The organism is Streptomyces sp. NPDC054765 (assembly GCF_053612065.1).
The window spans coordinates 287,987-330,082 of the sequence record NZ_JBSHBP010000001.1; the positions used below are offsets into that span (position 1 = coordinate 287,987).

The 42,096-nt window shown below is 70.2% G+C and carries 40 protein-coding genes, 1 tRNA gene, 2 pseudogenes and 1 riboswitch; of the genes and pseudogenes, 23 read left to right on the forward strand and 20 right to left on the reverse strand.

Annotation, left to right across the window (positions count from 1 at the left end; translation table 11 throughout):
- Positions 1-2: 2 nt before the first annotated feature.
- From ACWGJY_RS01385 to ACWGJY_RS01445, 13 genes are all read left to right on the forward strand, one after another.
- Positions 3-254 (forward strand): hypothetical protein, encoded by a 252-nt coding sequence (locus ACWGJY_RS01385; RefSeq protein ID WP_453258737.1) that lies wholly within the window; start codon positions 3-5, stop codon positions 252-254.
- A complete protein-coding gene (locus tag ACWGJY_RS01390; RefSeq protein ID WP_453258738.1) occupies positions 251-448 on the forward strand; it encodes a hypothetical protein in 198 nt (65 codons plus the stop codon). Before ACWGJY_RS01385 ends, ACWGJY_RS01390 begins: the two co-directional genes overlap by 4 nt.
- A gap of 47 nt (positions 449-495) precedes the next feature.
- Positions 496-1,482, forward strand: coding sequence for a radical SAM/SPASM domain-containing protein (locus ACWGJY_RS01395; RefSeq protein ID WP_453258739.1), 987 nt, complete (start codon positions 496-498; stop codon positions 1,480-1,482).
- Between the two features lie 102 nt (positions 1,483-1,584).
- Positions 1,585-1,938 carry a hypothetical protein gene (locus ACWGJY_RS01400; RefSeq protein WP_453258740.1) on the forward strand — a complete coding sequence of 118 codons (354 nt, stop codon included), beginning with the start codon at positions 1,585-1,587 and terminating at the stop codon, positions 1,936-1,938.
- A 193-nt stretch (positions 1,939-2,131) separates the two neighbouring features.
- Entirely contained in the window at positions 2,132-2,770 is a 639-nt protein-coding gene (locus ACWGJY_RS01405; protein ID WP_453258741.1) for a SurA N-terminal domain-containing protein, read from the forward strand.
- 159 nt (positions 2,771-2,929) lie between these two features.
- Positions 2,930-3,943: a nucleoside triphosphate pyrophosphohydrolase gene (locus ACWGJY_RS01410; RefSeq protein ID WP_453258742.1), complete on the forward strand. Its 1,014-nt coding sequence runs from the start codon at positions 2,930-2,932 to the stop codon at positions 3,941-3,943.
- Positions 3,944-4,037: 94 nt separating this feature from the next.
- A complete protein-coding gene (locus ACWGJY_RS01415) occupies positions 4,038-5,381 on the forward strand; it encodes a cytochrome P450 family protein (protein ID WP_453258743.1) in 1,344 nt (447 codons plus the stop codon).
- Between the two features lie 297 nt (positions 5,382-5,678).
- Positions 5,679-6,656: a LysM peptidoglycan-binding domain-containing protein gene (locus ACWGJY_RS01420; protein WP_453258744.1), complete on the forward strand. Its 978-nt coding sequence runs from the start codon at positions 5,679-5,681 to the stop codon at positions 6,654-6,656.
- 251 nt (positions 6,657-6,907) lie between these two features.
- A riboswitch (cyclic di-AMP (ydaO/yuaA leader) is annotated at positions 6,908-7,077 on the forward strand.
- A gap of 7 nt (positions 7,078-7,084) precedes the next feature.
- Positions 7,085-7,756: a transglycosylase family protein gene (locus ACWGJY_RS01425; protein ID WP_453258745.1), complete on the forward strand. Its 672-nt coding sequence runs from the start codon at positions 7,085-7,087 to the stop codon at positions 7,754-7,756.
- A 375-nt stretch (positions 7,757-8,131) separates the two neighbouring features.
- The gene (eno, locus tag ACWGJY_RS01430) at positions 8,132-9,418 is read left to right on the forward strand and encodes a phosphopyruvate hydratase (RefSeq protein ID WP_285506225.1); all 1,287 of its coding nucleotides are present in this window, start codon (positions 8,132-8,134) and stop codon (positions 9,416-9,418) included.
- Between the two features lie 176 nt (positions 9,419-9,594).
- Positions 9,595-10,047 carry an FtsB family cell division protein gene (locus ACWGJY_RS01435; RefSeq protein WP_453258746.1) on the forward strand — a complete coding sequence of 151 codons (453 nt, stop codon included), beginning with the start codon at positions 9,595-9,597 and terminating at the stop codon, positions 10,045-10,047.
- Positions 10,048-10,142: 95 nt separating this feature from the next.
- Positions 10,143-10,721: a DUF501 domain-containing protein gene (locus tag ACWGJY_RS01440; protein ID WP_453258747.1), complete on the forward strand. Its 579-nt coding sequence runs from the start codon at positions 10,143-10,145 to the stop codon at positions 10,719-10,721.
- The gene (locus tag ACWGJY_RS01445) at positions 10,718-11,689 is read left to right on the forward strand and encodes a Ppx/GppA phosphatase family protein (protein ID WP_453258748.1); all 972 of its coding nucleotides are present in this window, start codon (positions 10,718-10,720) and stop codon (positions 11,687-11,689) included. Before ACWGJY_RS01440 ends, ACWGJY_RS01445 begins: the two co-directional genes overlap by 4 nt.
- A 121-nt stretch (positions 11,690-11,810) precedes the next feature.
- Here ACWGJY_RS01445 and ACWGJY_RS01450 read toward each other — a convergent pair whose 3' ends face one another.
- From ACWGJY_RS01450 to ACWGJY_RS01470, 5 genes and pseudogenes are all read right to left on the reverse strand, one after another.
- The gene (locus ACWGJY_RS01450; RefSeq protein WP_453258785.1) at positions 11,811-12,125 is read right to left on the reverse strand and encodes a MazG-like family protein; all 315 of its coding nucleotides are present in this window, start codon (positions 12,123-12,125) and stop codon (positions 11,811-11,813) included.
- Between the two features lie 50 nt (positions 12,126-12,175).
- On the reverse strand, positions 12,176-12,832 hold the full coding sequence (gene tmk / locus ACWGJY_RS01455) for a dTMP kinase (RefSeq protein WP_453258749.1): 657 nt from the start codon (positions 12,830-12,832) through the stop codon (positions 12,176-12,178).
- Positions 12,829-13,737, reverse strand: coding sequence for a B12-binding domain-containing radical SAM protein (locus ACWGJY_RS01460; RefSeq protein WP_453258786.1), 909 nt, complete (start codon positions 13,735-13,737; stop codon positions 12,829-12,831). The genes tmk and ACWGJY_RS01460 overlap by 4 nt, the downstream gene beginning before the upstream one ends.
- Before the next feature lie 95 nt (positions 13,738-13,832).
- Positions 13,833-14,009, reverse strand: a pseudogene (locus tag ACWGJY_RS01465) (B12-binding domain-containing radical SAM protein); the annotation flags it as partial.
- Between the two features lie 168 nt (positions 14,010-14,177).
- Positions 14,178-14,609 (reverse strand): DUF6624 domain-containing protein, encoded by a 432-nt coding sequence (locus ACWGJY_RS01470; RefSeq protein ID WP_453258750.1) that lies wholly within the window; start codon positions 14,607-14,609, stop codon positions 14,178-14,180.
- On the opposite strand from ACWGJY_RS01470, the gene ACWGJY_RS01475 reads away from it, so the two are divergent.
- Positions 14,596-14,952 carry a hypothetical protein gene (locus ACWGJY_RS01475; protein ID WP_453258751.1) on the forward strand — a complete coding sequence of 119 codons (357 nt, stop codon included), beginning with the start codon at positions 14,596-14,598 and terminating at the stop codon, positions 14,950-14,952. The genes ACWGJY_RS01470 and ACWGJY_RS01475 overlap by 14 nt on opposite strands.
- A 56-nt stretch (positions 14,953-15,008) precedes the next feature.
- On the opposite strand, the gene ACWGJY_RS01480 is transcribed toward ACWGJY_RS01475, so the two are convergent.
- Positions 15,009-15,278 carry a type II toxin-antitoxin system RelE family toxin gene (locus ACWGJY_RS01480; RefSeq protein ID WP_201803747.1) on the reverse strand — a complete coding sequence of 90 codons (270 nt, stop codon included), beginning with the start codon at positions 15,276-15,278 and terminating at the stop codon, positions 15,009-15,011.
- A complete protein-coding gene (locus ACWGJY_RS01485) occupies positions 15,275-15,547 on the reverse strand; it encodes a type II toxin-antitoxin system Phd/YefM family antitoxin (protein ID WP_393683123.1) in 273 nt (90 codons plus the stop codon). Before ACWGJY_RS01485 ends, ACWGJY_RS01480 begins: the two co-directional genes overlap by 4 nt.
- 550 nt (positions 15,548-16,097) lie before the next feature.
- Here ACWGJY_RS01485 and ACWGJY_RS01490 point away from each other — a divergent pair.
- Entirely contained in the window at positions 16,098-17,489 is a 1,392-nt protein-coding gene (locus ACWGJY_RS01490; RefSeq protein WP_453258752.1) for an NAD(P)/FAD-dependent oxidoreductase, read from the forward strand.
- A 199-nt stretch (positions 17,490-17,688) separates the two neighbouring features.
- Entirely contained in the window at positions 17,689-19,023 is a 1,335-nt protein-coding gene (locus ACWGJY_RS01495) for a class I SAM-dependent methyltransferase (protein WP_453258753.1), read from the forward strand.
- Positions 19,024-19,090: 67 nt separating this feature from the next.
- Here the strand turns inward: ACWGJY_RS01495 and ACWGJY_RS01500 are convergent, their stop codons facing one another.
- Both ACWGJY_RS01500 and ACWGJY_RS01505 read right to left on the reverse strand, forming a co-directional pair.
- Positions 19,091-21,652, reverse strand: a complete 2,562-nt coding sequence (locus tag ACWGJY_RS01500; RefSeq protein WP_453258754.1) for an ABC transporter permease — start codon at positions 21,650-21,652, stop codon at positions 19,091-19,093.
- A 53-nt stretch (positions 21,653-21,705) separates the two neighbouring features.
- The gene (locus tag ACWGJY_RS01505; RefSeq protein WP_453258755.1) at positions 21,706-22,488 is read right to left on the reverse strand and encodes an ABC transporter ATP-binding protein; all 783 of its coding nucleotides are present in this window, start codon (positions 22,486-22,488) and stop codon (positions 21,706-21,708) included.
- 474 nt (positions 22,489-22,962) lie between these two features.
- Here ACWGJY_RS01505 and ACWGJY_RS01510 point away from each other — a divergent pair.
- Positions 22,963-23,044: transfer RNA gene (locus ACWGJY_RS01510), tRNA-Leu, on the forward strand.
- A gap of 1,055 nt (positions 23,045-24,099) precedes the next feature.
- Here ACWGJY_RS01510 and ACWGJY_RS01515 read toward each other — a convergent pair.
- Together ACWGJY_RS01515 and ACWGJY_RS01520 are read right to left on the reverse strand one after the other, a co-directional pair.
- Positions 24,100-25,269 (reverse strand): glycosyltransferase, encoded by a 1,170-nt coding sequence (locus ACWGJY_RS01515; RefSeq protein ID WP_453258756.1) that lies wholly within the window; start codon positions 25,267-25,269, stop codon positions 24,100-24,102.
- Positions 25,269-28,115, reverse strand: a complete 2,847-nt coding sequence (locus ACWGJY_RS01520; RefSeq protein ID WP_453258787.1) for a bifunctional glycosyltransferase/CDP-glycerol:glycerophosphate glycerophosphotransferase — start codon at positions 28,113-28,115, stop codon at positions 25,269-25,271. Before ACWGJY_RS01520 ends, ACWGJY_RS01515 begins: the two co-directional genes overlap by 1 nt.
- A 666-nt stretch (positions 28,116-28,781) precedes the next feature.
- Here ACWGJY_RS01520 and ACWGJY_RS01525 point away from each other — a divergent pair.
- Positions 28,782-29,639, forward strand: coding sequence for a Bax inhibitor-1/YccA family protein (locus ACWGJY_RS01525; protein WP_453258757.1), 858 nt, complete (start codon positions 28,782-28,784; stop codon positions 29,637-29,639).
- Positions 29,640-29,769: 130 nt separating this feature from the next.
- On the opposite strand, the gene ACWGJY_RS01530 is transcribed toward ACWGJY_RS01525, so the two are convergent.
- Positions 29,770-29,997: a DUF4287 domain-containing protein gene (locus tag ACWGJY_RS01530; RefSeq protein WP_030088455.1), complete on the reverse strand. Its 228-nt coding sequence runs from the start codon at positions 29,995-29,997 to the stop codon at positions 29,770-29,772.
- A 98-nt stretch (positions 29,998-30,095) separates the two neighbouring features.
- On the opposite strand from ACWGJY_RS01530, the gene ACWGJY_RS01535 reads away from it, so the two are divergent.
- Positions 30,096-30,455, forward strand: coding sequence for a hypothetical protein (locus ACWGJY_RS01535; RefSeq protein WP_453258758.1), 360 nt, complete (start codon positions 30,096-30,098; stop codon positions 30,453-30,455).
- A 19-nt stretch (positions 30,456-30,474) separates the two neighbouring features.
- On the opposite strand, the gene ACWGJY_RS01540 is transcribed toward ACWGJY_RS01535, so the two are convergent.
- The 3 genes from ACWGJY_RS01540 to ACWGJY_RS01550 form a co-directional block, all read right to left on the reverse strand.
- Positions 30,475-31,428: a hypothetical protein gene (locus ACWGJY_RS01540; RefSeq protein ID WP_453258759.1), complete on the reverse strand. Its 954-nt coding sequence runs from the start codon at positions 31,426-31,428 to the stop codon at positions 30,475-30,477.
- A gap of 872 nt (positions 31,429-32,300) precedes the next feature.
- Positions 32,301-33,521, reverse strand: a complete 1,221-nt coding sequence (locus tag ACWGJY_RS01545) for an acetyl-CoA C-acetyltransferase (RefSeq protein ID WP_453258760.1) — start codon at positions 33,519-33,521, stop codon at positions 32,301-32,303.
- Between the two features lie 204 nt (positions 33,522-33,725).
- Entirely contained in the window at positions 33,726-34,739 is a 1,014-nt protein-coding gene (locus tag ACWGJY_RS01550; protein WP_453258761.1) for an SGNH/GDSL hydrolase family protein, read from the reverse strand.
- Between the two features lie 197 nt (positions 34,740-34,936).
- Between ACWGJY_RS01550 and ACWGJY_RS01555 the strand changes: the two genes are divergently transcribed.
- Positions 34,937-36,325, forward strand: coding sequence for a cystathionine beta-synthase (locus tag ACWGJY_RS01555; protein WP_453258762.1), 1,389 nt, complete (start codon positions 34,937-34,939; stop codon positions 36,323-36,325).
- 338 nt (positions 36,326-36,663) lie between these two features.
- On the opposite strand, the gene ACWGJY_RS01560 is transcribed toward ACWGJY_RS01555, so the two are convergent.
- The 4 genes from ACWGJY_RS01560 to ACWGJY_RS01575 form a co-directional block, all read right to left on the reverse strand.
- Entirely contained in the window at positions 36,664-37,074 is a 411-nt protein-coding gene (locus ACWGJY_RS01560; protein ID WP_453258763.1) for a hypothetical protein, read from the reverse strand.
- Between the two features lie 41 nt (positions 37,075-37,115).
- Positions 37,116-38,525, reverse strand: a complete 1,410-nt coding sequence (locus ACWGJY_RS01565; protein WP_453258764.1) for a purine-cytosine permease family protein — start codon at positions 38,523-38,525, stop codon at positions 37,116-37,118.
- Between the two features lie 201 nt (positions 38,526-38,726).
- A complete protein-coding gene (locus tag ACWGJY_RS01570) occupies positions 38,727-39,284 on the reverse strand; it encodes a cysteine dioxygenase (protein WP_453258765.1) in 558 nt (185 codons plus the stop codon).
- Positions 39,281-40,198: an amidohydrolase gene (locus ACWGJY_RS01575; protein ID WP_453258766.1), complete on the reverse strand. Its 918-nt coding sequence runs from the start codon at positions 40,196-40,198 to the stop codon at positions 39,281-39,283. The genes ACWGJY_RS01570 and ACWGJY_RS01575 overlap by 4 nt, the downstream gene beginning before the upstream one ends.
- A 266-nt stretch (positions 40,199-40,464) precedes the next feature.
- Here ACWGJY_RS01575 and ACWGJY_RS01580 point away from each other — a divergent pair, with 266 nt between their 5' ends.
- Together ACWGJY_RS01580 and ACWGJY_RS01585 are read left to right on the forward strand one after the other, a co-directional pair.
- Complete coding sequence (locus ACWGJY_RS01580) at positions 40,465-40,752, forward strand: hypothetical protein (protein WP_453258767.1); 288 nt, start codon at positions 40,465-40,467, stop codon at positions 40,750-40,752.
- A gap of 63 nt (positions 40,753-40,815) precedes the next feature.
- Positions 40,816-40,959, forward strand: a complete 144-nt coding sequence (locus ACWGJY_RS01585) for a hypothetical protein (RefSeq protein ID WP_453258768.1) — start codon at positions 40,816-40,818, stop codon at positions 40,957-40,959.
- 174 nt (positions 40,960-41,133) lie between these two features.
- Here ACWGJY_RS01585 and tnpA read toward each other — a convergent pair whose 3' ends face one another.
- The gene (tnpA, locus tag ACWGJY_RS01590) at positions 41,134-41,562 is read right to left on the reverse strand and encodes an IS200/IS605 family transposase (RefSeq protein WP_453258769.1); all 429 of its coding nucleotides are present in this window, start codon (positions 41,560-41,562) and stop codon (positions 41,134-41,136) included.
- Positions 41,563-41,585: 23 nt separating this feature from the next.
- Here tnpA and ACWGJY_RS01595 point away from each other — a divergent pair.
- A pseudogene (locus ACWGJY_RS01595) lies at positions 41,586-42,096 on the forward strand (RNA-guided endonuclease TnpB family protein); the annotation flags it as partial.

The window sequence follows — 42,096 nt, forward strand, 5'->3', positions numbered from 1 at the left end:
TGATGAACCGGACGACAAAGACGCGGGCACTCGGCCTGGGCCACCTGTCGCACCCCCTGCTCGGCCGACGCGTGATCGACCGCGCTCACGGTGACCGCATCGGGGTCTTCCGTGCACTCGCCCCCGACGTGAAGGCACCTCGCGTCGGGCCGGCCCTCAGGGTCCCGGACACGCCCCCGGTGGCGTGGCTTGCGCCGGAGGGCGGTGGCGTGGAATGGACGACCACCCCGGACGCCCTCGAGGCCGTGAAGTGAGTGCCGGACAGCGCCCCGAGGTGGGCGACGAGGTCGAGTACGCCCCGGGGCGCCGGGCCATGGTGACGGACATCCGCAGGGGCGTCCTCTATCTGCGGCGCCCGGGGAGCCGGGAGTGGCCGGCGGAAGACCCCGTATCCCTGACGGTTGCGCGGACGCGGGAGCAGCGGATCGCGGCGGGTGATGTGTGGTGAGCGGACAGGCGCCCTTCACAAGCCAACCTCACAAGGAGGTAGGACGCATGAGCCTATTGATGCCCCATACCGGGCACCTGCCGACCCCACAGTTCGCATGGCTGGAGATCACCGGGTTCTGCAATCTGTCATGCCGTCACTGCTACGCGGGCTCGTCTCCGCAAGGCGACCACGGCACCATGTCAGACGCGGACTGGCTTCGGGTCATCGACGAACTCGCCTCGATGGCCGTCCGTGATGTGCAGTTCATCGGCGGCGAACCCACCCTCCACCCGAGTCTTCCGGAGCTGATTCGCCATGCTCGCAGCAGGAACATGCGGATCGAGGTCTTCAGTAACCTCACGCACATCTCGGACGCGGTATGGGAAGCGCTTCGATTGCCGGGTGTGCGACTGGCCTTCAGTTACTACTCGGACGAGAGTCAGGATCACGATGACGTGACCGAGAAACGGGGCTCGCACAGCCGCACTCTGGCCAACGTCGAAAAGGCCAAGTCCCTCGGCATCCCGATGCGCGGCAGTGTGATCAAGGTATTGGAAGGGCAGCGTGGCGACGAGTCGCGCCGGCAATTGCTGGACATCGGTCTGCGAGATGTCCGAACTGACAAGGTCCGGCCGTTCGGCCGTGCTGCGGGCGGCTCCCCGGACATCTCAAAGCTTTGCGGCCGGTGCGGACGGAACAAGATGGCCATCTCGCCGGAAGGCGACGTCTGGCCCTGTGTGTTCGCGCGCTGGATGGCCGTGGGCAATGTCCACCATCAAAGCCTTCGCGACATCTACAACGGGGTTCCCATGCAAGGGGCTCGCGCGGAACTGACCGCTGCCTTTCCCGGAAAGGCCCCCAGAGCGGGCGGCGATCCGAGCTGCCTCCCTGACTGCAACCCGTCGTTCGATACATGCTCGCCGCAGCTCGCCTGCGCGCCGGATGCAGCCTGCGGGCCGACCGAGGGGCCAGATCACCTCAAAGAGCCGATCATGTCTCCTCAGCGGTCGGTGCGATACAGCAATCCGAGGATCGCGGGTACGGACTGCTGATGAGCCACCCGGAGAGGTCAAACACCTGCTGTACGGGTGGGATCCGGGTTGTTCCCGAGTAGCGTGGCCGCGCTCGCCTGTTCCCGCGCCTATGGAGAAGACATGAGCACGACCGCCTCGGATCTCTATCTGGCCCGCCGCGATGCGTACGCCGAGTTTCTCAGCGCTGCCGACGCGGAATCGTCCGTCTGCTGGCGCAAGGCCGAGGGCCAATACGTCGGCTCCGAGGAGACCAGGGCAGCGCAGGACGCGGCCTACGTGGTGACCCGCGACGGCTATAACCGGATCTTGGTTGAGCCGGTCGGTCCACATAAGGAAGCGCAGGCCCTGATCGAGCAGATCCGGCTCCTTGGGCGGGCAGCCAAGGAGGAACAGGACTGGATCGGTTTCAAGAAGGCGCGGGAAGTCTTTGTGGACGCGGCCCGCTTGTGTCTCAAGGACACCTTGGACGGTTGAGTCCCGACCGGCCGGCGACGGTCCCTGCCGCCGGCCGGTCAATGCCGGGGCGGCCATGGCGACCGCCGGTACCCGGGGGCGGAACCGACCCCGCCCCAGATCGTTGGCCGAAGCGGTGGCCTGGGCCACGCCGACTCCATAGCATCGATCCACCAAGGTCGAGACTTCGTCGCACGATCTGCCGGGAGGCCATGTGTTCCGCCGTAGGACAGCGCTCTCCGTATCCGCCACTGCCGCCCTGCTGGCCGCGGCCCCGTTGCTCGCGGCCTGCGGCACCGGTGCTCATCCCGGGGCCGCGGCCATCGTGAACGGGAAGCGGATCACCGTTTCGCAGTTGCAGGCGAAGGTGAAGGACGTCCGTGCCGCCCAGGCCGAGTCCCCGCAGGGCGGCCAGATGATCATGAACACCGGCCGGCTGAGCCTGGCCACCCTGAACGGCATGATCTTCGACGAGGTGCTGGCCCGCAGCGCGGAGGACGCCGGGGTGACGGTCACCCGCCGCGACGTCCAGCAGTGGCGGGCCCAGGCCGAGAAGCAGGCCGGCGGCGCCGAGCGGCTGAAGGAGATGTGGCTCCAGCAGGGTGTCGCCCCCGACGAGATCGACGCCGTGGTGCGCAACCAGCTGCTGCTCGACGGCGTCGCCCGGCATCTCGGCGCGGACCGCGGCAAGCCGCAGGGCCAGCAGAAGCTCGCCCAGGCGCTGGCCAAGACCTCCCGGTCCATGGGGATCGACGTCAATCCGCGGTTCGGCAAGTGGGACGACCACCAGGTCATCCTCGGTGAGACCAAGGACCCGTGGATCACCAGCGAGCCCGTGAAGCAACAGGCCTGACAGGCCGGGGCGTAGGGGGCGGTCCGTACGGGGAGGGGCCCAGGGAACGGAAATGGGGCCAGGGAACGGGGATGGGGATGGGGAACAGGGACAAGGAGGCGTCCGGGCCGTCGCCCACCGGCGCCGGGCGTTGTCAGTGCGGTGCGTTACGTTCGAGACGTGAACGCTGACGCCTCTGCCGCCGACACCGGCGCCGAAGCCCGCCCCGAGGGCACCGGCACCGGACGCCTGGTCCTGCTCACCACCAGCCACCGGGTCGCCCCCGGGCTCCTGTCCTGGCCCGCCTGGCAGATCCTGCGCGCGGCCGACCGCGTGCTGTGTGCAGACCCGGACCATCCGCAGCTGCCCTATCTGCGGGAGGCCGGCATCGAGGTGGAGACCGCGTCCCTGACCGCTCGTGAGCTGGTCGATTACTGCGTCCCCGAGGCGCGCACCGCCGTCGTCCTGACCTCCGCGGACGGCGAGAGCACGCTGACCGACGGCCTGGCCCGGCTGGCGGGCTCCGGCCGCGAGACCATGCCGGACCTGGAGCTGCTGCCCGGCTCCTACGACCTGCCGGGCGCCCGGCTGCTCGACCTCGTCCAGGTCATGGACCAGATCCGCGCCGCATGCCCCTGGAGCAGCATCCGGACGCACCGCGACCTTGCCAAGTACGGCATCGAGGAGGCGTATGAGCTGGTCGAGGCCATCGAGGAAGGCGATCGCGAGGCGCTTTGCGAGGAGCTGGGCGATGTCCTCCTCCAGGTCGTTTTCCATGCCCGGATCGCCCAGGACGACCCCGACGAGCCGTTCTCCCTCGACGATGTCGCGGGCGGCATCGTCGAGAAGCTGATCCACCGCCATCCCCATGTCTTCGGTGCGGAGGAGGCCGCGACCCCGGAGGACGTCAAGGCGCACTGGCTGCGGACGAAGGCGGAGGAGAAGCAGCGCGAATCGGTGACCGAGGGCATTCCGCTGGCCCAGCCCGGTCTGGCGCTGGCGGCGAAGCTCGCCTCCCGCGTCCGCACGGCGGGACTCGATGTCCCGCCCCCGGCCGGCCAGGGCATCGGGTACGAGCTGCTGGCGCTGGCCATGCGGGCCGAGGCGGAGGGCGTGGACCCGGAGGCGGCACTGCGGGCGGCGGCGCGGGCCTACCGGGACGCGGTGGTGGCCGCGGAGCGCGGAGCCTCCTGAGGGCCGTGGTGCGGGAGTCCCGGCAACGGGGGTGCGGCGGGCCCGGCCGGGTGCGCGGGCGCGCCGTGGTGCGCCCACCGGTTACGGTCGGAAGGTGCACGACAAGCCCGACGCCCCCACCGCCGACGCCCCCACCGCCGACGCCCCCGCGGGCTGCCCCGCCGCCGCGCCCGCCCCCGAGCTGTTCACCTGGGAGTTCGCCGCCGATCCCTACCCCGCGTACGCCTGGCTGCGCGCGCATGCGCCGGTGCACCGGACCGAGCTGCCCAGCGGTGTCGAAGCCTGGCTGGTGACCCGTTACCAGGAGGCCCGGCAGGCGCTCGCCGACGGCCGGCTGTCCAAGAACCCGGCGCACCACAGCGAGACCGCGCACGGCAAGGGCAAGGTCGGCATCCCCGGCGAGCGCAGCGCCAACCTGATGACGCATCTGCTCAACATCGACCCCCCGGATCACACCCGGCTGCGCCGGCTGGTCTCGAAGGCCTTCACCCCGCGCCGGGTCGCGGCCTTCACCCCGCGGGTCCAGGAGCTGGCCGACCAGCTCATCGACGGCTTCGCCGGGCGCGGCGAGGCCGATCTGATCCATGAGTTCGCCTTCCCGCTGCCCATCTACGCGATCTGCGACCTGCTGGGTGTCCCGCGGGAGGACCAGGACGACTTCCGCGACTGGGCGGGCATGATGATCCGGCACGGCGGGGGCCCGCGCGGCGGAGTCGCCCGTTCCGTGAAGAAGATGCGCGGCTATCTCGCCGAGCTGATCCACCGCAAGCGCGCGTGTCTGGGCGAGACCGCGGAGGCGGACGAGGATCTGATCTCCGGCCTGATCCGGGCCTTTGACCAGGGCGAGCACCTCACCGAGAACGAGGCCGCCGCGATGGCCTTCATCCTGCTCTTCGCCGGTTTCGAGACCACCGTCAACCTCATCGGCAACGGCGTCCACGCGCTGCTGCGCCACCCCGCCCAGCGTGAGCTGCTGCAGAAGTCGATCGCGGCGGGGGACACCGAGCTGCTCACCACCGGCATCGAGGAACTGCTCCGTTACGACGGCCCCGTGGAACTGGCGACCTGGCGGTTCGCGACCGAGGAGCTGACGCTCGGCGGGCAGCGGATCGCCGCGGGCGACCCGGTCCTGGTGGTGCTGGCCGCCGCCGACCGCGACCCGGCGCGCTTCGCCGAGCCGGACGTCCTCGATCTGACCCGCCGTGACAACCAGCACCTGGGGTACGGGCACGGCATCCACTACTGCCTGGGTGCGCCGCTCGCCCGGCTCGAAGGGCAGACCGCTCTGGCGACGCTGCTGACCCGGCTCCCGGACCTCCGGCTCGCCGCGGAACCCGGCGATCTGCGGTGGCGCGGCGGGCTCATCATGCGCGGACTGCGGTCGCTGCCGGTGGAGTTCTCGCCCGAGCGGCCTGACCAGGGACAAGGCCAGAAGTGACGCCGAGTCAGCAGTGTGACCTTTACGTGATCTGCGCTACACCGACTTGTGACTACCCGTGACCCCGGCTACCTTTCGACCGACGATCGACGGGCTTCACTCGATCGGCCGAAGCGGTGATGTGGGGGACCGGTGTATTGGTGCGCCTCGTGCGCGTCGGCCGGTGGGTGACCCGTCGAGCAGCTCGCAGAGCTCGTCGTACAACTCAACCGCCGCGCGAAAGGCATCCGTATGCGTTCCGGGAACGGCCGACACCGTCGCCCCCGTCAAGCACCGGCCATCTTTGTCACGGCGGGAGTGACCGGCGCGGGCTTCGCCCTGCCACTGTTCGCCGCGAGCGGCGCCCACGCCGCCGACACCACGACCTGGGACAAGGTCGCCCAGTGCGAGAGTGCCGGCGTCTGGAGCGCGGCCTCGGGCAATGGCCACTACGGCGGGCTGCAGCTCACCCAGGACATGTGGGACACCTACGGCGGCGCGGCCTACGCCTCGCGCCCCGACCTCGCCAGCCGTGCCCAGCAGATCGCGGTGGCCGAGTCGATCCTCGACGCCCGTGGCCCGGACGTCTGGTCGAGCTGTGCGGTGAGCGCCGGCCTGACCAAGGGCGGGCGCACGCCGGAGGTCGACCCGGGCAGCACGAGCACCCCCTCGCCCGACCCGTCGGACGCCGGCGGCTCCTCGGACCCCTGGGACTCGTCCGGTTCCTCCGGCCTGGACGGCGGCTCGGACTCCGCCGGGACGCACGACGGGCCCGGCGGCCGGCCGTCCGACTCGGACTCCGGGACGCACGACAGGCCCGGCGGCCGGCCGTCCGACCCGGCGCCCTCGCCCGATCCCTCGGACTCCCCCGGCTCGGGCGGTGCGTCCCCGGCCCCGGAGCCGTCCGGCTCCGCGACGCCGGGCGGCCGGGGCGACGCCCCGTCGCCGTCCGCCGACCCGTCCGACGGCGGCAGCCGTACGGACACCACCGGCACCCCGCACGGGACGCCCGAGAAGGGCAGGCACCGCGGCGGTGCGGTCGGCGAGGGGGGCGACGACGGCAGGTCCTCCGGCGGCCGGCACGCCTCGCGCGGCGATGATGTGCACCGCACGGACCCGGCGGCCGACGGCAACTACACCGTGCGGCCGGGTGACACGCTGTCAGCCATCGCCCAGGCCCACCGGCTGCCCGGCGGCTGGCCCGCCCTCTACGACCGCAACGAGGGCGTCATCGGCTCGGACGCCGACCTGATCAAGCCGGGCCAACTGCTCGATCTCGGGCACATCGCGGGCTAGTTCGCCGCCTTCGCCCGCTTTTGGGGAAAGTGAGACAAGGCTCTCGTTGACTGTGGTGGACCCCGGTTCGTCCGGCCCCGTCAAACCGGGGTTCACCTGCGGGTATGTGACCAACCCGTGATCAAAAAAGCTCAACTTGGTTCAGATGGTGGGGTTTGAACCCCAAGGGGATTACTGCTTAACGTCAGGACCGCTCGCCAAAGCGGGCCCTTCGATCACACGCCGAATCCTGCCGGTGATCGGAGGCAGTTGACGCGCAAGCGCCGAAGGCAGGAGCGGGGGACCCAAGGTAAGTGCCGGCCCCACTCGCGAAAGCGGGTCAACCGGCTTGGGGTGAAGCCACGTGCGCCACGCGCACACGGCCGGGCAGCTCACAGTCCGAACCCGACAGCTCACCTCGTAGGCGTCGGTGAGGAAACGAACCAACCATGCTGATCATCAAGGGCAAGCACCGTCGTCCGTCCAAGGCCGTCCGCGTCGCCACCCTCGCCGGCATCGCCGGTGCTGCCGTGGCCGTCCCGCTGATGGGCGCCACCTCCGCCTCCGCCGCCTCGGTCTCCACCTGGGACAAGGTCGCCCAGTGCGAGTCCGGCGGCAACTGGTCGATCAACACCGGTAACGGCTACTACGGTGGCCTGCAGTTCTCCAACTCCAGCTGGGCCGCCGCCGGCGGCACCCAGTACGCGCCGCGCGCCGACCTGGCCAGCAAATCCCAGCAGATCTCCGCCGCCGAGAAGCTCCTCGCGCTCCAGGGCCCCGGCGCCTGGTCCTGCGCCGGCGCCGGCAACCTGACCTCCGGTGGCCCGGCCGCCAACGTCGACACCTCCGGCTCCGCGCAGACCAAGTCCGCGCCCCAGCAGGACCAGGGCACCACCAGGACCGAGGCGAAGAAGGCCCCGGCCGCCCCCGAGCAGCACGCCTCGCGCTCCACCGAGCGCAAGTCCCTGGGTCACGGCAACTACACCGTCAAGGCGGGCGACACCCTCGCCAAGATCGCCAAGGCGCACGGCACCGACTGGAAGTCCGTCTACAAGGCCAACAAGTCGGTCATCGGCGGCAACCCGAACCTGATCTTCCCGGGTCAGAAGCTCCACGTCTGAGACCTCCCCTCACCGGGATTCCGGCGGGCCCGAGCGGCGGGCCCCCTTCCTCCTCCGTGAGACCGCCCCGCCCGGCGCGCACTTCCCCCCAGCGCGCCGTGGCGGGGCTTCTCCGTCCCGGGCCGTACCCGGGGCCGTACCCGGGCCGTACCCGCGACGCACCCGGGTCGCGGCGGGGCGGTCGCACGCCGGTGACCGGCCCCTTTCCGCGTTTTTCCCGTTCGGCGAACAATGCGCTCAAACATCCAGTGAACTGGGCTTTTGGGAAGTTTTCCGGGCCGTTCAGTCCCACGGAGCGGGCCAAAAGCAAGCGGACGCGCCCGGGGCCGTTAGGCTCGTGCTGCAGAACCTCCAGACACCCACGAAGGAGACAACGTGCCGTCCATCGACGTCGTCGTAGCCCGCGAAATTCTCGACTCGCGAGGTAATCCCACGGTCGAGGTCGAGGTCGGCCTCGACGACGGCAGCACGGGCCGTGCCGCCGTGCCGTCCGGTGCCTCGACCGGCGCCTTCGAGGCCATCGAGCTCCGCGACGGTGACCCGAACCGCTACCTCGGCAAGGGTGTGGAGAAGGCCGTCCTGGCCGTCATCGAGCAGATCGGCCCGGAGCTCGTCGGCTACGACGCGACCGAGCAGCGGCTGATCGACCAGGCCATGTTCGACCTGGACGCCACCGACAACAAGGGCTCGCTCGGCGCCAACGCCATCCTGGGCGTCTCCCTCGCCGTCGCGCACGCCGCCTCCGAGGCCAGCGACCTGCCGCTGTTCCGCTACCTCGGCGGCCCGAACGCGCACGTGCTGCCCGTGCCGATGATGAACATCCTGAACGGCGGCTCGCACGCCGACTCCAACGTGGACATCCAGGAGTTCATGATCGCCCCGATCGGCGCGGAGTCCTTCTCCGAGGCGCTGCGCTGGGGCGCCGAGGTCTACCACACCCTCAAGAAGGTCCTGAAGGAGCGCGGGCTGTCCACCGGCCTCGGCGACGAGGGCGGCTTCGCCCCGAACCTGGGCTCCAACCGCGAGGCCCTGGACCTCATCCTGGAGGCCGTCAAGCAGGCCGGTTACGCCCCCGGCCAGGACATCGCGCTCGCCCTGGACGTCGCCGCCTCCGAGTTCTACAAGGACGGCACGTACCAGTTCGAGGGCAAGGACCGCTCGGCCGCGGAGATGACCGAGTACTACGAGGAGCTGGTGGCGGCCTACCCGCTGGTCTCCATCGAGGACCCGCTGTTCGAGGACGACTGGGCCGGCTGGAAGGTCATCACCGACAAGCTCGGCGCCAAGGTCCAGCTCGTCGGCGACGACCTGTTCGTCACCAACCCCGAGCGCCTCGCCCGCGGCATCGAGGAGGGCTCCGCCAACGCGCTGCTGGTGAAGGTCAACCAGATCGGCTCGCTGACCGAGACCCTGGACGCCGTCGAGCTGGCCCAGCGCAACGGCTTCAAGTGCATGATGTCGCACCGCTCCGGTGAGACCGAGGACGTCACCATCGCCGACCTCGCCGTCGCCACCAACTGCGGCCAGATCAAGACCGGCGCCCCGGCCCGCTCCGAGCGCGTCGCCAAGTACAACCAGCTGCTGCGCATCGAGGAGATCCTCGACGACGCCGCGGTCTACGCCGGCCGCTCCGCCTTCCCGCGGTTCCGTCACGGCAGCTGACCCACGGCGGCCCGCCGCCCCGGCCGACCGGGGCGCAAGGGCTGACCGGGGCGGCAAGGGCTGATCGGGCGAGACAACCGCCCAGCACGCCGTACGTCCCCGGCGACGGTCCCGTACCGTTGCCGGGGACGCGTCTGCTTCAGCAGTCAGGCGTCCGTCAGTGAAGGGGAGACGACGTGCCCGCGGACCGGTTCTCGACCGCGACCCGACTCAAGGCGCTCGGCGAGCAGGCCGCCGCCCGCGTCTACCGCGCCCGCCCGCCCCGCCGCAACCGCCTCACCGGCCGCGCCGCCCTGCTGGCCCTGGTGATGTGTTCGCTGGTCGTCGCCCTCGCCTACCCGATAAGGCAGTACGTCTCCCAGCGTTCCGACATCGCCGACCAGCGCCGCAAGGCCCAGGACGCCGGCGCCGCCCTGGACCGGCTGCGCGAGCAGAAGGCCCGCTGGCAGGAACCGGACTTCGTACGCCAGCAGGCCCGCCGGCATCTGCACTACCTCATGCCGGGCGAGACCGGATATATCGTCCAGGACGGCTCCGGCACCGGCTCCGCACCCAATGGGCCGCACGCCGCGCAGCGCCCCTGGTACGAGAATCTGTGGAGCACCGTCGACGCGGCCGACAAGCGGTAGCCGCCCCTACCACCGCTGGGCCCCGGCCCGTAGTGTCGGCACCGGACGGGGCCCGCCCCGCCGTCACCTCACCACTCATCTCACCGAAAGCGCACATGGACACCCCCCCGCCCCAGACCGAGCCCACCGAGCCCACCGACGCGGACATCGCCGCCTTCCGGGAACAGCTCGGCCGCCCGCCGCGCGGCCTGCGCGCCATCGCGCACCGCTGCCCCTGCGGGCAGCCGGACGTCGTCGAGACGGCGCCGCGCCTGGAGGACGGCACACCCTTCCCCACGCTCTACTACCTCACCTGCCCGCGCGCGGCCTCCGCGATCGGCACGCTGGAGGCCAACGGCGTGATGAAGGAGATGACCGAGCGGCTGGCGGCCGACCCTGCGCTTGCCGCCGCCTACCGGGCCGCTCATGAGGACTACCTCCGGCGGCGGGACGCCATCGAGGTGCTGGCGGGCTTCCCGAGCGCGGGCGGCATGCCGGACCGGGTCAAGTGCCTGCACGTCCTCGTCGGCCATTCGCTGGCGGCCGGGCCGGGCGTCAACCCGCTCGGCGACGAGGCCCTGGCGATGCTGCCGGAGTGGTGGAAGAAGGGGCCCTGTGTGACCCCCTGCCAGGACACCTCCGGCGGCCAGGACGCCCCCGGAGCACAGGACGCGCGCGAAGGAGACGCCACGTGAAGCGGGTCGCCGCCATCGACTGCGGTACGAACTCCATCCGGCTGCTCGTCGCGGACGCCGACCCGGCCACGGGCGAGCTGAAGGACCTCGACCGCCGGATGCAGATCGTCCGGCTGGGCCAGGACGTGGACCGCACCGGGCGGCTGGCCCCCGAGGCGCTGGAGCGCACCTTCGCCGCCTGCCGGGAGTACGCCGCGGTGATCAAGGGCCTGGGTGCCGAGCGGGTCCGCTTCGTGGCGACCTCGGCCACCCGGGACGCGGAGAACCGCGACGACTTCGTCCGCGGTGTGGTCGACATCCTGGGCGTCGAGCCCGAGGTGATCACCGGCGACCAGGAGGCGGAGTTCTCCTTCAACGGCGCCACCAAGGAGCTCACCGCTCGCGCGGACCTGGAGCGGCCCTTCCTGGTCGTCGACATCGGCGGCGGTTCGACCGAGTTCGTCCTCGGCGACGCCTCGGTACGCGCCGCCCGCTCGGTCGACGTCGGCTGCGTACGGATGACCGAACGGCATCTGGTGCATGCGGGCGATATCAGCGACCCGCCGGCCTCGGAGCAGATCAACGCCATAAAGGCCGATGTCGACGCGGCGCTGGACCGGGCCGAGGAGACCGTCCCGCTGAGCGAGGCGGTCACCCTCGTGGGCCTGGCCGGCTCCGTGACCACGGTCGCCGCGATCGCACTGGGCCTGGACCACTACGACTCCGAGGCCATCCACCACTCCCGGATCTCCCTGGCGAAGGTCCGCGAGATCACCGGCATGCTGCTCTCCGCCACCCATGCCGAGCGCGCGGCCATCCCCGTCCTGCACCCGGGCCGGGTCGATGTGATCGGCGCGGGCGCGCTCGTCCTGCTGTCGGTCATGGAACGGTCGGGCGCAGGGGAGGTCGTCGTCAGCGAGCACGACATCCTGGACGGCATCGCCTACAAAGTGGCAGAGGACGCCGAGGAGGATAAGAAAAAGCCCTGACCTGCGGTGATGCGGCCTGAGCGACCCTCTGGAGCGCATCCTGCGGCAGCAAGAACGCTACGGCCCCGACGTCGCTTTTGCGGCGATGTCGGGGCCGTAGGCATTCCTGCCCCGTGACGGGTCAGGCGTTCAGGGATCGATCGGCGACGTGGTCGAGGCGCTCGGCGAACACCTTCTCGGCGTCCGGGTTGATCGTCTTTAGGGCGACCATGCTCGTCATGATGACGTCGCAGAGCTCGGCCTGTACGTCTTCCCATGTGTGGCTGTTGCCCTTGCGTGGGTTGGAGCCGGCTACGCCGTGGATGGCCTCGGCTACCTCGCCGGCCTCCTCGCTGATCTTGAGTACGCGCAGTAGACGGGCCATTTCGGGCGACACGCCGCTCTCTGCGTCGAGCCACTCGACAAGCCGGCCGATGGTGTCCCAGGTGTCGCGCATGTGTGAGGTGCTCCGTGTTCTGTCCGGGGTGCCGAGGGTGGTCGCTGCGTTCATGAGGTCGCCCGGGGCCCGTCGGTTCTGATGTGTGGCTCGACGCTACCGGGGGGTGGGGGCAGCGTGTCGCCGATTCGGGCGGCGGCCTCCGATGGGGTGGTGCTGCTCGTGTTCAGGGTGAGGACTGGCATGCCGAGGTGTTTGAGGGTCTGCTCGGCCTGTTTGTACAGCTCGACCTCGCGGGCGGGGGCGTCGGGGTGATGCTCGAATCGGTGGTGCGCGCCCCGAGCCGTAAGCCGGCCCTTGATGGTGCTCGGGGGAGCAGTAAGGATCACTGCGAGGTCGGGCAGCACGATGTCGGCGTTGAGGGCGAGCAGGAAGGGCTCGGGCACGTCGTCGAGGCGCTGTACGACGAGGGTCGAGGCGAGGTAGCGGTCGCACACGACGGTGTCGCCGGCATCGAGGTGGGGCTGTATCTCGTTCCTGATGTGGTCGTATCGGTCGGCGGCGACGAGGCAGGCGAGCGCGCGCCCGTGAATGTGGTCGGCGTTGGCTCGGGTGAACTGCCCGAGGGCGCTCGTCGAGGGCTCGGTCGTGGTGTGGATGCTGTCGCCGCGGTCACGCAGGTACTCGGCGAGGGCGGCGAGGGTGGTCGACTTCCCCACGCCGCCGGGGCCGTCGAGAGTGATGAATCGGCCGCGGTGCTGTGTCATGCGGCAGCCCCCTGCCGGTCGTTACGGTCGTGCTGTTCGCGGGTGAGGGTGGCGAGGGTGGCGCGCAGCTTGTGCAGGGGTACGCCGCCGAACTGGATGCCGACGGAGAAATTGAATTCGTCGCGGGCGCGCATGGACTCGTCGGCGCCCTGGTCGGTGAGGTCGACGTCGGCGTACGCGAGCATGGCGTCGGCGTCGTGGCCGGCCTCGGTCAGCTGCTGCCATACGGGGGTGCCGGGGTAGGGGCGGAACTCGAATACGGAGGCGCGGAAGTTGCCCGGGTTTCGGTCGGCGAGGTTCCATAGGTTGTGGATGTGGCGCACGGTGGCGTCGAGGTCTTCGCGTTGTTCGCCGGGGTATCCGAGGATGAAATACCCCTTGACGTTGATGCCGCGTTCCATGAGGCGGTGCGCGACGTCCTCGGTCATCTCGCCCGTGATGCGCTTGTCCATGGCGGCGAGGATGCGGTCGCTTCCGGACTCGATGCCGAGGGCGACCTCGCGCAGCCCGTTGCGGGCGAGGGTGTCGAGCATGTCGTCGTCGGCGCGGGTAAGGACGTTGATACGTCCGGTCGCGTCCCAGACGAACCGCTCGCCGATCCGGTGCGCGGTGAACGCGTCCATGGCGGGGCGGATGACGCGGGCGGCGCCGAGAAACAGGTCGTCGACGAAACGGAAGGCGGTTGCGCCGTGGTCGGCGTTGAGCGTCTCCAGTTCGGCGACGATGTTCTCGGGCGTGCGGGTGCGGATCTTGACGTCAGGGTTCGCGGAGACGGCGGCGCCGCAGAATCCGCAGTCGTAGGGGCAGCCACGGCTGCCGACGATGTTCGCCTCGATGCGGCCGTCGTCGGTGCGGTAGGGGTCTTGTGGGAGGTATCGGCGGTCGACGAACGGTAGTGCGTCGATGTCAGGGGCTCGGCGCGTCGCTGCTCGTCGTCGAGCAGGGCGGCGACGCGGGTCTCGCCCTCGCCGAGGACCAAGGCGCGAAGCCGGGACATGCGCGGGTCGGCGAGGATGCGCTGCGGCATGGCCTTTGCCTGGTGCCCGCCGACCATGAGCAGGGTGTCGTCGGCGAGGCCGGCCGCGATGCCGGCCGAGAGTTCATAGGTGGGGGCGAGCAGGTTCATGCCGACCCATCGGGGGCGGACGGCGTTGATGGCGTCGAGTGTCTGTGCGATGCCGAGGCCGTGCGCCTCGGCATCGAGTACGCCGACGTTGAAGCCGGCCTGCTCTCCTGGCGTTGGGCGCGCTGCGCGCTGTGGTGTGCGGGTGCCATCGTTGCCTTTCTGTCGTGATCGTGTGGGGAGCTGCGACCTTTGCCCCGAAACGGTCGCCGGTTGGGGTGGTTAGCTGGTCTGGTGGCCACGCCCTTTGCCGTCGCGGCAGCGAATGACGACGACCTTTCCGCGCTGCATGGTCTTGATGCGCTTCTCTCCGTCGCAGGTGGTGCAAGTTCGGACAGTGGGGCTATGCGGCGCGGCGAGCGTGGGTGTCGGGGCGGCGACTTCCCACAGCTGCATCCCGCGGCCGTCGCCACTGTCGCGGTACTGCGTGCCGTACAGCTGCGGCCGTTGCTGACGCACGAGGCACCGGTCGGTGAGGTAGGCGAGCTGTATCGCGGTGGCCGCGCCGCGCTCGACGGCGTCGCGGATGAGTTCGAGTGCGTGCAGCTGGAAGTCGAGTTCCGCATGCTGCGCGATGAGCCAAGCGGCGTTGGCGGCCTCCTCGCCGACGAGGGACTGCCCCGGCCATCCGTGCTCGTCGATGATCCGCTGCAAGCTGTCCGCCGAGCTCGACAAGATCAAGGCGGCGCTAAGGCGACTCGTCAAGGACTACGCACTCCATCCCGACCGGTACCCGGAGGACGAGTACGACGAGGCGCGCTGGGAGCTGGAGGAAGATCGCCGCAAGGCGCTCGCGCAGCTCGCCGAGTACGACGAGGAAGCGGCACCAGAGGAAGCCTTGCCCACGCAAGAAGACTTCCCCCCCCCGATGTGGACACCCGCTGTTAAGACGGGTGCCCCCGTGCCATCAGGGGGAACGCTGACCGATGATCCGAGTGTCGCTTTGGGAGCCGTGCCCGACGGCATTGCCTGGCACGCCGCACTCGACGACGAGTGACCCTTCAACTGGCGAGAGCGCCTGGACGGATCCTTCGGGCTCCGGGCTGTCCGCTCTCAGATGTTGCGGTAGACGTCGCGCCGGTCGCCGACCTTGACGACGAGGATGATGAGTTCGCCGTCTTCGACCTGGTAGGCGATCCGGTAGTTGCCGACCCGAAGCCGATAGAGGCCCGACGGGCCGGTGAGCTTCTTGATGTCGGCGTCCTCGCGGTACGGATCGTCGCCGAGCGCGGTCAGCGCGGCCAGGATGCGCATGGCGGCAGGCCGGTCGATGGCTCGAAGCTGCCGTTGTGCCGCTGCGGTGAATCGGAACGCGTACTTCACGCCGCGCCTTCGGAGCGCTCGGCGAACAGGTCTGCCAGCAGCTCAGCCATGGTCACGGTCGGGCCGCCCTCGGCCAGGACCGCTTCCGCTTCCCGGGCCAGCAATACATCGGCCGCCTCCTCAAGCGCGTCGAAGTCCGCGATCGGCACCACGGCTGCCACCGGTATGCCATTGCGGGTGATCACCGTAGGTGAGCCCTCCTCGGCACGATTGATGTGGTCCGCCAGGTGCGCACGGGCTTCCCGTACGGTCACAGTGCTCTCAGCCATAAGGGAAGTGTACGCGTCTTTGTGTACACACGCCCGGGAAGTGAATGACGCTTTGAAGGTGATGCCCGACGGCATCGCCTGGCGCCTCACCGGCTGACGGACGGAGCACGGCGGCGCAGGCCCGGCAACGGCCTCTGCTGTATGGCCCTTTGAGTGGGCGGTACGCCCTTCCGATCGCCTGCGGGAGGGCCCCGGGAGGCTCCGCGGACAGGTCCGCGGAGAAAGTTCGTGAAATCCTTCACATGAAAAAGCCTCCCGTTGGGCGAACAATCTGATCGTCCGACCCTCATTCGAAGGCTGCGGGGCGTCCTGACCCGGAAGGTGCGCGGATGCCGGTGCGCGGGCGGCGCGCTCACCCCGGCGGTGGTTCGCCCGCCGGGCGGGCGACAATCCCTGATCAACAGGGGTTTCCAACGCCTCGCGACACACGGTGGTTCCGGTTGACACTATGGCGTCGGTCACGAAGGCGGCGGAGTGTAGCAGATGCCCCCTGCTTGCTTGTGAAGGGGCTCACGAGCGACCCCCCATGTGGGGGTGGATACTCGATTGCATGAGCACCACGGAGCGTCCCAGGATCCTCGTTGTAGGCGGTGGGTACGTAGGCCTGTACGCGGCACGCCGCATCCTCAAGAAGATGCGGTACGGCGAGGCGACCGTCACGGTCGTCGACCCGCGCTCGTACATGACGTACCAGCCCTTCCTCCCTGAAGCTGCAGCCGGCAGCATCTCCCCCCGCCATGTCGTGGTGCCGCTACGACGTGTGCTGCCCAAGGCGGAGGTTCTCACCGGCCGGGTCACCACCATCGACCAGGACCGCAAGGTTGCCACGATCGCCCCGCTGGTCGGCGAGGCGTACGAGCTGCCCTTCGACTACCTGGTCATCGCGATGGGCGCGGTGTCCCGCACCTTCCCGATTCCCGGCCTGGCCGAGAACGGCATCGGGATGAAGGGCGTGGAAGAGGCCATCGGCCTGCGCAACCACGTGCTGGAGCAGCTGGACAAGGCCGACTCCACGACCGACGAGGACGTCCGCCGCAAGGCACTGACCTTCGTGTTCGTCGGCGGTGGCTTCGCGGGTGCGGAGACCGTCGGTGAGGTCGAGGACATGGCCCGGGACGCCGCGAAGTACTACAACAACGTGAAGCGCGAGGACATGCGCTTCCTGCTGGTCGACGTCGCCGACAAGATCCTCCCCGAGGTCGGCCCCAAGCTCGGCGCCTACGGCAAGGAGCACCTGGAGAGCCGCGGTGTCGAGGTCTACCTCAAGACCGGCATGGACTCCTGCGTCGATGGCCACGTGGTGCTGAACAACGGCCTGGAGGTCGACTCCAACACCCTCGTGTGGACCGCCGGCGTCAAGCCGAACCCGGCGCTGTCCCGCTTCGGTCTGCCGCTCGGCCCGCGTGGTCACGTCGACACCGCAACCACCCTCCAGGTGCAGGGCACCGACTACATCTGGGCGGCCGGCGACAACGCGCAGGTCCCCGACCTGGTCGGCCGCAAGGCCGGCAACGAGAACGCCTGGTGCCCGCCGAACGCGCAGCACGCGCTGCGGCAGGCCAAGGTCCTCGGCGACAACGTGGTGTCCGGGATGCGCGGCTTCCCGCAGAAGGACTACAGCCACGCCAACAAGGGCGCGGTCGCCGGTCTGGGCCTGCACAAGGGCGTCGCGATGATCGTCATGGGCAAGATGAAGATCAAGCTCAAGGGCCGTCTCGCCTGGTACATGCACCGCGCGTACCACGGCATGGCGATGCCGACGTTCAACCGCAAGATCCGGGTCTTCGCCGACTGGACGCTGGCCATGTTCCTCAAGCGCGAGGTCGTCTCGCTCGGCGCCATGGAGAACCCCCGCGAGGAGTTCTACGAGGCCGCCAAGCCGGCGCCCGCCCCGGCGGCCGCCGCCGAGGCCGGGGACAAGACCAAGGCCAAGGCTTCCTGAATTCCCGGTCGGGTACTCCGACCAGCCCGAAGGGCGTCCGCCATCCGTGGGGCGGGCGCCCTTTGGCGTGTCCGCTCTGGCGAAAACCGGCCGGTGTGCGCTTCTCTTACGTGTGAACGGGACTATCCGGGCGCCCCATTGGCGTTTACGTGGTGGGTGAAACTTCTTTGCCCGACTCGTCAACACGGAGGTGTGCGACATGGCCGACGCCGCTGGACGGCTCACCAAGCTCGCCGAGGAGGTGCTGGGCACCCCGCTCCCGGTGCGTATCCGCGCCTGGGACCGTAGCGAGTCCGGTCCGCCGGGGGCACCCGTCCTCGTCATCCGCCATCGCCGGGCGCTGCGCCGACTGCTGTTCAAGCCCGGTGAGCTGGGCCTGGCCCGCGCCTGGGTGGCCGGTGACATCGATATCGACGGCGATCTCTACGCGGCGCTCGATCTGCTCGCCGGGCTGATCTGGGAGCGGGACACCGACGCCCCCAAGCCGCCGCGCGCCGCCGTACTGCGCGCGCTGGCCCGCCCGGAGATCCGCGCCGCCGCCCGGGAGCTGCTGACCCTGGCCGGCGCCCCGGTGCCGCCCGCACCGCCCGCGGAAGAGGCCAGACGCCGCCGTGGACCGCTGCACACCCTGCGGCGCGACAAGGAAGCCATCAGCCACCACTACGACGTCGGCAACGACTTCTACGCCCTGGTGCTCGGCCCGTCCATGGTCTACTCCTGCGCCTACTGGGAGACCGCCGAGGACGGCGCCACCACCCTGGAGGACGCCCAGCGCGACAAGCTCGACCTGATCTGCCGCAAGCTCGGCCTGCGGGAGGGCGTGCGGCTGCTCGACGTCGGCTGCGGCTGGGGCTCGATGGTGCTGCACGCCGCCCGCGAGTACGGCGTACGCGCGGTCGGCATCACCCTCTCCGAGGAGCAGGCCACCTTCGCCCGTAAGCGCATTGCCGAGGCCGGGCTGGCCGACCGGATCGAGATCCGGGTGCAGGACTACCGCGAGATCAAGGATGAGCCGTTCGATGCCCTCTCCTCGGTCGGGATGGCCGAGCACGTCGGCCGGACGCAGTACGCGGAGTACGCGCGCGCCCTGCACTCCCTGCTGAAGCCCGGCGGGCGGCTGCTCAACCACCAGATCGCCCGCCGGCCGCAGGCCGACGAGGAGGCGTACCAGGTCGACGATTTCATCGACCGGTATGTCTTCCCGGACGGTGAGCTGGCGCCGCTCGGCCGGACCGTCGGCCAGCTGGAGGAGGCCGGGTTCGAGGTGCGGGACGTCGAGGCGATCCGGGAGCATTACGCGCTGACGCTGCGGCGCTGGGTCGCCAACCTGGAGCGGCACTGGGACGAGGCCGCGCGGCTCACCTCCCCGGGGCGGGCCCGGGTGTGGCGGCTGTACATGGCCGCGTCCGCGCTGTCCTTCGAGCGCAACCGGATAGGAGTCAACCAGGTGCTGGCCGTCCGTACGCCGGACGGCGGGGCCGCGGGGGTGCCGTTGCGGGCGCGCGACTGGCGCACCGGCGCCCTCGGCGGCTGAACGCCGCCCGCCCACCCGCTGCCGTCAAGCAGCGGGTGGGCGGGCAACGGGACCGGCGCCGGGGGCGTTATTCGGCCTTGATGGCGGCCAGCATGTTGAGCCGTGCCGCCCGGAGCGCCGGCCACAGGGCGGCCAGTACGCCGACGAGCGCGGCCAGGCCGAGGAAGATGCCCATCCGGGCCCACGGCAGCACCAGTTCGTAGGTGGGCAGGTGGGCGCTGATCAGCCGGCCGACCGCCCAGCCCATGAATACTCCGAGCCCGATGCCGAGCACCCCGCCGAACAACGAGATGACCAGCGACTCCAGCCGCACCATCCGCTTGATGCCGCGCCGGTCCAGGCCGATCGCGCGCAGCATGCCGATCTCCTGCGAGCGTTCGAAGACCGACATCGCCAGGGTGTTGATGACCCCGAGCACCGCGACGATCACGGCCATGGCCAGCAGGCCGTAGAGCATGTTCAGCAGCAGGGTGAACATCGAGGCGATGGTGTTCGAGACGTCTTTCTTGTCCGCCACGGTGATCGCCGGGTTCTTGCCGAGCGCCTCGACCAGGTCGTCCTTGTGTGCGTCGGTGGCGCCGCCGGCCATCTTGACCAGCAGCTGCTTGTCGCTGATGTCCTTCTGGTGCGGAGCCAGGGTGCGGTTGTCGAGGATGACGCCGTTGAGCATCTGGTTGCCCTTGTAGACGCCCGAGACGGTCAGGGTGGACTTCTTGCCGTCCTGGAACGTCACGGGGAGCCGCGAGCCGGCCCGCCAGCCGTGGCCGCCGGCGGTTTCCTGGTCGACCAGGACCCGGTCGCCGCGCAGGGGGCCGAGCGACCCCTCGCTGAGGTCGGGCCGGACGAGCGAGCCGAACTGTGCGCCGTCCACACCGGTCAACTGGGTCGGCTGCTGCGCCGCGCTGCCGGTGCCGATCTTCGCCATGCCCTCGCGCAGCGGGGTGAAGGCGGTGATGCCGGCCGCGTCGCGGACGTTCTGCTCCGCGGTGGCGGGCAGCTGCGTGTCGCCCTGCATCGAGACCGTGTAGTCGGCCTTCAGCGCATCGACGGCCAGCTTGTCGATGCCCTTCTGCGTGCTGCCGGCGATCACTGTCATGCCGGTGATCAGGGTCAGCCCGATCATCAGCGCGGAGGCGGTGGTGGCCGTACGGCGCGGATTGCGCAGCGCGTTCTGCCGGGCGAGGCGGCCGGAGATGCCGAAGGCACGCAGGACGGGGGTGGCCAGCGCGATCAGCGGACGGGAAAGCAGCGGCGTCAGGATGAACACGCCGACCAGCAGCAGCATCCCGCCGCCGCCCAGCATGACCTTGCCGGTGGCGTGGCCGTCGTACACGGAGGTGGCGACGAGTACCGAGGCCGTACCGATACCCGCGACGAGCGCACCGAGGGTGTTGCGGACCAGCAACGACTTGGTGGTGGCGGCGGCGTGCACGCTGTTCATCGCGGCGACCGGCGGGACCTTCGCGCCGCGCCGGGCGGGGAGCCAGGCGGCCAGCACCGTGATGACGGTGCCGATGCCCAGGGCGGCGACGGCCGTCGAGGGCGAGACCACCAGTGGCCCCTCGGGGAACTTCGCGACGAAGCCGTTCAGCACCTCCCGCAGCAGGGCGGCGATGCCGATTCCGGCCACCAGGCCCGAGACACCGGCGATCGCACCGACGAAGAGCGCCTCGATCAGCACGGAGCGGGTGACCTGGCGCCGGCTCGCACCGACCGCGCGCAGCAGCGCCAGTTCCTTGGTGCGCTGGGCGACCAGCATGGTGAAGGTGTTGGCGATGAGGAAGATGCCGACGAAGAGCGCGACGGCGGCGAAGGCCAGCAGCGCGGTCTTCATGCCCTGCATGTTCTGGTCGATCGCCTTGGCCTCGGCGTCGGCGAGTTCCTTGCCGGTGGCGGTGGTGGCGCTGCCCTGGGGCAGTGCCTTGCCGATCGCCTGCTGCAGTGCGGCCTGGGACGTCCCGGCCGCGGCCTGGACGTCGATCTCGCTGTATCCGCCGGACAGCCCGAACAGCTGCTGCGCGGTCCGGGTGTCGAACAGGGCCAGCGAGCCGCCGGCGGCGACCTGGCCGTCGTCGGTGGTGAAGATGCCGGTCAGCTTCTGCTGCCGGACCGGTCCGCCGGCGGATATCCGGACGGTTTCGCCGACGTGGTAGCCGCCCTTCTCGGCGGTGCCCGCGTCCAGCGCGAACTGGTCCGCGCGGGTGGGGGCCGTGCCCTGCTTCATCGGATAGCGGGCGTCCTTGCCGTCCTTGCCGGGGAAGTAGTTGCTGCCGCGGCTGTTCAGGCCCTGGGCGATCAGCTTGCCGTCTTTGTCGCCGATCCCGGTGAAGCCGTTGGCGGTGCCGGTGACGGAGGCGGCGCCGGGGAGACGGGCCAGGGTGCCGAGCGCCTTGCCGTCGAGCCGGGCGTTCTCGGCGCGGGTGCCGGGCGGCCCGTCGGGCGACGCCGGCGTCACGGCGACATCGACGTTGTCGAAGCTCTTCTGGGAGCTGGTGCGGAAGGCGTCGGAGATGGTCGAGGTGAAGACCAGGGTGCCGGAGACGAAGGCCACGCCGAGCATCACGGCGAGGACGGTCATCAGCAGCCGGGCCTTGTGCGCAAGTACGTTGCGCAAGGCGGTACGGAACATGGTGGGTCAGTCCTGGAGGAGAGGTCCGGAGTACGGGTGGGGGCTGCCGCGGGTCAGCTCGTACGGCGGTGGGCGTCGAAGCCCTTCATCCGCTCCAGCACCGTGTCGGCGGTGGGGCCGGGCATGTCGTCGACGATCCGGCCGTCGGCGAGGAAGACCACCCGGTCCGCGTAGGAGGCGGCGACCGGGTCGTGGGTCACCATCACCACGGTCTGGCCGAGTTCGCGTACGGAGTTGCGCAGAAAGCCGAGGACTTCGGCGCCGGAGCGCGAGTCGAGGTTTCCGGTGGGCTCGTCGGCGAAGATGATCTCGGGCCGGGAGGCGAGCGCGCGGGCGACCGCGACGCGTTGCTGCTGGCCCCCGGAGAGCTGGGCGGGGCGGTGCTTGAGACGGCCGGACAGGCCGACGGTCTCCACGACGCGGTCCAGCCAGGCGCGGTCGGGCTTACGGCCCGCGATGTCCATGGGCAGGGTGATGTTTTCCAGGGCGTTCAGGGTCGGCAGCAGGTTGAACGCCTGGAAGATGAAACCGATCTTGTCGCGCCGGAGCTGGGTGAGCTTCTTGTCCTTCAGCCCGGTCAGTTCGATGTCGCCGATCCTCGCGGAGCCGCCGGAGATCGCGTCCAGCCCGGCCATGCAGTGCATCAGCGTCGACTTGCCGGACCCGGAGGGGCCCATGATCGCGGTGAACTCGGCCTGCCGGAACTCGACGGAGACCGCGTCCAGGGCGACCACCTGGGTCTCGCCCTGTCCGTAGACCTTGGAGAGGTCCGTGGCGCGGGCGGCCGCCGCGGTGGCGCGGGTGGCGGTGGAGACGCCGGAAGGGGTGGTGGTCACGGGGAGGGGCTCCTGTCGGGACGATGAACCGCCGGACGGCGACGGCCGTGGGGGCGGCTGCCGCGGACTGCGGCGGACGCTTTCCATCGTGGGACAGGGCGAGGGGCGCGGACGTCAACCCCTGTGCCCGTCCTCGGCCACACCTGGGAGGTAGCCGAGGCATGTGCGGTCATCCCTGGGGAGGAGACGGACCCTGATGCGGCTGCCGCGTCCGCAGCAGCCGGACGGGTGGGCCCCCGGGGGTGACGGGGGTGCTGAGGGGGCGTCGAGTTTCCGTCAATTCGGGCACGAAATTGCGCTGCGGCGTGTCCTGGCGAACGGGGGGTCCAGGCATGCGTCCAAGGCCTGCACCCGGCGCTGATGCACCCTCAGTTGCCAATAAAATAAGACAACCTCGGGAAGAGCGGCCGATCCGCGTCGTGCGCTGCGGGCTACGCTCGTGCTGCCTCTTTGAGGTGGCATGGGGGATCCCAGGCCCGGATGGTGGAATGCAGACACGGCGAGCTTAAACCTCGCTGGCCTACGGGCCGTGCCGGTTCAAGTCCGGCTCCGGGCACTGCTCAGCCGCAGCATTGAGACCTTGAACAAACAACCATATAGGGCTGGGGCTCATGCCGCTCACGGGAACACCCCGGGAACGCATGGGCCTTTGACGGTGTGCGGGGCGAGTCCGCGAACGGAAAAAACCGTGCCGGAAATATCACGGGTTACCAAGTGAAGTGCGGCGATGGCGGCACCGGGCAACGCCTCGCCGGCCCGCGGGGCACGCGCGGGCGAGGCGGTCAGGAGCTGCTGAGCGACCGTCAACTCGACCCGGTGGCACCGTCCTTCGGGGTGTGCGCGCCGGCCGCCCGGGAGGAATGCTGACGAGGCGGTCGGCATCCGCAGTGGCTCCCGTGCCGTCGGGATGCGGTGGCCGCGTCGCCCGGTCGTCGAAGGGCCTACCCGTGACGCCTGCCCGGGGTAACTTGAATTTTTGGATTTTTCTGTCCTCGGTAGGTGCGGCATACGCGGTGCCGGGCACTTCCGCTCCGGCATCAGCCGCCCGCCCGGACGGGAAAGGGCCGTGCTTGTTCTGTTGCCCGGGACCGTGGGCGTCTTCTTCGGGCCGGGTGGTGGGCCGGGAGGCGCGGCCGGTCCGCTGTGCCTCCCGGCCCGGATCAGGGGCGAGCCGGGGTGGAACCTTGTCCGGGCGCGCAGTCCGCGTTTCCGGTTTTCCGGCGTAAGCCCCGTCCGCCGAGCGGCGCGGAATCCCCGTGAACGTGCCGGGCGCCGGCTTTCGGGAGTTCCGCGCGGGAAAGGAAAGCGCCAAATCGCCTTGAGGGGGCGGCGTTGTGACGGCTGTGCACGAGGGGAATCCCGCCGTCGCCGGGCGGAGTCCCCGTCGCCGGGCGGAGTCCCGGCATGCCGCCGGCCGTGCACGGCGGCCTCCTCCTGCGGGTCCATGTCATCGAACTGGCCCTGCGCGATGCGCAACTGACCCCGCAGGACATCGGTCATGTGCACGCCCACGGCTCCCGCCAGAAGCGGCCGCGTGACGAAGGGCCGCCGGGTAAGCCCGGCGGCCCTTCGTGTCCTGCGGTACGTGGCCGGCTCGGCGACCTCTGGGAGTCAGCGCTCCACGAGCGCGAACAGGCTCTCCCAGCGGCCGACGATCTCCTGGGTGGAGAACCGCTGGATGTTCTCCCGGGCGGTTTCGCCCATCGTGTCCCGGAGGTCCTTGTCGGACATCAAGGTGTCGAGGTGCCGGGCGAATTCGGTGATGTTGCCGGGGGGAGCGAGGAATCCGTCCACACCGTCCGAGATGATCTCGTGGACGCCCGGCGCCACGTCGAACGCCACACACGGCACGGCGGTGGCCATCGCCTCCATGGGCGCCAGCGGGAAGCCCTCGCCGCGCGAGCTGAGCGCGAAGACCGCACTCTCCCTCAGCGCCCCGGGGACATCGGCGGTCCGGCCCATCCACTCGACCGTGTCCGTGATCCCCAGCTCGGCGGCCTGCTTGCGCAGCGCCTCCGCTTCCTCGCCGGAGCCGTAGATCCGCAGGGTCCAGTCGGGGTGCTGCGGCGCGACCTTCGCCCAGGCCTCCAGCAGCAGGTCCACGCCCTTCTCCTCGTGGAGCCGGCCGATGCTGACCACGCACTTGCGGGCGCGGTCGGAAGGGACCTCGGGGAAGAACGGCAGCGGGTTCGGCATGAAGCCGACGTTGTCCATCCGCTGGCGGATCCAGCGGTCGGCGTCCTCCCGGGTGAGCGTCAGCATCCGGTCGACATCCTCGTAAAACCGCTTGACGCGGCCGAAGCGGGACGACTTGCGACAGGTTTCGAACGATTCATGGCTCATTCCGATCACCGTCAGCCCCGCGGTGTCGGCCAGCGTGACCCACTCCATCGCCCACACCTGCGTGACGATCACCACCCCGCCCGGCTTCGCCGCCCGGAACAGTGCGCTCATCTTGGCCGCCTGCTCCTGCATACCGGCCTCGCGGGCGGTCCGGCGGCGCTGCTCGGCGAGGTTGAGCTTGTCCCTGAGGCCGCGTACGGGGCGGACGGCCGGCGGATGCGCGGCGTAGAGCGTGGTGGTCTTGAACGGGAGATCGGCCGCCAGCTCGTGGACCCGGCCCTCGGGGGGCGGCACGATGCCGACGATGTGCACCCGGTGGCCCCGCTCGCTGAACAGGCGCGCCATCTGGTGCGACCAGCTGGTGATGCCGCCCATCTCGTTGACGCTGTTGGAGACGAAGAAGATGTCCCGCGGCTCGGCTGCGTACGACTTGGTCATCAACGGCTCCACTGCGCGAAAAACTGCTCGACGATGCTCTGGGCGGCGGTGCCGCTGTCGTATTCCCCGAACTTGGCGACGAATTCCTTGCGGCTCTTCGCGTAATCCAGAGCCTGCGACTCGAACGACGTGATCGCCTCGTGGAAATCGTCCTCGGTGCGGACCACCGGGCCCGGTGCGTGCTCCAGCAGATCGAAGTAGGTGCCACGGCCCTCGTGCACATACTCGTCGTAGTCGTAGGTGAAGAACACCAGCGGCCGGTCGAGCAGCGCATAGTCGAACATCACCGAGGAATAGTCCGTGATCAGCCCGTCGGCCAGTTCCAGCAGCGGCGTCACGTCGTGGTGCGCCGAAACGTCGATGACCCGGCCCTGCACGGTCGGTGGCAGCACCACATGATTGAGGTAGTGCGAGCGCACCAGGAGCACATACCGGTCGCCGAACTGGTCGGCGAAACGCTCCACGTCGAAGGGCAATTCGAAGCGCCCGTGCCGGCCGCCCGCCTTGCGGAACGTCGGCGCGTAAAGCAGCACGGTCTTGTCGTCGGGGATGCCCAACTTCGCCGCCAGCGGCCCGCGTTCACGCGCGCCCCGGTCCTCTTCCCGCTGCCGGGTGCGGACCAGTGCGTCATTGCGGGGGTAGCCCACCCGCAGCAGGGTCCTCTCCTGGAGCCGGAACGCCTTGGCCAGGGTGTGCACATCGTGCTCGGAGCGGACCAGGAACCGGTCGAAGCGGTCCAGCGAACGCTGCTGCTCCGCCTGCTGCTGCCGGGTCTGCGCCTTCAGCGACGGCTGGTCGAAGCCCATGTTCTTCAGCGCCGAGCCGTGCCAGGTCTGAAGGTAGGTGGTTTCCGGGCGCTTGGTGAGCTTGAGCGGGTAGCTCTGGTTGTCCACCCAGAACTCGGCCTGCGCCAGCGCCTTGAGGTAGGGCAGGGACCAGCGCTTGACGAGGGTGGCGTCCTTCGGGAAGTCCTTCGGGGACCCGGCGTACGACCAGATCGCCTCGAACTTCAGGCCCTGCCGCCGCATTTCCTCGTAGAGGGCACGCGGGCTGTCGCTGTACTGCTTGCCCAGGTGGCTCTCGAAGACCACCGTGCGCTTCTTGACCGGCAGCCGGCTGAACACCTCGTGATAGGCGCGCAGCTTGTTGTCGCCGGAGGTGACCTTCTTGCGCAGTTCCTTCGCCTTGCGGTAGCCGGTCTTGGCCAGTATCCCCGGCTTGCCGCGCACCCCGCGGGTGATCAGTTCCTGGACGCGCTCGGCGTTGCGGCTCTCGCTGACCAGGCGGAACGCCAGATGCCCCTTGGCCGAGACATGCGGCTGCACATGATCGGCGACCATCCGCGACAGCCGCGGCCGCACCGGCAGCCCGCCGGACAGCTCGGTGTCGGCGACGGTGAGCCGGCTCGTGGTGCGCACCCCGTCCACGTCCAGGCGCAGCCGTACGTCCCAGATGGTGTCGACGATGCCCAGCGGGCGCAGCTTCGCGGTGAGGTCGGCGACGGCCTCCCAGTGGATGGCGTCACCTTCGTGGCGCAGCGCCCGCACCGGGAAGTGGAAGGACTGCAGGCTGCGCCGCCGGGCGCTGAACTCCAGCTCGCCCTTGAGCTGCGCGCCGGGCGGGATGACGCCGAGCGGGTTGTTGATCCGGCCGGTCAGCGAGACGGACCTGCCGGACTCACTGAAGCCGGTGAGCTGATTGCGCAGGAACAGCTGGTTGACGGGCTTCTCGTGGTAACCGACGCCGGTGACGTCCAGGATCTCGCGCCCGAACGCGTCGTCGAAGTAGCCGTCGCACCAGTAGATCCGGCCCTCGTGCTCGGCGAGCGGCGAGGAGACCTTGTCGCGGTTGATGAGCGTGTCGACCGCCGGGATCAGGTGGTCCCAGTCACCCTGCTGGAGCAGATACGCACAGATGGCCTGTATCGGCTGCACACGCTCGTACGCCTCGGGGGCGATGCTCTCCAGGTATTCCCGGGACAGCTCGGCGAACTCCTGGCGGTAGGAATCGTCGCGGAACGGCAGGTCCCGCAGATGCAGCACCAGGTCGTGCTTGAGGAATTTAACGTCCTTGGCGAGCTTCATCTCGCTCAGCCCGCGCTCCGCCAGCATGGCGTCGATACGCCGATGGATTTCCAGCCGGTGGGAGTAGTTGCTCATTTCGTGCCGCCGGTTCGTCACCGACTTCACGGCGGCCTGCTCATGGACGTGCCAGAAGTAGACCTGATTGGGAATCAGGGTGATGCGTTGCGCCGCAAGATAGGCATCGGCAATAAATACCAGGTCCTCGTAGAACATTCCCTTGGGGAACAGGAGATTGTTCTCGACGAGGAATTCCCGGCGATAGCATTTATTGGTGCACAGGGTGTCCCAGACGAACAGGTCCGGCAATTCCGTGACGGATTCCAGTGTGCGGGTGGTGGAATACAGCCAGGCATACCACTCGTCGCGCTTCTGGTTACGGGTGTCCTTGTGCAGCCGGACGGTCAGTCCGGAAACGATGTCCGAGCCGGTTTCCTCCGCCGCCTCCAGCATATTTCTGCAGGCATTGAGTTCCAGGACGTCATCGCTGTCCAGGAACATGACGTACCGGCCCGCGGTGTGCTGGATGCCGACGTTCCGCGGCTCGCCGCCCGCGCCGCTGTTCTCCGGCAGCTGGAAGGCTCTGACCCGCCCGGGGTGAGCGGCCGCGAGGTGCTGCGCCACTTCGAAAGAACGGTCGGTGCTGCAGTCGTCGACGATCACCACCTCGACGTCCCGGAGCGTTTGGTCCAGCACGGACTGGACCGCGGTCGGCAACCGGTCGGCGTCGTTGTAGACGATGACGACTACTGAGACGTCAGGCACAGGCACCTCAACCCTCTTTCGCTACTGTTTCCCGCCAGAATAGCCCTGTCTACACCCTCGGATTACAACCGATCGCGCCCGAAGTGCTACGGACGGTGAGTCGTGGGAGCGACGGGAAGGGGGACTCCGGCGTTCGGATCTTGACCATGCGCCAGCCCCGCAGATCGATCCGCCGGGGCAGACTCCGGCCAGCAGGGAAGACGGGCGCCCCGGTGAATCGGTTGCCTGCGCGTCATGTGACGTCCGTTGCGATCAGACATTTATCGGATTCCGTGCGAAGTGCGGCGGGAAGCGGCAGGAAGAGGTCCCGGGGGAAGCAGACGGAAATGGCAGTTCGAGCACGGTGGCATCACGTGACGACAACAGACGACGACAAGAGGACGGCAAGAGCGCGGCAAGGCAACGGCAAGAGGACGGCAAGAGACCGAATACCCGGAATGCCGGGGATGGGGCGACGTGAAGGACGGCCGGCCGGGCCCTGGGCCGGCCGTGTGCGGTGTCCCGGGCCCCGCCGCGGGCACCACCGGGCCCTCCCGTACGTCCTCCCCATGGAGGAGGCGCGGGCGCGAGTGCAGGGAAAGATCCTGCTCAAGAACTAGCGACGCCCCTTTGCCAGGCCATTACGCTTGCCGTCAAGGCCGCGCAGGGCGGCCATGGAGGAGTGAGATGAGGAGCAGCAACCCGGTCTTCTCGCGACGGGGGTTCAGCCGCGACACCGGCTACGCGGGCTTCCACGCGCCGCCGCAGGCCGGGGGCGCCGCGAACCCGTACGCCGGAACGAACCCTTACGCGCAGGACGGCAATCCGTACGCCGAGGGCGGGCAGGCCACCCAGGCGCCGCCGCAGTACACGCCGCAGACCCGCCCGATGACGATGGACGATGTCGTCGCGCGCACCGGCATGACGCTCGGCACGGTCATCGTGGGCGCCGCCATCGGCTGGCTCTTCCTGACCGAGAACCTCGGCTTCGCGGTCGGCGCCGGCCTCGTCGCGATGGTGCTGGGCTTCGCCCAGTCCTTCAAGCGCAAGCCGTCGCCCGCCCTGATCCTGTCGTACGCGGCGCTGGAGGGCCTCTTCCTCGGCGCGCTGAGCGGCTACCTCAACGAGCTGCCGAAGATGAGCGGCGCCCCCATGCAGGCGGTGCTGGGCACGATGGCGGTGTTCGTCGCCATGCTGGTCGCCTACAAGACGCGCATCGTGCGGGTCACCGCCCGCTTCACCCGCTTCGTGATGATCGCCGCGCTGGGCTTCGTCCTGCTGTCGCTGGTCAATGTGCTGTTCATGGCGTTCGGCGGCGGTGACGGCCTCGGCTTCCGCAGCGGCGGCCTGGGCATCCTCTTCGGCATCGTGGGCGTGGTCCTCGGCGCACTGTTCCTGGCCCTGGACTTCAAGCAGGTCGAGGACGGCATCGCCTACGGCGCTCCGCGCGAGGAGTCCTGGCTGGCGGCGTTCGGTCTGACGCTGACGCTGGTGTGGATCTACATGGAGATGCTGCGGCTGATCTCGATCCTCCGGGGCGACTGACCCCGCAGGACGCCGGGCGCGCACGCGCCCTACGCGCCGCACGAAGGGCCCGCGGGCGACCCGCGGGCCCTTCGGCGTGTGGAGCGGTGGGAGTCCTGGACCGGACCGGGGCTGAGCCCGTCACCGCGGATCAGAACTTGCGCGCGGCGCGCCTGAGGTCGTGTTCATGGACGATTGCCTTGGCATGCCCGTAAGCGAGGTTGTGCTCGCCACGGAGCCAGCTGACCTTTTCGTCGAAGCGGAAGAGAGCGGGACCTTCCTCAACGGTGCGCAGCCAGTCGGAGATTTCCCGGCCGGTGCAGTGCGGGATACGGGAGAGCATGTTCCGGTGGGTCTCTTCGGAGAAGAGCTGAGACATCGGCGCCTCCGGACGCGGTCGATGCTGATTCTTCAGCCCACCGTGCCTGAGCGTTCGGGCGTTGGCAACCACCCGGGGGTGGCGCATAGGCTCACGGCGTGCTTGACGTGACCCCCCTGCAGACCGCCGTGGACGCCCTCGCCGACCGGCTCAGATCCATGCCGCAGAGCGGACTCGACCGCGGTGCCGCGGCCGAAGGACTCGCCCTGGCGCGGCAGTTGGCGACCCGGGCGCAGCTGATCGAGCGGCCGGGGGAGCCCCCGTACGAACTGCCGGACGCCGGGATGTTCGCGGCCGGCGACCAGCTGGCGGTGGCCGGCCACGACCTGGTCGAGGCGCTGCGGGCCGCGGCGGTGCACAGGGCCGGCGCGGCGGTGGATTCTGACGCGAAAGTGGCCCTCGTCGAAGAACTGGCCCAGGCCGTGCGATCCGTCCGGGCGGCGGCGGAACGCTGCTGACGCGAGCCGCCGCGCCGGGTCAGAGCGAGGCGATGACGCGGTCGGCGAGGATGTAGACGCTCTCCTCGTGGCTCTCGCCCCAGGCGAAGGTCAGCGCGTACGCACCGGAGATACCGGAGCCGCCCAGCAGGACGGGGGTGTGCCCCGCGTGCAGGGCGCCGGCCACGCGCTCCGCGGTCTCGCGCTGCCCGGGGGTCAGACAGAGCGTGGTGCCGTCGCTGAAGACATAGACGTCCAGGGTGCCCAGCGGGCCGGGGCGGACGTCCGCGAGCGGGGTGACCTGCTGTGCCAGCTCCTCCAGGCGCGCCACGGTGCGCTCGTGGTCACCGACCACCGGGGACGGGGAGAAGTCAGGGTGCGAGGGGTGGCGCCGGCGCGCGGCGGCGAGTTCGGCGGACTCGGTCTCCTCGACGGGCTCCAACTCCGGCGCGTCCAGGGCGTCCATGGACTCCAGTGCGTCCATGGCCTCCATGGCGTCGGGGCCCAGCAGCGGTTCCAGCCCGGCCAGGTCCGCCTGGCGGGGCAGGAACGGCTGGCCGTCGAGCCGGTCGGACTCCTGACGTTCGGGCAGCTCGCGCTGGTCGGCGCGGGTGTCCAGGAGGCCGTCGTCGCCGAGGCCGGCGAGGCCGCCCAGCAGCGACGGGGCGTCGGCGGCGTCCCTGGCCTCCTGCGCGGCCCAGAAGGCGCGGGCCTCGGCGAGTTCGCGCTCCCGCTCCTCGGCCAGGGCATCGGCGACGGCGGCACGTATGTCGGCGAGCGGGGTCTCGGCGGCCGGGGTGGTGCGGGCGGCCGGGATGGTCGCGGCGGGGTGCACCGCCCCGGCGCCCGCGACGACGTCCTGGCGGGCGGCGCTGAGCTCGGCGTGCAGCTCGGCGATCTGGCGGCGCAGGGCGCGGGCGGTGTGCAGGGCGGCGGCGCCCAGTGCCACGGCGACGGCCGCGGCCGGCAGCAGGACGAGGGTGGTGACGCTCATGCCGAAACCTCTCTTCGTTCGGTCTCGCATGCGCGAGACGCGCACCTGCCGATGACTCGCTCGTGGCGCTCGCTCATGCGTCCTCCCCACTTCGCTCGGCGGCCCTCATGGCACGGGCCGCGCATCGGTTACGTGGACTTCCCCCGGCCCTTCGGCCGGGGTGACCCTCTTGACGCGCCCGCTCACGGGACCACTCCGGGTAGCCGCTCGCTCACCGGCGTACTCCCGTTAGCAGAATGTTCTCCGACTTCCTACATCAGGCTGCCGGTGGTCGGCGACCGCTCGCGTTGCGCGATGTCCCGAAAAGGTGGGGGAGAGGGGCTCCGTACGAGCGAGCGAACCCATGCTGACCTGCAAGAACGCTTCTCCCCCAGGGCGTTGGTCACAATCCTGGGGGAGATTGGGTCGCGATCTCGTCAACGGGTGGCGCAGGTCACGCCATGTCGCCGCCCGTATGTGAGCGACAGCGAAGGGTGTGCGCCGGGCGGGAGTTGGTCCGTTTTGTCGCGCTCCCGTTCGGGCAGTCCGGGTGCCGGGCCCGCGGGCAGTCCGGGTGCCGGGCCCGCGGGCAGTCCGGGTGCCGGGCCCGCGGGTGGCCGGGGGCTGGGCCTGCGGGTGGCCCCGGGGGCCCGGCCTGTCTTCCGCTGCGGCGCGGCTCAGCCGGATGCGTCAGTGGTTGCGCGGGGTTTCGCTTCCGCTGTGAGTCGGGGCCGGGGCATTCGTTCCTGCGCCCCGGCCCCGGTCCCGACCCCTGCCCTCCGCTGCAACTCAGCTCAGCCGCGCGTGTTCGTGGTCGCGCTGCGCTTCGCTTCCGCTGCGGGCAGGTGCCGGGCACTCGTTCCTCGCACCCGACCCCTACCCTCCGCTCCAGCTCAGCTCAGCCGCTCGATGACCATCGCCATGCCCTGGCCGCCGCCGACGCACATCGTCTCCAGGCCGAACTGCTTGTCGTGCCACTGGAGGGAGTTGATGAGGGTGGTGGTGATCCGGGCGCCGGTCATGCCGAAGGGGTGGCCGACGGCGATCGCGCCGCCGTTGACGTTCAGGCGGTCCAGGTCGATGCCCAAGTCGCGGTAGGACGGGATCACCTGGGCGGCGAACGCCTCGTTGATCTCGACCAGGTCGATATCGGAGACCGAGAGGCCGGCCCGCCGCAGGGCCTGCTTGCTGGCCTCGACCGGGCCGTAGCCCATGATCTCGGGGGACAGGCCCGAGACGCCGGTGGAGACGATCCGTGCCAGCGGCGTCAGGCCCAGCTCGCGGGCCTTGGTGTCGGACATGATGACCAGCGCCGCGGCACCGTCGTTCAGCGGACAGCAGTTGCCGGCGGTCACCAGGCCGTCGGGGCGGAAGACCGGCTTGAGGCCGGAGACGCCCTCGACGGTGACGCCGGCGCGCGGGCCGTCGTCCTGGGAGACGACCGTGCCGTCGGGCAGCGTGACCGGGGTGATCTCCCGCTCCCAGAACCCGTCGTTGATCGCCTTCTCGGCGAGATTCTGGGACCGCACGCCGAACTCGTCCATGTCCTGGCGGGTGACCCCCTTCAGGCGGGCGAGGTTCTCCGCGGTCTGGCCCATCGCGATGTACGCGTCCGGGACCAGGCCGTCCTCGCGCGGGTCGTGCCAGTCGGCGCCCTCCTGCCCGGCGCGCGCCGCGGTGCGGGCCTCGGCGTCGGCGAACAGCGGGTTGTGGGTGTCCGGCAGGCCGTCGGAGCTGCCCTTGATGCTGCGCGAGACGGTCTCGACACCGGCCGAGAGGAAGACATCGCCCTCGCCGGCCTTGATGGCGTGCAGCGCCATGCGGGTCGTCTGGAGGGACGAGGAGCAGTAACGGGTGATGGTGCAGCCCGGGAGATGGTCCATCCCCATCTGGACGGCCACGATGCGGCCGAGGTTGTGGCCCTGCTCGCCACCGGGGAGCCCGCAGCCGAGCATCAGGTCGTCGATGTCCTTGGGGTCCAGCTCGGGGACCTTGGCGAGGGCGGTCTCGATGATCTTCGCGGTCAGGTCGTCCGGACGCAGATCCTTGAGCGAGCCCTTGAAGGCGCGGCCGATCGGGGAGCGGGCGGCTGAGACGATCACGGCTTCGGGCATCACACGGCTCCAAGTGCGCGGGAAACGGGCGGACTGTGAGGGAAGTTACCTGCACGTAGTGCTGAGGTCACGGGGTCCGCGCTGTGATGCGGGCCTCTTTTCTAAGCGGGCGCTTATGGGAACGGGGAAGGGTCGCAGGGTATTCCCGTGCGGCCCTCCGGCGGCTGTGGGGTGCCGCCCGGGACCGTGCCGGGCGGCACCCCGTCACCCCGTGACGGACGACGGGTCCGTCGGCTCCGGGGCCGGCAGCTGGCGGCGCCTGCGGTGCTTGAGCAGTGCCCAGGGCGCACGGGAGGCGGTGACCTCCGTGCCGCCCTCGGCAGCCGCCTCGGCGGCCGCCTGCTCGACCGGCAGCAGCCCCTCGCCGCGGGCGGGCTCCGGCTGCTCCTTCTCCGGCCACAGGCCGAGCGCGGCGCACAGCGTCGGCAGGACGGCCATCGCGGCGGTGGCGTAGCCCTCCGCCGACGGGTGGAAGTTGTCCGGCCCGAACAGCTCCCGTGGATTCGCCTCGAATTCGGGGCCGAGCAGATCGCCGAGCGAGACGGTGCGGCCGCCGCTCTCGACCACCCCGATGGTCTGGGCGGCGGCGAGCTGCCGCGAGAGCCGCCGGGCCACCCAGCGCAGCGGCTGGTAGACCGGCTCGATGGTGCCCAGATCGGGGCAGGTACCGACGACCACCTCGCAGCCTGCCGCGCGCAGTGTGCGTACCGCGTCGGAGAGATGGCGTACGGACTGCGCCATCGGCATCCGGTGGGTGACGTCGTTCGCGCCGATCATGATGACGCAGACGTCCGGGACCGCGGTGCCGTCCGCCAGCATCAGTTCCACCTGGCGCGTCAGGTCGTCCGACTGCGCGCCGGGCAGTGCCACATTGCGGAAGTCGACGGGCAGCTCGGAGAGCGCGGCCAGACCGGCGGCGAGCAGGGCGCCGGGCGTCTGGCGGGCGCGGTGGACGCCCTGGCCCGCGGCGGTGGAGTCGCCGAGAAAGCCGAGTCGCAGCGGCCGGCGGTCGGTGCGGTGGTCGAAGGCGGCACCGTAGCGGCCGTCGGCGCACGGCGGAATGTCGCTGGAGCCGCCGACCGTACGGCGGGCAAGCCGGACCTCGGTCAGCAGCACCCCGACCGTGGCGACACCGAGCAGCCCGATCCCGCCGCCGCCGACAGCGGCGGCGGTCGCGATCCGCCGCGCCACTCTGGCCCTGGACATCGTCATCGGCATGGGCCGGGCACCTCCCCGCGCACTGCGGACGCGCCCTGGCTCCGGGGGCCGGACGCGCTCATGAGTCGGCAAGAACTCCTACAACAGGGTGTTGCCCGTTCCTGCACGGAACGCAACGCGCCCCTCCTCTAACGGACCCGGGCAATAGGCTGGCCGCACGGGCGCAGGAGAGCGTGCCCCCGACCGCGGAGACCACCGTGCAGTTTTACGATTCGATGATTGAGCTAGTCGGCAACACCCCGCTCGTGCGGCTCAACAACGTCACTCGAGGTATCCAGGCCACCGTCCTGGCGAAGGTCGAGTACTTCAACCCCGGCGGGTCGGTCAAGGACCGGATCGCCGTGCGGATGATCGAGGCCGCCGAGCAGTCGGGCGAGCTGCAGCCGGGCGGGACCATCGTCGAGCCGACATCCGGAAACACCGGTGTGGGCCTGGCGATCGTCGCCCAGCAGAAGGGTTACAAGTGCATCTTCGTCTGCCCGGACAAGGTGTCCACGGACAAGATCAATGTGCTGCGGGCCTACGGTGCCGAGGTGGTGGTCTGCCCGACCGCCGTCGACCCCGAGCACCCGGACTCGTACTACAACGTCTCGGACCGGCTGGTGCGCGAGACGCCCGGTGCGTGGAAGCCGGACCAGTACAGCAACCCGAACAACCCGCGCTCCCACTACGAGAGCACCGGTCCCGAGCTGTGGGCGCAGACCGAGGGGCGGATCACCCACTTCGTGGCGGGCGTCGGCACCGGCGGCACGATCAGCGGCACCGGCCGCTATCTGAAGGACGCCAGTGACGGCAAGGTCAAGGTCATCGGCGCCGACCCGGAGGGCTCGGTCTACAGCGGCGGCTCCGGGCGCCCGTATCTGATCGAGGGCGTCGGCGAGGACTTCTGGCCGACCGCCTACGACCGCACCGTCGCGGACGAGATCGTGGCGGTCTCGGACAAGGACGCCTTCCAGATGACCCGGCGGCTGGCCAAGGAGGAGGGCCTGCTGGTCGGCGGCTCCTGCGGGATGGCCGTGGTGGGTGCGCTGGAGGTCGCCGCCAAGCTCGGCCCGGACGATGTGGTGGTCGTGCTGCTGCCCGACAGCGGCCGGGGCTATCTCTCCAAGATCTTCAACGACGAGTGGATGGCCGACTACGGCTTCCTGGAGGAGGGCGGCACCGCGGCCCGCGTCGGCGAGGTGCTGGCGCACAAGGAGGGCGCACTGCCCTCGCTGGTGCACATGCACCCGGAGGAGACCGTCGGCGAGGCGATCGAGGTGCTGCGCGAGTACGGCGTCTCGCAGATGCCGATCGTCAAGCCCGGTGCCGGGCACCCCGATGTGATGGCCGCCGAGGTCGTCGGCTCGGTCGTCGAACGCGAGCTGCTCGATGCGCTGTTCACCCAGCGCGCCTCGCTGACCGACCCGCTGGAGAAGCACATGTGCCCGCCGCTGCCGCAGGTCGGCTCGGGCGAGCCGGTCGCCGATCTGATGGCGGTGCTGGAGAACGCGGACGCGGCGATCGTCCTCGTCGAGGGCAAGCCGAAGGGCGTGGTGAGCCGGCAGGACCTGCTCGCCTATCTGGCGCGCGAGGCCGGCAAGTAGCAGCGGTCCGGCGGCCGGGGCGAGGGGTGGCGCAGTCCCCTGCCCCGGCCGCCGCCCGTTTCCGCACCCGTCACGGCGTCAAGTGGCCGTCAGGAAACGGGCCGTCGCCGCAAGATGTACGTATGCGTCATGCGCGCGCCGCACGGCCTTAACACGCGCCGGGCACAGTGTGGTCACGGCGAGGAGGACTTCCGGAGCGGCTCCCGGACTCCGCTCGCCGCCGGATGCGACGGCCGGCTCCGACCCGGTACGCGTCCCTTGCGGGGACCGCTGTCGTCCCGCCCCCGGCCCCGGCCGGGGTGCGGCGGTCCCCGCAGCATCCGGCTCCCGCCCGAGCCTCAGCCCCCTGCGCCGTCGCGGCCCTCCGTATGCGGGCGCAGCCTGTGCGAGCCCCTGGCCGACAGGGCGTTGACGCCGACGATCCCGGCCCAGCACATCAGCAGTCCCGGCTCGCCGCCATAGTTCGCGGCGATCGCGGACAGAGGAATGGCCAGCACCAGCGAGAGCGCGGCGAGAGCGAACCGTCCCCAGACGTCCCGGCCGCCGCCCCCGAGGCGCGGCGGCCGGGCGCCGCGGGCCACCTGCACCTGCTGCTCGGCAAGTTGCCGCCGCACCCGCTGGTCGACGCTGCGGTCCAGCTTCTCCAGGAAGGATTCCAGGAGCTCCGACTCGTACTCCGGCCCCAGCTCCTTGCGCGTCTGGAGGGTCGCGTCGAGTTCCTTGCGCAAGTCGGGGTCGTGTGTCGCCATGCCGCCGAGAGTACGGACGCGAGGCCGGCGGCGCGGTAGGGCTAGCCCCCCAATCCGGCGGGCGTCCGGTCCTCGTGGGGCGCCGGCTCCGCCGTGCGCGCGGTGTCGTTGCGGACGGCCGCCCAGTACAGGACGGCCGGCACGGCGAGCCCGACGAGCCAGGAGATGTCGGCGCCGCCGAGCGGTGCCACCAGCGGGCCGGTGTAGAAGTGCGTGGCCAGGAACGGGAGCTGGGCTAGCACGCCGAAGACGTAGACCGACAGGGCCCGGACGTTCCAGGCGCCGTAGCGGCCGGCCGGGTCGCTGAGCGCCGGGATGTCGTAGCGCTCCTTGGAGATCAGGTAGTAGTCGACGAGGTTGATCGCCGACCAGGGCGTGAAGAACGTCAGCAGGAAGAGCAGGAAGTCCTTGAAGGACGTCAGGAAAGAGTCCTTGCCCAGGAGGGCGACGGCGGTACCGGCCAGCATGATCCCGGCGATGTAGGCGGAGCGGCCGCGCGGGGTGAGGGTGCGCTGCCCCCGGAAGCCGCTGACGCTGGTGACCAGCGACATGAACCCGCCATAGGTGTTGAGGATGTTGATGGTGAGTTTGCCGAGGGCGATGACGAAGTAGAGGCACGAGGCGATCAGCCCGGTGCCGCCCAGGCCGACGATATAGCCGACCTCGTGCCCCACGAACGCGGCGGGCGCCGCGGCGGCGGCCAGCGCGCCGAAGGTCATCGACCACTGCGAGCCGAGCACCGAGCCGGACAGCGTCCACCAGAACGTGGCGCGCGCCGAGGTGTCCCGCGGGAGGTAGCGGGAGTAGTCGGCGACGTACGGGCCGAAGGCCAGCTGCCAGGAGGCCGAGAGCGAGACGGCGAGCAGGAAGACCGGCAGGGCGAAGCGGTGGTCGGCGAGGAGTGTGCCGAGGTCGGTGCGCTGCAGCAGCCGGATGCCGAGGTAGACGAAGGCGAGCGCGCAGACCAGGCCGGCGACCTTGCCGAGAGTGTGGATCAGGCGGTATCCGACGGCCGCCGCGACGGCGGTGACCGCGGCGAAGAGGACGATTCCGGGTGTCTCGCCCAGGTGTGTCAGCTCGCCGACCGCCTGCCCGGCCAGCACACTGCCGCTGGCGAAGAACCCGATGTACATCACGATGACCAGCGCGAGCGGGACCACCGCGCCCCGGACGCCGAACTGCGCCCGGGAGGTGATCATTTGCGGCAGCCCGAGCCGTGGCCCCTGGGCGGAGTGCAGCGCCATCACCGCCCCGCCCAGGAGGTTGCCGAGCAGCAGCCCGATCAGCGACCAGAAGGCGTTCGCCCCGAAGACGACGGCCAGCGCGCCGGTGACGACGGCGGTGATCTGGAGGTTGGCGCCCAGCCAGAGCGTGAACTGGCTGACCGCGCTGCCGTGCCGTTCGTCGTCGGGGACGACGTCGATGGAGCGCCGTTCGACCACACCTGCCATGAGTCCGCCTTGCGTCGCCGCCTGTATGGATTCATTCAGAATCAATGGCGATGAATGGAAGGTCAATAGGCAGGGGCGAATTCGTGGTCACGGGCCCGCCCGGCCGCGACGGGCCGCGGCCCCGGGCGGTGACGGGCGGTGACGGGCTGCGGCCCCGGCGGTGACGGAACCCGGGCCGGGCGCCGCGGGGCGCCCGGCCGTTCAGGCCGCGGTCGGTCCGTCCATCGGCCGCAGCTCGTCCGCGTACGAGACCGAGACCCGCCGCATCAGGCCGTCCTCGGTGATGTCGTACTGGCCCAGCCGCCACAGCGGCGGCGAGTAGGCGTGCACCGACACCGCGTCGTCGCTCGCGCCGGTGAGCCGGTGGATGTGGTCCGGACCGAAGCAGAAGGAGGAGCCCGCGCCGACCGCGGTGGCCAGATGCTCGCCACCGATGCGGGGGTTGGACTCGGTCAGGACGCCCTGGACGACACGGACCGCCCCGGAGGAGAGGTCGTGGTCGTGCCAGCCGGTGTCGTTCTGCCGGGTCCAGCACAGCAGCCAGACATCGACGAACTCATCGCGGTGCAGTGAGGCGTAGTGGCGCTCGGCGTCCGAGAACGCGACCTGCGCGCGCCACAGGTCCGGGCGGGCGGCCAGCTCGTCGACCAGGGCCTGCAGCTCGCGCTTGTCGAGGTTGCGCTCGGGCAGTTCGGTGAACGGCTCCTCGCCGTCGGGGACCTCGCGGGCGGTGTCGGCCAGGGAGGTGCGGTACGTCATGGGCGGGCTCCTTTCGTCGGGCCCAGCAGGCGGGCCGGGTTGGTGGTACGCAGGGCATGGACGGCGGCCCGCGCGCCGAGGTCGGGGACGACAGGGTCGGCATAGGGGCGGTCGCTGCCGCTGACGACGACATCGATGCCGGCGGCCCGCACCAGGGCGTCGACCGCGCGGGTCCCGTACGAGGACGTCTCGTAGAACGCGTTGCCGTCCACCCGGCCGCGGTCCCGGCCGCCGCCGCGGGCGACCAGCCGCTCGCCGTGCAGCGGTGCCAGTCCGGCCAGGGCCGCGAAGCAGACCCGCAGATCCGGGTGGCGCGGCCGGCCGAAGGCGCGGAAGGCGAACCAGGAGGCGTGCAGCTGCTGGAGGTAGGGAACCAGGGCGGGCCACCAGGCGGGCGCGTCCCGGCCGGCGGACGGGGCCGGGCCGGGGTGGACGAACAGCGGGGCGTCCCGCTCGGCGACGGCGTCCAGCAGGGGCGCGCAGCGGGCCCACCCGGCGGCGTCGAGCAGTGCGGTGGCGGGCAGCTGCAGCCCCACGCAGCCGCGGTCCAGCGCGCGCCGCAGCGCCCCGGCGTCCGGCTCGGCAGCGGACAGGCAGACCGAGGCCCAGACGCCGAAGGGGGCGGGCAGGTCCAGTGCGCCGTCGTGGAACGCGGCGAGCAGTGGTGCGGCCTCGGCGGGCGGCAGATATTCGATGCCGAGCGGGCTGGAGAGCGAGACCAGGGCCAGATCGAGGCCGTCGGCGCGGGCGAGCCGGGCGCGGGCCGCGATGTCGTGGTCGGCCGGGTCGACGGCGTACGGGGGCTCGCCCGGCAGGTGCAGCGTCCAGCGGTCCAGCCGCGGTGGCGCGCTGCGGGACCGCAGCAGCGCGAGGAACTCGGGCGGCCAGAGGTGCTGGTGGACGTCGGTGGGCACGGGCCTCCCTCGGGGCGCGGGGCGGTCGCACGGTCGGCGCGCGACCCGTGGCCGGCCGCCTTGAACCGCTTCACTTAACCGATTAACTGATGCGTTTAAGTGAAGCGGTTAACAGCTGGGGCTGTCAAGGCGGAGGAGGTGTAGCTCGCCTTTCCGATGTCCCTTTCTCGTCGACGGGTGGCCTTTTTCTGACCGGGACGAGGCAGTGAGACGAGCTCCTGCCTGATTGTTCGCTCGTAGTGGTGCTGATCCCGGGGGGAGGGCACATGAACGGATCCGCGCTACGTGCCGGGGTGGGCGCGAGGCTGAAGTGCGACGGCGAAGTCGTCACGGTGGAGGAGCTGTTCGGCTCTGCCGCCGGTAACGAGGTCCTCGTGCGCGAGGGGCCAGGCCGCCTTTCTGCTCGACCGGGAGACCGGCCTCGTGACGGCGGGCCCGATCGCGGGGACGGCACCATGGGCGGGCTCGGGCGGGCCGATCCGCGGTGGGTTGAGATGGCCCTGGAGATCACGGCCGAGCAGGGGAAGGACTCGAAGTCGACCGGGCCAAGGTGATCCGCACCATCGGCCCCCGCCTCATCGCCCGCTATGGCGAGGACGAGGTGAAGCTGCCGACCCGTGCTCCGCGGCCGGTACGGGCACCGGATGTGGCTCACCGACTTCGGCGAGAAGATCCTGGCCGTCGCCCAGCTGGACGCCGGCCAACTCGGCAGCGAGAAGGCCAAGGGCACCGCGAAGACGGTCGGGAGCCACATTCGGTGACAGGACTGTGAGCAGCGGCTCGGACAAGCCGCACTGCGTGCGGCGAGCAGCCCGGTGACTCTACCTCTGATCTTGGCCAGTGCTCCGCCCTTCAGGGCGGGGGTGTAGGTCATCCTTGGGCCGGAGGCGCGGAGCGCCGGAGCGCCGGAGTGCTCTGCGCCTCCGGGGTGACGGTCAGACGGGACGCTGCTGGTTTTCGATGTACTGCTTGACGACGGTCAGGGGTGCCCCGCCACATGATCCTGCGAAGTAGGAACCGGACCAGAAGTGTCCGCCCCACAGGTGCCGGCGGACGTGGCTGTCGTACTCCTGGCGGAGCCTGCGGGAGCTGACGCCCTTGAGGGAGTTGACCAGCTTGGAGAGCTGGACTTTGGGCGGGTAGTGCACGAGCAGGTGGACGTGGTCCTGTTCGCCGTTGAACTGTTTCAGTTCGGCCTCGAAGTCGTCGCAGACCTCCCGCATGATCTCTTCGGTGCGGGTCAGCATGGCGTCGGTGAACGCCTTCCGCCGGTACTTCGTGACAAAAACCAAGTGAACATGCAGGTTGCAGACGACGTGACGTCCGGTGCGTACGTCGGGATTAGGCTTCCAGCGCGGTGACATAAACCAATGCTATGCTCTCGGTCGTGAGTCAAGACGCCCTGGTCAAGCGGCAGTTCGGGCACCGTGCCCGGCTTTCGCTGTCTCCTGCCGGGGTTCGCGCGGCGGATGATCAGGCGCACGCGGCCCGCACGATGTGGAATCTTCTCCACGCGTGGTGGCGGATGATGCCGAAGGAAATGCGGACTCTTGCGAACGCGGACGCCGCGATCCGACAGGCCCGCCAGGACATCGACTTCCTGGCCGCCCTCCCCGCCCAGGCCGCGCAAGCGGTACTCAAGACGTACTTCCGGGCGTGGAAGAACTGCTGGGAGGGCCGCGCCGACGCCCCGAACTTCAAGGGCCGGTTGCGCACGGTGATGTCCGTGGACATCCCGCAGGGCCGCGACCTGAACATCACCCGCGTGCACCGCCGCTGGGGCATGGTCAACATTCCCAAGGTGGGCCGGGTCCGCTTCCGGTGGACCAAAGACCTTCCGGTCGGCAAGCGTGCCAATGCGAACGACCGGATCACCGGGGCACGACTGATCAAGGACG

Excerpts from the sequence above, each read along its gene's own strand:
- ACWGJY_RS01385 (WP_453258737.1), top strand. The coding sequence starts at position 3 with ATGAACCGGACGACAAAGACGCGGGCACTCGGCCTGGGCCACCTGTCG.
- ACWGJY_RS01395 (WP_453258739.1), top strand. The coding sequence starts at position 496 with ATGAGCCTATTGATGCCCCATACCGGGCACCTGCCGACCCCACAGTTC.
- ACWGJY_RS01400 (WP_453258740.1), top strand. The coding sequence starts at position 1,585 with ATGAGCACGACCGCCTCGGATCTCTATCTGGCCCGCCGCGATGCGTAC.
- ACWGJY_RS01425 (WP_453258745.1), top strand. The coding sequence starts at position 7,085 with ATGCTGATCATCAAGGGCAAGCACCGTCGTCCGTCCAAGGCCGTCCGC.
- ACWGJY_RS01440 (WP_453258747.1), top strand. The coding sequence starts at position 10,143 with ATGGACACCCCCCCGCCCCAGACCGAGCCCACCGAGCCCACCGACGCG.
- ACWGJY_RS01450 (WP_453258785.1), bottom strand. The coding sequence starts at position 12,125 with ATGCGCGACACCTGGGACACCATCGGCCGGCTTGTCGAGTGGCTCGAC.
- tmk (WP_453258749.1), bottom strand. The coding sequence starts at position 12,832 with ATGACACAGCACCGCGGCCGATTCATCACTCTCGACGGCCCCGGCGGC.
- ACWGJY_RS01475 (WP_453258751.1), top strand. The coding sequence starts at position 14,596 with ATGATCCGCTGCAAGCTGTCCGCCGAGCTCGACAAGATCAAGGCGGCG.
- ACWGJY_RS01485 (WP_393683123.1), bottom strand. The coding sequence starts at position 15,547 with ATGGCTGAGAGCACTGTGACCGTACGGGAAGCCCGTGCGCACCTGGCG.
- ACWGJY_RS01490 (WP_453258752.1), top strand. The coding sequence starts at position 16,098 with ATGAGCACCACGGAGCGTCCCAGGATCCTCGTTGTAGGCGGTGGGTAC.
- ACWGJY_RS01495 (WP_453258753.1), top strand. The coding sequence starts at position 17,689 with ATGGCCGACGCCGCTGGACGGCTCACCAAGCTCGCCGAGGAGGTGCTG.
- ACWGJY_RS01500 (WP_453258754.1), bottom strand. The coding sequence starts at position 21,652 with ATGTTCCGTACCGCCTTGCGCAACGTACTTGCGCACAAGGCCCGGCTG.
- ACWGJY_RS01515 (WP_453258756.1), bottom strand. The coding sequence starts at position 25,269 with ATGACCAAGTCGTACGCAGCCGAGCCGCGGGACATCTTCTTCGTCTCC.
- ACWGJY_RS01525 (WP_453258757.1), top strand. The coding sequence starts at position 28,782 with ATGAGGAGCAGCAACCCGGTCTTCTCGCGACGGGGGTTCAGCCGCGAC.
- ACWGJY_RS01530 (WP_030088455.1), bottom strand. The coding sequence starts at position 29,997 with ATGTCTCAGCTCTTCTCCGAAGAGACCCACCGGAACATGCTCTCCCGT.
- ACWGJY_RS01540 (WP_453258759.1), bottom strand. The coding sequence starts at position 31,428 with ATGAGCGTCACCACCCTCGTCCTGCTGCCGGCCGCGGCCGTCGCCGTG.
- ACWGJY_RS01545 (WP_453258760.1), bottom strand. The coding sequence starts at position 33,521 with ATGCCCGAAGCCGTGATCGTCTCAGCCGCCCGCTCCCCGATCGGCCGC.
- ACWGJY_RS01550 (WP_453258761.1), bottom strand. The coding sequence starts at position 34,739 with ATGCCGATGACGATGTCCAGGGCCAGAGTGGCGCGGCGGATCGCGACC.
- ACWGJY_RS01560 (WP_453258763.1), bottom strand. The coding sequence starts at position 37,074 with ATGGCGACACACGACCCCGACTTGCGCAAGGAACTCGACGCGACCCTC.
- ACWGJY_RS01565 (WP_453258764.1), bottom strand. The coding sequence starts at position 38,525 with ATGGCAGGTGTGGTCGAACGGCGCTCCATCGACGTCGTCCCCGACGAC.
- ACWGJY_RS01570 (WP_453258765.1), bottom strand. The coding sequence starts at position 39,284 with ATGACGTACCGCACCTCCCTGGCCGACACCGCCCGCGAGGTCCCCGAC.
- ACWGJY_RS01580 (WP_453258767.1), top strand. The coding sequence starts at position 40,465 with ATGAACGGATCCGCGCTACGTGCCGGGGTGGGCGCGAGGCTGAAGTGC.
- tnpA (WP_453258769.1), bottom strand. The coding sequence starts at position 41,562 with ATGTCACCGCGCTGGAAGCCTAATCCCGACGTACGCACCGGACGTCAC.